Source organism: Saccharothrix sp. 6-C, from assembly GCF_016695385.1.
GTDB classification, from domain to species: domain Bacteria; phylum Actinomycetota; class Actinomycetes; order Mycobacteriales; family Pseudonocardiaceae; genus Actinosynnema; species Actinosynnema texasense.
In genome coordinates, this window is record NZ_CP064192.1 from 2,171,191 (window position 1) to 2,228,861 (window position 57,671).

46 protein-coding genes (2 of these 46 only partly in view) are annotated in these 57,671 nt (G+C 72.2%); 26 read left to right on the plus strand and 20 right to left on the minus strand.

Annotated elements, in window-relative coordinates:
• From IOD16_RS10020 to IOD16_RS10065, 10 genes are all read left to right on the plus strand, one after another.
• Positions 1–133, plus strand: partial view of a cytochrome P450 gene (locus IOD16_RS10020; RefSeq protein WP_201439796.1) — the 3' end only. Its footprint begins 1,091 nt before the window's first position; 133 of the gene's 1,224 nt are visible here — the last part of the coding sequence; its start codon lies off the left edge, out of view; the stop codon is at positions 131–133.
• 220 nt (positions 134–353) lie between these two features.
• On the plus strand, positions 354–959 hold the full coding sequence (locus IOD16_RS10025) for a hypothetical protein (RefSeq protein ID WP_201439797.1): 606 nt from the start codon (positions 354–356) through the stop codon (positions 957–959).
• The gene (locus IOD16_RS10030) at positions 946–2,622 is read left to right on the plus strand and encodes a GH3 family domain-containing protein (protein WP_201439798.1); all 1,677 of its coding nucleotides are present in this window, start codon (positions 946–948) and stop codon (positions 2,620–2,622) included. The genes IOD16_RS10025 and IOD16_RS10030 overlap by 14 nt, the downstream gene beginning before the upstream one ends.
• A gap of 6 nt (positions 2,623–2,628) precedes the next feature.
• Positions 2,629–3,501, plus strand: coding sequence for an SAM-dependent methyltransferase (locus tag IOD16_RS10035; RefSeq protein WP_201439799.1), 873 nt, complete (start codon positions 2,629–2,631; stop codon positions 3,499–3,501).
• Between the two features lie 3 nt (positions 3,502–3,504).
• Complete coding sequence (locus tag IOD16_RS10040; RefSeq protein ID WP_201439800.1) at positions 3,505–4,833, plus strand: NAD(P)/FAD-dependent oxidoreductase; 1,329 nt, start codon at positions 3,505–3,507, stop codon at positions 4,831–4,833.
• 94 nt (positions 4,834–4,927) lie between these two features.
• Positions 4,928–6,103 (plus strand): hypothetical protein, encoded by a 1,176-nt coding sequence (locus IOD16_RS10045; protein WP_201439801.1) that lies wholly within the window; start codon positions 4,928–4,930, stop codon positions 6,101–6,103.
• Positions 6,100–6,801: a DUF6182 family protein gene (locus IOD16_RS10050; protein ID WP_201439802.1), complete on the plus strand. Its 702-nt coding sequence runs from the start codon at positions 6,100–6,102 to the stop codon at positions 6,799–6,801. Before IOD16_RS10045 ends, IOD16_RS10050 begins: the two co-directional genes overlap by 4 nt.
• Complete coding sequence (locus IOD16_RS10055; RefSeq protein WP_201439803.1) at positions 6,794–7,396, plus strand: LysR substrate-binding domain-containing protein; 603 nt, start codon at positions 6,794–6,796, stop codon at positions 7,394–7,396. Before IOD16_RS10050 ends, IOD16_RS10055 begins: the two co-directional genes overlap by 8 nt.
• Complete coding sequence (locus tag IOD16_RS10060) at positions 7,393–8,112, plus strand: alpha/beta fold hydrolase (RefSeq protein WP_236594863.1); 720 nt, start codon at positions 7,393–7,395, stop codon at positions 8,110–8,112. Before IOD16_RS10055 ends, IOD16_RS10060 begins: the two co-directional genes overlap by 4 nt.
• Positions 8,109–8,930 (plus strand): class I SAM-dependent methyltransferase, encoded by an 822-nt coding sequence (locus IOD16_RS10065; protein ID WP_123742516.1) that lies wholly within the window; start codon positions 8,109–8,111, stop codon positions 8,928–8,930. Before IOD16_RS10060 ends, IOD16_RS10065 begins: the two co-directional genes overlap by 4 nt.
• A gap of 99 nt (positions 8,931–9,029) precedes the next feature.
• Here the strand turns inward: IOD16_RS10065 and IOD16_RS10070 are convergent, their stop codons facing one another.
• Together IOD16_RS10070 and IOD16_RS10075 are read right to left on the minus strand one after the other, a co-directional pair.
• A complete protein-coding gene (locus tag IOD16_RS10070; protein ID WP_123742515.1) occupies positions 9,030–10,490 on the minus strand; it encodes a DHA2 family efflux MFS transporter permease subunit in 1,461 nt (486 codons plus the stop codon).
• 670 nt (positions 10,491–11,160) lie between these two features.
• Positions 11,161–11,538: a winged helix-turn-helix transcriptional regulator gene (locus IOD16_RS10075; protein ID WP_236594864.1), complete on the minus strand. Its 378-nt coding sequence runs from the start codon at positions 11,536–11,538 to the stop codon at positions 11,161–11,163.
• A 312-nt stretch (positions 11,539–11,850) separates the two neighbouring features.
• Between IOD16_RS10075 and IOD16_RS10080 the strand changes: the two genes are divergently transcribed.
• The 4 genes from IOD16_RS10080 to IOD16_RS10095 all read left to right on the plus strand — a co-directional run bounded on the left by IOD16_RS10080 (position 11,851) and on the right by IOD16_RS10095 (position 14,870).
• Positions 11,851–12,522, plus strand: coding sequence for a DsbA family oxidoreductase (locus IOD16_RS10080; RefSeq protein ID WP_201439805.1), 672 nt, complete (start codon positions 11,851–11,853; stop codon positions 12,520–12,522).
• Between the two features lie 353 nt (positions 12,523–12,875).
• Positions 12,876–13,676, plus strand: coding sequence for a glycoside hydrolase family protein (locus tag IOD16_RS10085; protein WP_201439806.1), 801 nt, complete (start codon positions 12,876–12,878; stop codon positions 13,674–13,676).
• A 13-nt stretch (positions 13,677–13,689) separates the two neighbouring features.
• On the plus strand, positions 13,690–14,313 hold the full coding sequence (locus IOD16_RS10090; protein WP_201441287.1) for a thaumatin family protein: 624 nt from the start codon (positions 13,690–13,692) through the stop codon (positions 14,311–14,313).
• 131 nt (positions 14,314–14,444) lie between these two features.
• Positions 14,445–14,870 carry a hypothetical protein gene (locus tag IOD16_RS10095; protein WP_201439807.1) on the plus strand — a complete coding sequence of 142 codons (426 nt, stop codon included), beginning with the start codon at positions 14,445–14,447 and terminating at the stop codon, positions 14,868–14,870.
• Positions 14,871–14,900: 30 nt separating this feature from the next.
• Here IOD16_RS10095 and IOD16_RS10100 read toward each other — a convergent pair whose 3' ends face one another.
• Positions 14,901–16,610: an IlvD/Edd family dehydratase gene (locus tag IOD16_RS10100; RefSeq protein WP_201439808.1), complete on the minus strand. Its 1,710-nt coding sequence runs from the start codon at positions 16,608–16,610 to the stop codon at positions 14,901–14,903.
• A 295-nt stretch (positions 16,611–16,905) separates the two neighbouring features.
• Here IOD16_RS10100 and IOD16_RS10105 point away from each other — a divergent pair, with 295 nt between their 5' ends.
• Entirely contained in the window at positions 16,906–17,772 is an 867-nt protein-coding gene (locus tag IOD16_RS10105; RefSeq protein WP_201439809.1) for a hypothetical protein, read from the plus strand.
• On the opposite strand, the gene IOD16_RS10110 is transcribed toward IOD16_RS10105, so the two are convergent.
• The 7 genes from IOD16_RS10110 to IOD16_RS10140 all read right to left on the minus strand — a co-directional run bounded on the left by IOD16_RS10110 (position 17,769) and on the right by IOD16_RS10140 (position 24,421).
• Complete coding sequence (locus IOD16_RS10110) at positions 17,769–18,257, minus strand: beta-class carbonic anhydrase (protein WP_201439810.1); 489 nt, start codon at positions 18,255–18,257, stop codon at positions 17,769–17,771. The two genes, IOD16_RS10105 and IOD16_RS10110, sit on opposite strands and share 4 nt — an antisense overlap.
• A gap of 263 nt (positions 18,258–18,520) precedes the next feature.
• Positions 18,521–19,444 (minus strand): PDR/VanB family oxidoreductase, encoded by a 924-nt coding sequence (locus IOD16_RS10115; RefSeq protein ID WP_201439811.1) that lies wholly within the window; start codon positions 19,442–19,444, stop codon positions 18,521–18,523.
• Between the two features lie 3 nt (positions 19,445–19,447).
• Entirely contained in the window at positions 19,448–19,672 is a 225-nt protein-coding gene (locus IOD16_RS10120; protein ID WP_201439812.1) for a hypothetical protein, read from the minus strand.
• Positions 19,669–20,736: an aromatic ring-hydroxylating dioxygenase subunit alpha gene (locus IOD16_RS10125; RefSeq protein ID WP_201439813.1), complete on the minus strand. Its 1,068-nt coding sequence runs from the start codon at positions 20,734–20,736 to the stop codon at positions 19,669–19,671. Before IOD16_RS10125 ends, IOD16_RS10120 begins: the two co-directional genes overlap by 4 nt.
• A 124-nt stretch (positions 20,737–20,860) precedes the next feature.
• Positions 20,861–21,964, minus strand: a complete 1,104-nt coding sequence (locus IOD16_RS10130; RefSeq protein ID WP_201439814.1) for a hypothetical protein — start codon at positions 21,962–21,964, stop codon at positions 20,861–20,863.
• Positions 21,965–21,986: 22 nt separating this feature from the next.
• The gene (locus IOD16_RS10135; RefSeq protein ID WP_201439815.1) at positions 21,987–23,543 is read right to left on the minus strand and encodes a hypothetical protein; all 1,557 of its coding nucleotides are present in this window, start codon (positions 23,541–23,543) and stop codon (positions 21,987–21,989) included.
• A gap of 170 nt (positions 23,544–23,713) precedes the next feature.
• Positions 23,714–24,421 carry an NAD(P)-dependent alcohol dehydrogenase gene (locus IOD16_RS10140; protein ID WP_201439816.1) on the minus strand — a complete coding sequence of 236 codons (708 nt, stop codon included), beginning with the start codon at positions 24,419–24,421 and terminating at the stop codon, positions 23,714–23,716.
• Between the two features lie 297 nt (positions 24,422–24,718).
• On the opposite strand from IOD16_RS10140, the gene IOD16_RS10145 reads away from it, so the two are divergent.
• The 3 genes from IOD16_RS10145 (at position 24,719) to fxsT (ending at position 32,455) form a co-directional block, all read left to right on the plus strand.
• Positions 24,719–26,656: an MDR family MFS transporter gene (locus tag IOD16_RS10145; RefSeq protein WP_201441288.1), complete on the plus strand. Its 1,938-nt coding sequence runs from the start codon at positions 24,719–24,721 to the stop codon at positions 26,654–26,656.
• A gap of 119 nt (positions 26,657–26,775) precedes the next feature.
• Positions 26,776–28,287 carry a VMAP-C domain-containing protein gene (locus IOD16_RS10150; RefSeq protein WP_201439817.1) on the plus strand — a complete coding sequence of 504 codons (1,512 nt, stop codon included), beginning with the start codon at positions 26,776–26,778 and terminating at the stop codon, positions 28,285–28,287.
• A gap of 832 nt (positions 28,288–29,119) precedes the next feature.
• Positions 29,120–32,455 (plus strand): FxSxx-COOH system tetratricopeptide repeat protein, encoded by a 3,336-nt coding sequence (gene fxsT, locus IOD16_RS10155; protein ID WP_201439818.1) that lies wholly within the window; start codon positions 29,120–29,122, stop codon positions 32,453–32,455.
• Here the strand turns inward: fxsT and IOD16_RS10160 are convergent.
• The 3 genes from IOD16_RS10160 to IOD16_RS10170 all read right to left on the minus strand — a co-directional run bounded on the left by IOD16_RS10160 (position 32,452) and on the right by IOD16_RS10170 (position 35,522).
• A complete protein-coding gene (locus tag IOD16_RS10160; RefSeq protein ID WP_201439819.1) occupies positions 32,452–34,269 on the minus strand; it encodes an HEXXH motif domain-containing protein in 1,818 nt (605 codons plus the stop codon). The two genes, fxsT and IOD16_RS10160, sit on opposite strands and share 4 nt — an antisense overlap.
• Positions 34,270–34,308: 39 nt before the next feature.
• Positions 34,309–34,539, minus strand: a complete 231-nt coding sequence (locus IOD16_RS10165) for a hypothetical protein (protein WP_201439820.1) — start codon at positions 34,537–34,539, stop codon at positions 34,309–34,311.
• Between the two features lie 71 nt (positions 34,540–34,610).
• Positions 34,611–35,522 carry an effector-associated domain 2-containing protein gene (locus IOD16_RS10170; RefSeq protein ID WP_201439821.1) on the minus strand — a complete coding sequence of 304 codons (912 nt, stop codon included), beginning with the start codon at positions 35,520–35,522 and terminating at the stop codon, positions 34,611–34,613.
• A 113-nt stretch (positions 35,523–35,635) separates the two neighbouring features.
• Between IOD16_RS10170 and IOD16_RS10175 the strand changes: the two genes are divergently transcribed.
• Positions 35,636–36,901, plus strand: coding sequence for a hemolysin family protein (locus tag IOD16_RS10175; RefSeq protein WP_201439822.1), 1,266 nt, complete (start codon positions 35,636–35,638; stop codon positions 36,899–36,901).
• Here IOD16_RS10175 and IOD16_RS10180 read toward each other — a convergent pair whose 3' ends face one another.
• Complete coding sequence (locus tag IOD16_RS10180; RefSeq protein WP_201439823.1) at positions 36,902–38,317, minus strand: aminopeptidase P family protein; 1,416 nt, start codon at positions 38,315–38,317, stop codon at positions 36,902–36,904.
• A 185-nt stretch (positions 38,318–38,502) separates the two neighbouring features.
• On the opposite strand from IOD16_RS10180, the gene IOD16_RS10185 reads away from it, so the two are divergent.
• Positions 38,503–41,004 carry a hypothetical protein gene (locus tag IOD16_RS10185; RefSeq protein WP_201439824.1) on the plus strand — a complete coding sequence of 834 codons (2,502 nt, stop codon included), beginning with the start codon at positions 38,503–38,505 and terminating at the stop codon, positions 41,002–41,004.
• A 3-nt stretch (positions 41,005–41,007) separates the two neighbouring features.
• On the opposite strand, the gene IOD16_RS10190 is transcribed toward IOD16_RS10185, so the two are convergent.
• Entirely contained in the window at positions 41,008–41,778 is a 771-nt protein-coding gene (locus tag IOD16_RS10190; RefSeq protein WP_201439825.1) for an SDR family NAD(P)-dependent oxidoreductase, read from the minus strand.
• A gap of 123 nt (positions 41,779–41,901) precedes the next feature.
• On the opposite strand from IOD16_RS10190, the gene IOD16_RS10195 reads away from it, so the two are divergent.
• The 4 genes from IOD16_RS10195 (at position 41,902) to IOD16_RS10210 (ending at position 43,819) form a co-directional block, all read left to right on the plus strand.
• On the plus strand, positions 41,902–42,471 hold the full coding sequence (locus tag IOD16_RS10195; protein WP_201439826.1) for a TetR/AcrR family transcriptional regulator: 570 nt from the start codon (positions 41,902–41,904) through the stop codon (positions 42,469–42,471).
• A 56-nt stretch (positions 42,472–42,527) separates the two neighbouring features.
• On the plus strand, positions 42,528–42,926 hold the full coding sequence (locus IOD16_RS10200) for a GNAT family N-acetyltransferase (protein WP_201441289.1): 399 nt from the start codon (positions 42,528–42,530) through the stop codon (positions 42,924–42,926).
• A gap of 46 nt (positions 42,927–42,972) precedes the next feature.
• Complete coding sequence (locus IOD16_RS10205) at positions 42,973–43,356, plus strand: hypothetical protein (protein ID WP_201439827.1); 384 nt, start codon at positions 42,973–42,975, stop codon at positions 43,354–43,356.
• A 79-nt stretch (positions 43,357–43,435) separates the two neighbouring features.
• The gene (locus tag IOD16_RS10210; RefSeq protein ID WP_201441290.1) at positions 43,436–43,819 is read left to right on the plus strand and encodes a hypothetical protein; all 384 of its coding nucleotides are present in this window, start codon (positions 43,436–43,438) and stop codon (positions 43,817–43,819) included.
• Here the strand turns inward: IOD16_RS10210 and IOD16_RS10215 are convergent.
• Positions 43,786–47,352, minus strand: coding sequence for a DUF4082 domain-containing protein (locus tag IOD16_RS10215; RefSeq protein ID WP_201439828.1), 3,567 nt, complete (start codon positions 47,350–47,352; stop codon positions 43,786–43,788). The two genes, IOD16_RS10210 and IOD16_RS10215, sit on opposite strands and share 34 nt — an antisense overlap.
• Before the next feature lie 324 nt (positions 47,353–47,676).
• Here IOD16_RS10215 and IOD16_RS10220 point away from each other — a divergent pair, with 324 nt between their 5' ends.
• A complete protein-coding gene (locus tag IOD16_RS10220) occupies positions 47,677–50,766 on the plus strand; it encodes an efflux RND transporter permease subunit (RefSeq protein WP_201439829.1) in 3,090 nt (1,029 codons plus the stop codon).
• Positions 50,767–50,904: 138 nt separating this feature from the next.
• Here the strand turns inward: IOD16_RS10220 and IOD16_RS10225 are convergent, their stop codons facing one another.
• On the minus strand, positions 50,905–51,507 hold the full coding sequence (locus tag IOD16_RS10225) for a TetR/AcrR family transcriptional regulator (RefSeq protein WP_236594866.1): 603 nt from the start codon (positions 51,505–51,507) through the stop codon (positions 50,905–50,907).
• Between the two features lie 113 nt (positions 51,508–51,620).
• Between IOD16_RS10225 and IOD16_RS10230 the strand changes: the two genes are divergently transcribed.
• Complete coding sequence (locus IOD16_RS10230; protein WP_201439830.1) at positions 51,621–52,643, plus strand: aldo/keto reductase; 1,023 nt, start codon at positions 51,621–51,623, stop codon at positions 52,641–52,643.
• Positions 52,644–52,774: 131 nt separating this feature from the next.
• Here IOD16_RS10230 and IOD16_RS10235 read toward each other — a convergent pair whose 3' ends face one another.
• The 3 genes from IOD16_RS10235 to IOD16_RS40035 all read right to left on the minus strand — a co-directional run.
• Positions 52,775–53,104 (minus strand): hypothetical protein, encoded by a 330-nt coding sequence (locus IOD16_RS10235; RefSeq protein ID WP_201439831.1) that lies wholly within the window; start codon positions 53,102–53,104, stop codon positions 52,775–52,777.
• 199 nt (positions 53,105–53,303) lie between these two features.
• The gene (gene metH / locus IOD16_RS10240; protein ID WP_201439832.1) at positions 53,304–56,891 is read right to left on the minus strand and encodes a methionine synthase; all 3,588 of its coding nucleotides are present in this window, start codon (positions 56,889–56,891) and stop codon (positions 53,304–53,306) included.
• Positions 56,892–57,054: 163 nt separating this feature from the next.
• On the minus strand, positions 57,055–57,671 hold the 3' portion of the coding sequence (locus tag IOD16_RS40035) for a LutC/YkgG family protein (protein ID WP_236594867.1). 199 nt of this gene lie beyond the right edge of the window; 617 of the gene's 816 nt are visible here — the last part of the coding sequence; its start codon lies off the right edge, out of view; its stop codon occupies positions 57,055–57,057.

Consider the following 57,671-nt stretch of genomic DNA (forward strand, 5'->3'; position numbering starts at 1 on the left):
CCGCCTCGAACTGGCCGAGGCGCTGCCCGCGCTGGCGCGCCGCCTGCCTCCGCCGAACGTGGCGGGCGAGGTGACGTGGCGCCCGGCGATGGGCATCACCGGCCCGAACGAGCTGCCGCTGCGCTTCGGCTGAGGCCCCCGGCCACTGGAGGGCCGGCCGGATCCCGCGCCCCGGCCGGCCCTCCAGTGCTGTTCGCGCGCCGTTCCGGCGCTGTGCGCCCGCCTCGCGGTCCTGGTCGGGCCGTCGGCGCGCCGCCGCCGGTCGGCGGACCCTCCCGTGCTCGCCACGGTGGATCGATCTCTGTCCCGCAACGGAAGGAAGCACCTTGGGTGACCCCGGTTTCCTGGTTCTGGTGGGTACCGATTACGCCGGGAAGTCAGCGGTGATGCGTGAGCTGGCCCGGCACGAGCCAGGCTGGCGGCTGGTGTCCGTGGACGACCAGTTCCTCGCTCCCGAGCACGACGCGATGCGCGGGTTGAAGTCGGTCCTGTTCAACGAAACGCTGCCCGGCCTGGGCAAACACCACTCCGCCGACGTGGTGGCGAGCCTGCTGCAGACGGCCGTGGTGCACCTGCGGGACCAGTTGCCCACCGGCGGGTCGGGGGACCCGGTCGTCGTGGACTCCTACTACTACAAGATCCTCGCCAAGTGCCGCCTGATCGACGCGGACCCGGCGGTGTTCGGCTGGTGGCGCGGGTTCCCGCAGCCGAGCCGGGCGCTCTTCCTCGACGTCGACCCGATGACGGCCTGGGAGCGCAGTTCCCGGGGCGCGGCGGCGAACCAGCTCGAGTTCCACGGCGAGCACGTCGACCGCGACGCGTTCGCGCTGTTCCAGACCGATTTGCGGGCCCTCCTCGAAGAGGAATCGGGGCACCTGCCGGTCGAGCACCTGCCCGAGTCGGACCTCGACGCGACCGTGACGCGGGTCCGGGAGGCGGTGCGGCGTGAGTTCGCCTGAACGGGGCTGGAGCGCCGCGCACGTGGGTGACTACCGGAAACGGGTCTTCCACGAGCGTGACGTGCTGACCCGCGCCCTGGGCGAGGCGCGGGCGTGGCAGCAGCGGGTGCTGCACGACCTGCTGGACTTCAACGCCGGCACGGAGTTCGGCCGCGAGCACGGCTTCGGCCGCATCCGCACGCTCGACGAGTACCGCCGCGCCGTACCCGTGCACGGGTACGACGGGCTGGAGCCGTGGATCGAGCGGATGGCCGCCGGCGAGCGCAACGTCCTCACCGCGGACGACCCCGTCGTGTACTTCACCAGCAGCGGCAGCACCGGGGCGCACAAGAAGGTGCCGGTGACGCCGAGGTTCATGCGCACGAGCTTCTTCCCGTTCTTCTACGCGGCCTGGGCGTCGATGGTCGAGCACCACCCCGATGTCGTGGGCGCGGACGCGGTGCTCAACCTCAAGCAGGACCCGCTGCCGGTGCCGAAGCTGACCGGGGACGGTCGCCCGCACCTGGGCGCGAGCCAGGTGGACTTCGGCGCGGCGTTCGGCGAGCCGCTGTCGGCCGAACCCGGGACGTCCGCGCGGTGGGCGGCGCTGCCGGTGGAGGTCGCGGCGGACGACCACCTGGAGAAGGCGTACCTGCGCCTGCGGCTGGCGGTCGGGGCTGACCTGCGCTGCGTGATCGGGATCAACCCGGCGGCGGTCGCGGCACTGCCCTACCAGCTCACGCTGTGGTGGGAGCGCATCGTGCGCGAGGTCCGCGACGGCACGGTGGGCGGCCGGGCGGTCGCCGACCCCGATCCGGCCCGCGCGGCCGAGCTGGAGGCCCTGGCCCGGCGTTTCTCGCCGGTCCGCCCGGCCCACGTGTGGCCCAACCTGCGCGTGGTGTTCTGCTGGACGGGCGGCGTCGCGTCCCTGTACCTCCCGCGCCTGCGGGAGGACTACGGCATCGGTGTGGACGTGCTGCCCGCACCTGTGGCCGCGTCCGAAGGCCCGACCGCCGTGACGCTGGACCGCCACCCCCGCGCCGGCAGCCTCGTCGTCACGGCTTCGGTGTACGAGTTCGTGCCCGCGGACCTGCCCATCGGCGCCGGCGCCGAGACCCTGCAGGCGCACGAGCTGGAGCCGGGTGGGGAGTACCAGGTCGTCTACAGCCACGTCGGCGGTATGTACCGGTACGCGGGCGGCGACGTGGTCCGGGTGGTGGACGGACTCGGCGGCGTCGCCCGGGTCGAGTACGCGGGCCGGGCGACACCCAGCGACGCGGTGGGGGAGCGGCTGCGCGAGTCGCACGTGGTGGGCGCGTTGTCCACGGCCCTGGCCGAATCCGGCCTGGAGGTGCGCAACGCGTCGTGCCGGGTCGTCGGCGCCACCCCGCGCTACGAGTTCGCGCTCGCCCCGTACACGCCGTGGAGCGGGGACGAGACCACTCGGATCGGTGAACGCCTGGACGCCGCGTTGCGCGCCCGGTCCGCCGGCTACGACTCCGCCCGGGCGCGGGGCCGACTGGCCGGACCGGAGCTCACGCTCCTGGACGCCGACGCGTTCCAGCGGGACTGGCACCGGCGGGTGGCCGAAGGCACCCGTCCCGCACAGGTCAAGGACAAGCTGTTCCGCCAGGACCAAGCCGACTGGGAACGGCTGGTCGGCGCGCGCGAGGGGGAGGACTGACACCACATGACCACCGACACCGGCAGCCTGCTGGACTCCGTGGAACGGACCGCGCTGCTGACCGCCGCGCTCCGCGCCGCCGAGACGCGTCGACCCGACCGGCTGTACGAGGACCCGTTCGCGGAGGTGCTCGCGGGTGCGGTCGGACCGGGCCTGCTGGCCGAGCTGCGGGCGACGACGTTCCCGGTGGACGCCGCGCGCACGCTGCCCAGCACGCCCGACTACAACGCCATCCGCACCCGGTTCTTCGACGACCTGCTGTCCGAGGCCGCCCGCACGCCCGAGGGGCGGCAGGTGGTGATCGCACCGGCGGGAATGGACACGCGGCCGTTCCGGCTGGACTGGCCGGCAGGGGTGCGGGTGTTCGAGATCGACCGCCCGCCCGTGGTGGCGCTCAAGGAAGCCGTCCTGCGCGACATCGGCGCGACACCGCACGTGGACCGCACCACGGTCGCGGTGGACCTGCGCGACGACTGGGAGGACGAGCTGGCCGCGGCCGGCTACGACCCCGCGGCGCCGTCCACGTGGCTGCTGGAGGGGCTGCTGTACTACCTCCCCGAGGACGACGTGCACCACGTGCTGGAGCGGGTGCGCGGGGTGACCGCGCCGGGCAGCGTGATCGCCGCCGACCTGGTCAACGCCGCCGCGCTGACCCTGCCGAACATGCGGGGCCTGCTGGACCTGTTCGCGGGCTGGGGCTGCCCGTGGCTGTTCGGCTCCGACGAGCCGGAGTCGCTGTTCGCGCGGCACGGCGTGGACGCCGTCGCCCACCAGCCGGGCGAGCCCGGGGCGGACTTCGGCCGCTGGCCCGACCCGGTGCCACCGCGCGACGTGGCGGATGTGCGCCGCGTGTTCTTCGTCCGCGGCGTGCGGAAGTAGCCGGTGGACGTCGTCATCGCGGGCGCCGGACCGGCGGGCCTGGCGTCGGCCCTGGCGTTGTCGGGGGCCGGGCACCGCGTCCTCGTGCTGGATCGCGACCCGGCCCCGCCGCCCGGTCCACCCGCCGCGGCGGGGACGGCGTGGGACCGGCCGTTGTCACCGCAGACCCGCCAGGCGCACACGCTCACCTCCGCGGCCGTCGCGACGATGCGCGCCCATGCCCCGGCCCTGTTGCGGGCGCTGCTCGACGCGGGCGCGTCGCTGCTGGACCTCACGCGCGCGGCGCCGGGGATCGAGGATCCGGAGCTGGTGGCGCTGGCGTGCCGCCGGTCCACGTTCGACGTGGTGCTGCACCGGTACGCCGCCGAACGCGTCGACCTGCGCTACGGGACGACGGTGTCCGGCCTGCTGACCTACGGCGGGCGGGTCGCGGGCGTGCGGCTGGAATCGGGGGCGGTGGTGCCCGCGGACGTCGTCGTGGACGCCACGGGACGGCGGGCGCTGGGTCGCCGGTGGCTGCGCGAGCTGGGGTACGAGCTGCCCGTCGACGCCACCGAGCCGACCGCGACCAGCGCCTTCGTCCGGTACTACCGGCGTTCGGGTCCACCGGGCCCGCTGAACCGGGGCAACGCGGCGGGCGTGCTCGCCGACCACTACGCCGGGGTCCTCCACCCGGGCGACAACGGGACGTTCTCCGTCGCGTTCGGCGTGCTGCCCGGTGACGAGGTCGCGCGCGGCTTGCTGGCACCGCAGGCGATCGACGCGCTGGCCCGCGCGACACCGTGGATCCGCGAGTGGATGCACGACGCGGAGCCGTTGACCGGTGTGCGGGCGATGACGTGCCCGCCCAACGCGTTCCACGCCCTCGCGCGCCGCGGTTCGCCGCTGGCCGGGCTGGTGCCGGTGGGTGATGCCGCCTGTGTGACGGACCCGATCCTCGGCCGGGGCGTGTCCCTGGCGTTGGCGCACGGCTTCCGCCTGCCCGAGGTGGTGCACTCGACGACCGCGCAGGTGGCGTTGGCGGAAGAGCTGCACGGCGGGTGGTTCCGCCAGGCGTGCCTGGAGAGCGCGGACCGGGTCGCCCGGTGGGAGGCCGCCGGCGCGCCGGTGGACCGCGCGCCGACACCGGTGCGGCTGGCCGGTGCGGTGGCCGGTCGTGACGTCGGGGTGTGGCACACCCTGACCCGCGTGCTGATGGGCCTGACACCGCCGGAGGCGTTGACCGAACCGCGGTTCGGTCAGCGGCTGCGCGACCTGCTCTCCGAAGGACCACCCGCGTCCACTCCCGGCCTGCCGAGCCGGGACGAGCTGGTCGCCCTGGTCGCGCCTTGAGGGAGGGCGCGTGCCGAAGTCCGAGTCCCGGTACCGGACCGGCGAGGGCCGCCGTGCCGCGGGAGCACCGCCGTCGAAGGGGAGTGAGGAACGCGTGACCACGCTGGAAGTGGCCCGGACCACCGCTGACCGCGCTCCGGCCGGCCGCCGCAGGGTGTTGCTGGCGCCGGTCACCATCACACCGACCAAACCGCTGACCCCGAGTCACCTCAAGGGGTTGTTCTGGACGGACGTCGTGCAGCGCGCCACCGAGCCGCTCGCGGACGTCACGCACCGCAGCAGCCACACCGTGTTCGATCCGTGCGAGCAGACCGCGGGGTTCTGGGAGTACCTGGACCGCACGGTCGGCGATGTGGACTACTCGTGCCTGTCGGAGGACGAGATCGGCCGGCTGTACGTGCGGTACCGGACGAACGGCGAACGCGCGCCGTTCTCGGCCTGCGTGCCCTACCTGGACGCCATCGAACGCCACGGCTGGGTGCACCCGGCCAGCACGCGGCTGCTAGAGCTGCGGGCGGACCAGTACCGCGGGCTGGGGTTGCGCGACCCGGGCGGCCTGACCGAGCGCCAACCGCCCGCGCTGACCCTGGACGAGGCGATCGACCGCCTCCACGAGGCGGACCTGTGCCTGGACCTGCGCGCCAACGGCGGCCCGGTGTTCGTCGACGCCACGCGTGACGGCCTCCCGCTGCGGCAGATCGTCGCCGCGGACGGCCGCCCGAACTACCTCGCCTGCGCACTGCGGGACCTGCTCCCGCTGGTCACCGAGCACGACGAGACCGTGTTGCTCTACGACCGCGGCCTGGAGCCGGACTACCTGCTGCTGCAGCGGGTCCTGGCGCGGACCGGCGGCCGGCCGGTGCACCGCGTGCCGCTGGGCCGAGTCCCGGTCGACGGCACCATCGCCTCCGCCCGCCACGGCGGCTGGCAGGGCACCAGCGCGCGTGACCTGCTGGAGCGGTTCGCCCCGCACCACGACCCGGCCGCGCTCAAGCTCGGCATGAGGCTGTACTTCGTCGGCGTCCTGGGGCCCGGAGACCACGACTCGTTCCGCGTGGACCTGCTGGACCGCAACCTCACCCGGGCCCGGAAGCTGCTCGACACCGCCGAGGACGTCGGCTGGGACCGCGTCCTGGACCTGTTGTCCGGTCTGCGCGGCGTGAGGGGCGAGACCCGCGAGCACGTGGACGCCTACCGCCTGACAACAGGACTGCTCGGCCGGCACGGCCCCCCACCGTCTCGGGAACTGCTGGAGGCGGTGTTCGCGTGACCGTCACCCAGGCCCTGCTGCACGACCACGTGGTGCGGCGGATCGCCCGCGCCCGCCCCGACCTCGCAGCCTGGCGCGACCTGTCCACCGTGGACGGCCTGAGCGCGGTGGAGGCGGAGATCGCCGCCGTCAGCGACACCGCCGTGGTCGCGGTCGTCGGCGGGTTCGACCTCGTCGAATGGGTGCGCGGCACGGTGGCGTTCGCGGCCTCCCTGTCCGATGTGGACGCCTGGCGCCGGTCGTTCACCAAGACGCTGTTCCTGGCCGGGAACCCGGCGCGCCTGACCGGCCGGTTCGCGTTCAGGCACGTGGCGGGCCGGCTCGCGTGGACCGACCTCGCGCCCGCCGACGCCCACCTGCCGCTGCGGCAGCTCCTGCGGGCGTTCGTCGGCGAGCGCGAGCTCGACGTCCCCGGCGACGTGGTGATCGACCTGCCGGGACCGCCCGGACGTCACCGGGTGCTGCACGTGGCGGGCGCGATGCCCGTGGCGCGGGCGATGGTGCACCTCAACCACCTGCTGGTGGAAGCGGTGTTCGACGGTGTGCTCGCACCCGGGGACCGGCTGACGGTGCGACGGGTGCCGCGGCTGATCGGGGTGACCGGCCCGTTCGACGCCCTGCGCGTGGGCGTCGATCCGGCCTCGCCCGGCAGGCTGCACGCCCTGATGGCGTTGACCGAGGAGGTGAGTGGTGCCTGACCTGCGGTTCGGCTACCACGGTTCGCTGGAGTTGCCGCACGCCGCCGTGCGCGCGGACGGGTACGACCCTGGGCGGGTCGAGTTCGTGGAGTACGACGTGGGCGACCCGTTCACGCCGTTGCGGCGCGGGCGGGTGGACGTGATGGTGTCCAAGTTCGACCACCGCGAACCGGACCTGGTCTACAGCGAGCCGATCGGGCTGGACCCGCGGGCGGTGGTGGTCGCGCTCGACCACCCGCTGGCGGGGCGCGAGTCGGTGTCGGTGGAGGAGGTCGCGGCGTTCCCGTGCTTCGACCGGCCGGGGTTCATGCCCGCCGAGGTGTGGGACCAGCTCGTGCCGCCGGTGACGCCCGGCGGGCGGCCGATCACCCGCGGGTACCCGTTCACGGCGGTGCCGGCGCTGATGCGGACCGTGGCCTCGGGGGCGGCGGTGCACCTGACCGTGCAGTCCATCGCGCACGTCGCACCGCCGACCGTCACGCTCGTGCCGGTGCGCGACCTGCGGCCGGCCGTGATCAACCTCGTGTGGCTGCCGACCGCGCCGCAGCGCGTGCGGCGCCTGGTCCGGGCGGCCGAAGGCTTGGTGGTGTCGTGACCGTCGTGCTGCTGCACGCCCTGGCGGCCGACGCTCGCATGTGGGCCGGGACGTTGACCGGGCACCCCGTGCTCACGCCCGACCTGTACCGGCTGGGCACGGGTGAACCGTCCCTGGACACCGTCGTGGACGGTCTGGCGCGGCTGCTCGACGACCGCGGCGAGGATCGCGCGGTGCTCGTGGGTTGCTCGTTCGGCGGGTACGCGGCGATGGCGTTCCTCCGCCGCCACCCCGACCGCGTGCGCGGGTTGGGTCTGATCGGCACCCGGGCGGCCGCGGACACCGACGAGGAGCGGGCGCGGCGGCTGGGGTTCGCCGAGCGCGTCACCGATCCGGCGCTCGGGCCCGCGCTCGTCGACGCGACCGCGCCGCTGTTGCTCGGCGCCGGCACCCGGCGCCGCCGACCGGACCTGCGAGGGCGCGTCGACGAGATGGTGCGCTCCATCGCACCTGCGGACGTGGCGTGGGCGCAACGGGCCATCGCGGCGCGGACCGCCTCGTTCGACGTGCTCGCCGCGTACACCGGCCCGGCGGTGGTGCTCGCGGGTGCGGAGGACGCGCTCGTGCCTCTGGACGACGCCCGCGCGATGGCCGCGACCCTGCCGCGCGGTGCGCTGGAGGTCGTGCCGGACGCGGGCCACCTGCTGCCGCTGGAAGCCCCCGAGGTCGTGGACAAGGCCCTGGCGTCGCTGCTGGACCAACGGGAGGACTCATGACCGCCGCCGATCACGCCCAGTGGGGGTTCCCCACCTCGACCGGATTGGCGTTCACCCGCGCGGACATCGTCGACGCGCACTTCGACGCGTGCCTGCCGACCTACCTGGAACTGGTGCGCGCGGCGGGTTTCCGACCCGGTCAGCACGTGCTGGACGCGGGCAGCGGCGGTGGTCGGTTCCTGCCCCACCTGGCCGGGCTGGTCGGTCCGGGCGGTCGACTGACCGCGCTGGACCTCGCCGCGGAGAACGTGGCGCTGATCCGCGAGCGGTGGCCGACGCTGGCCGACGCGTGGCAGGGCGACCTGCTGGCGCTCCCGTTCCCGGACGACGAGTTCGACGCGGCGTGGTGCGCGAACACCGTGCAGTACCTGGATGACGAGCAGTTGCGCACCGCGTTGGCGGAGCTGCGCCGGGTCGTGAAACCCGGCGGCCTCGTGGCGGTGAAGGACCTGGACGCGTCGGCGATCACGGTCCACCCGGGACCGCGGTTCCTGGTGACCGACTTCTTCCGCCGCGCCGCGCTCCACTCGGGATACGCGCACAACCTGTTGCGCACCAGGGACCTGCACCTGTTCCTGAAGGAGGCGGGGTTCTCCGACGTGTGGCAACAGACGCGCATCTCCGAGCACTTCGCGCCGTTCACCGCGGCGGAGCGGGAGTTCTACACGCGGTCCTGCGCGAGCCTCGCCGCGCAGGCGGGCGACGACCCGCACTGGACGCCGTTCCTGGACGTCGGGGACCGGCGCAACCCGTTGAACGCGCCCGACGCCTACATCGCGGAAGGGGCCGTGCTCGCCGTGGGCAGGGTCCCGCGGTAGCCGTCACCGCGGACGAGCACAAGCGCGAGGACCGCGACCCTGGGACGTCGCGGCCCTCGCTTCCCCTGTGGAGATCCCCGGATGGGGTGGTCTGCTGCGTCAGCCGACGGCGGGCTGCGCGTCCGCGTCGGTGTCGGTCTCGGCCGCCTTGGGCGCGGCGGCCGCCGGCTGCTTCTTGATCGCCAGCGCGAGGAAACCGCCGACGATCAGCAGGCCCGCGGCGATGAGGCCCGCCAGCCGGGTGCCGACGACCAGGTCCGCCTTGTTGGCGTCCGCGTAGTTGCCGACGAACGCGGAGTTCGCGATCGCGACCAGGACGGCCAAGCCGACCGCGCCACCGATCTGCTGCGACGTCGACGCCATCGCGCCCGCCACGCCCTGCTCCTCCGGGGCCACGCCGGAACCGGCCGACGCGAACACGGAGACGAACACGAGGCCACCGCCGATGCCCCACAGCACGGAACCCGGCAGCAGCGCGTAGAACGAACCGTCCACGCTCATCACCACGGCCGTGAGGCCGATGCCCAGACCGTTGATGATCATACCGGTGAACAGCGTGACGCGCATGCCGTACTTGCCCATGAACGTCGGGGCCAGCTTGCCCGAACCGATCATCGACAGCAGCGTCAGCGGCAGGAAGGCGAGGCCCGCCTGCATCGCCGAGTAGCCCAGGACCGGCTGGAGGTACGTGGTGAACACGTAGTAGCCGCCCGCCAGGGCGGTCTGGAACACCAGCAGCACGGACATCGAGATCACCAGCGGCCGGTTCTTGAACAGGCGCAGCGGCATCAGCGGGTCGCGGCTCTTGGCCTCGGTGAGGAAGAACGCCGCCAGCAGGACGACCGCGATGATCAGCGCGGCCAGCGGGATGGTCGTGCCCCAACCCAGGTCCGGACCGGTGACCAGGGCGGTGACCAGGGCGGTGACACCGACCGTGGCGAGCAGCGCGCCCGGGATGTCGAAGCTGTGACCCGACGCCGGGCCGTCCGGGCGCAGGACCTTCGGGGCGGGGATCAGGATGATCAGCGCCAGCGGGACGTTGATGAGGAAGACCCAGCGCCAGGAGGCCAAGTCGGTCAGCACACCGCCGAGCAGCGCGCCCGCCGCGAGGCCGAGCGAACCGGTCATGCCCCACATCGCGAACGCCTTGTTGCGCTCGGCGCCCTCCTTGAAGGAGGTGGCGATCAGGGCCAGGACCGCGGGGAAGAGCAACGCGCCGCCGATGCCCTGGATCAGGCGGGCCGCGATCAGCAGCGCCTGGTTGGGCGCGAAACCGCCCAGCACCGAGGCGATGGCGTACAGGGACAGGCCGATCATCAGCAGCCGCCGGGCACCGATGCGGTCGACCGCGCGACCGCCGAACAGGAGCAGACCGCCGAACGACACCGCGTACGCCGAGACGACCCACTGCAAGTACTGCTCGGAGAAGCCGAGAGCCGTACCGATGTCCGGCAACGCGACGTACACGATGTTGTAGTCGACGGTGATGATGAACTGGGAGAACGCGAGCAGGAACATCGCGAAGCCGGCCTTCTTGGCCGGTGCAGCTGCTGTCGTCATGAGACCCCTCCTGAGGTCTGGCTTTCCGTGAGGCTTCCGAAACGCTGGTGCTGGTGCTGGTGCCGGCTGGTGGAACGGCGCTACGACCACCACGTCCCGTTCCAGGCGCTCACGAGCACCGACCTTTCCCGTACGACGCCCGGGCAGGGCACTGCGTCGATGGCGCTGAGGAGTGGGCTCCGATCGTCGGCGTGTCCGTCGCCGTTAATACGACAGCTCTCATCATACGAGAGTTGTCAAAGTACGAGATTTGACGTACCTCAACGGTGCATCCCAGCGCGCCGCGCGAGCGCGGTCAACCGGTTCTGACCTGTGGGAACGCCAAGTGCGACGGACGTGGGCCACTGGCTCGCCGGACCGGGAGGTCACGCCTGCCGGGGGGACGGCGGAACCGGTGCGTTCCGGTGTCGGGAGGCGCTCCGACGGGGGTCCTGGAACGCGGCGACCCGGCGGAGCTCGCCCCGCCGGGTCGGTGGGCACGTCGAGGCGTGCGGTGCCGGTGACCGTCGACTGTGGACCGGCGGGCGGGGGTGACGTCCGCGCCGGTGATGTGGATCTTCGTTGAGCCCCTGGCACTCAGGGGAGTTGCCGGGCCTCGCCCGGTGAGAGCTGCGACAGGCCGCCGCTCGTGCCGCTTCCGGCCCGGTCGCGGATCGACCGGACCCTCGCTTCAGCGAGCCGGCAGCTCCGACACCGGCCCGACCGCCTGGCCCGGCAGGTCGTCCAGTTCGTCGATCACCGCCTGGTCGTGGCGCCTGCGGGAGGCTCGGATGGCGTCGAGGTGCTCGCCCGCCCACTCGTCCAGCACGCGGATGGGGCCGAGCAGCGTCCGGCCCAGGTCGGTGAGCGCGTACTCCACCTTCTGCGGGACCGTCGGGTAGGCCGTGCGGCTGACCAGCCCGTCGCGCACCAGTGCGCGCAGGGTGAAGGTCAGCATCCGCTGGCTGATGGTGTCGATGGCCCGGTTGAGCTCGCTGAAGCGGTGCGGCCGTTCGCTCAGCAGCATGACGACCAGCACGCTCCACTTGTCGCCGACGCGGTCGAGCACCTCTCGGACGGGGCACTCCTGGTCCTTGACGCAAACCGGCCCGCGAACAGCGGTGTGCCCTACTGACATCAATGTGCCTCCTGTCCGTCATGTCGATCGTGTCGCAAGATGGGGTCGCTAACAAGAAGTAACTAGGAGAGGGTCGATGACCGCGCCAACTGGAGTGGAAACCACAGCAGACTACGACGCGGGTGCGGAACCACCGCCGGTCGGCACAACGGCCGAGGCGTCCGCCGAGCACGCGCAGCCCCATCGCCTGGTGATGCTGGGCAGCGAGTCCGGCTCGTGCTGCTCGGTGGGCGGGGGGTGCCTGTGAGCGGCAACCAGTCCCTGCGCCTCGACGTCTGGTCCGACTTCGCCTGCCCGTGGTGCTACATCGGCAAGCGGAGGCTGGAAGGGGCGTTGGCACGGTTCGAGCACGCTGACGACGTCGAGGTCGTGTGGCGCAGCTTCGAGCTCAACGCCCGCATCCCGAAGGGCACCCGCCAGCCCGACCACGAGTACCTGGCCGAGAAGCTCACCGGGACCGTCGAGCGGGCCAAGGCGTTGACCCGCAACGTCACCAAGGTCGCGGCCGGTGACGGGTTGGCCTTCGACTACGACAACACGCTCTCGGTCAACACGTTCGACGCGCACCGGTTCGCCCACCTGGCCATGGCGCACGGGATCGGGGACGAGATGCACGAGCGGCTGTTCAGCGCTCGGCTGGTCACCGGGGAGGCGATCAACGACCCCGAAGTGCTGACCCGCATCGCGGTGGAGGTCGGCGTGCCGGAAGCCGACGCCCAGCGGGTGGCGACCAGCGACGCCCACGCGGAGGACGTCAGGCGGGACGAGGCCGAGGCCTCGCGGATCGGTGCGACCGGTGTGCCGTTCGTCGTCTTCGACGGTCGGTACGCGGTCTCCGGCGCCCAGCCGGTGGAGACCTTCCTGTCCACGCTCCACAAGGCTTATGAACCGCACACGTCCACGGGTGTGAGGTAACGGGCGAATCGCCCGCACCGACCCGTGCCGCCCGGGTGCGGCGCCTGGCTGCCACGAGCGCCGGGTGCCGCACCCGGGCAGAGGTCGTTCCACCCATGCGGGCGGGCGCGGCGCGGAGGGCTGATCGGTGCGCGATCCGCGTCCACGGGCAGCCCTCGCGTCCCGGCCCGCCGACAGGAGGGCTGAGCCGGAGGCGGGCGACCGCGTCCCGGCGGGCTTCCTCGGCCGGGCGGGGTGTCTCGGGCCGTCGGTAGCCCGGCCGGTCGATTGACGGCGGTCCGCACCACCCCCAGGCTGGGTGGAAGCGCTCTCACGTTCGCGGTCGCGGCCGGGACCACGCAGGAGGCAGGTGCATGCGACGACGGCTCGCCCTCGCCCTGGCGGTGCTCACCGCCGTCGGGCTGCTCACCTCCCCGGCCGCGGCGGTCGCGAGCAAGAAGGGCGTGAGCGTCAACAACCACCCGGGCGTGACCGCCGCTCTCGCCGACGTGCGGGCCGGTTGGTACTACACGTGGGCGTCCGACACCCGGGGCGTCACCACCCCCGCCGGGATCGAGTTCGTGCCGATGATCTGGGGCGCGGGCGCGGTGAACGACACCGACCTCAACCGTGCCAGGTCACTCGGCTCGACCCTGCTGGGGTTCAACGAGCCGGACATGGCCGGGCAGGCGAACCTGACGGTCGAGCAGGCGCTGTCGCTGTGGCCGCGGTTGCAGGCCACCGGGATGCGGCTCGGCGCGCCCGCCGTCGCGTTCGGCGGCGACCGGGCGGGCGGCTGGCTGGACCGGTTCATGAGCGGCGCCGCCGCCCGCGGGTACCGGGTCGACTTCATCCCGCTGCACTGGTACGGCAGCGACTTCTCGACCGCGGCCACCGGGCACCTGCAGAGCTACGTGCAAGCGGTGCACGACCGCTACCGCAAGCCGATCTGGGTCACCGAGTACGGCCTGATCGACTTCACCGGCCCGCAGCCCCGGTACCCGGACCAGGCCCGGCAGTCCGACTTCGCGCGGCGCTCCGGCGCGATGCTCAACGGCTTGTCGTTCGTGGAGCGGTTCGCGTGGTTCTCGCTGTCGACCCGCACCACGCCCACCGGTCTGTACGACGGGACCACGCCGAACGCGACCGGCGTGGCCTACCGGTCCGTCACCTGAGTCCGGACGCACCATCTGGGTCGGCAGCACGGTGAACGCCGACGGCTCCCGCGCCCTGACCGGTTCGCCGACGTTGCGGCACGGCCAGTCGGCGACGGTCACCATCCCGGAGTCGGGTTCGCCGAACCACTGGCGCGGCACGTTCTTCGCCCGCCAGGACTGCACCGGCACGCCAGGCGGCACGTTCCACTGCCAGGTCGGTGACTGCGGCCCGCTCGCGGACCGCTGCACCACCGGTGAGCGACCGGTCGGCCTGGCGGAGCTCGACTTCGACCGCGGCGACTGGCTCGCGCCCTGGTACGACGTCAGCTACGTCAACGCGTTCTCGCTGCCGATCACCATCGAGGCCCGCGACGGCGTCACCCCGCCGGGCTCCGCCGAGTGCACCGCGGTCGGCTGCCCGGAGGACCTGCTGCCGCACTGCCCGCCGGAGAACCCGACCCGATGGGCCGACGGCAGGCCGATGCTGTGCACCAACCCGGACCGCGACGCCCGCACCGCCTACAGCGACGCCCTGTCGTCCCGCTGCCCGAAGGCCTACGCCTGGTCCCGCCACGACACCGAGCCGGGCAACCAGGTCGTCCGCCAGTGCCGCCAGTGCACCGGCTTCACCGTCACCTTCCACCCGGTCGCCTGAACCCGCACCGGTCACCTCCCACCGGCCCCGCGGGTGCCGGATCCGAGAGGCGAACAGGCCGCCCGGACGCCGGATTGTCAGCAGCTCCGGGGTGATGCCAGGGTTTGTCGACGGGGCCCGGAGGAGGAGGCATGGTGCGCAGTCGGCTGCGAAGCGTGTCGGCAGCGGTGCTGGTCGCAATGGTGATCGCCGCGGCGGCACCGGGGACGGCCCAAGCGCAGGGGCGCGCGACCCACTACGCCACCCACACGCTCGCCTGGAACCCGAACCCCTCGATGGCGGTGTTGTGCATGCCCGCGCGGTCCATCGCCATCGCCGCCGGCACCTACACGTGGGGAGCTTTCGCCGGTGGGGTGGAAATGGACATCACGAGCATCGACCTGATCGCGGAAGACTACTTCTGGGGGAACTGCCTCTACCCGCAGGACGGCTACTACCTGATGGTCAGCTCCCTGGACCCGGACGACCCCTTCCTGCCGACCGCGTACGCCAGGGCGACCGTCTCGTTCCTGGCCCCCGACCGAGCGGTCACCTGGGGCACCTACCTCGACTCGTGACGTCGACCGCGCTGATCGGCGGAGGGCAGGTCAGTGCGAGTCACGGCTGACCTGCGATCCGCTGGAGCCGAGGAGGAAGTCGAGGTCGGCGCCGGTGTCGGCCTGGAGCACGTGGTCGACGTAGAGGCGTTCCCAGCCCCGACGGGGATTGGCGTACCCGGAGGTCGTGGCGTCGTTCGGGGTGCGGGCGGCCCACTCCTCGTCGGGCACCTCGACGTCGATGCGGCGCGCCTCGACGTCGAGGTTGATCACGTCGCCGGTGCGGACGAGGGCGAGTGGCCCGCCGGCGGCGGCCTCGGGTGCGACGTGCAGGACGACGGTGCCGTAGGCGGTGCCGGACATGCGGCCGTCGCAGACGCGGACCATGTCGCGCACACCTCGTTCGAGCAGCTTCTTGGGCAGCGGCATGTTGGCGACCTCGGGCATGCCGGGGTAGCCCTTGGGGCCGCAGCCGCGCAGCACGAGGACGGAGTCGGCGTCGACGTCCAGGTCCGGGTCGTCGACGCGGGCGTGGAAGTCCTCGACGGAGTCGAAGACGACGGCCCGGCCGCGGTGCTTGAGCAGGTGGGGAGAGGCGGCGGCGGGTTTGATCAGCGCTCCTCGTGGGGCGAGGTTGCCGCGCAGCACGGCGATGCCCCCGTGGTCGAGCAGCGGCGACGTGCGGGAGCGGATGACTTCCGGGTCCCAGATCGGCGCGTCGTCCAGGTAGTCCACGAGCGGCCTGCCCGTCACGGTCCGCGCGTCGGGGTCGAGCAGGTCGCGGACCTCGCGCAACACGGCGAGCAGGCCGCCGGCGCGGTGGAAGTCGTCCATGAGGAACCGGCCGGCGGGCTGGAGGTCGACCAGCACGGGCACTCCCGAGCCGATGCGGTCGAAGTCGTCCAGCGTCAGGTCGACGCCGAGGCGGCCGGCGATGGCCAGCAGGTGGACCACCGCGTTGGTGGAGCCGCCGATGGCGGCGAGGGTGACGATGGCGTTGTGGAACGACGCCTTGGTGAGGAACGTGCCGGGGCGGCGGTCGGCGGTGACCAGCTCCACGGCCAGCCCGCCGGTGCGGTGGGCGGCCTCGAGCAGGCGGCTGTCCGGGGCGGGGGTGCCCGCGACGCCGGGGACCACGGTGCCCAGGGCTTCGGCGACCAGCGCCATGGTGGAGGCGGTGCCCATGGTGTTGCAGTGGCCCCGGCTGCGGATCATCGCCGACTCCGACCGGATGAACTGCTCGTTGGACAGCGAGCCTGCCCGGACTTCCTCCGACAGCCGCCACACGTCGGTGCCGCACCCGAGGGGCACGCCGCGGAAGGTGCCGGTGAGCATCGGGCCGCCGGGCACCACCACGGCGGGCAGGTCGACCGACGCGGCGGCCATGAGCAGGGACGGGATGGTCTTGTCGCAGCCGCCGAGCAGCACGACGCCGTCGACGGGGTTGGCGCGCAGCACCTCCTCGGTGGCCATCGCGGCCATGTTGCGCCACAGCATCGCGGTGGGGCGGACCTGCGTCTCGCCCAGCGACACCACGGGCAGCTCCAGGGGGATGCCGCCGGCCTCGTAGATGCCGTTCTTCACCGACTGCGCGACCTCGGTGAGGTGCGCGTTGCACGGCGTGAGGTCGGAGGCGGTGTTGGCGATGGCGATCTGGGGGCGGTCGAACGCGTCCGCGGGCCCGCCCCGCCGCATCCAGGCGCGGTGGATGTAGGCGTTGCGGTGATCTCCCGCGTACCACTGGGCGCTGCGGAGCGTCACGTGCGACCACCTTCCGGCTGACGACACGATGATCTGACTCGTAACACGATGAACGGTAATCACATGTCGGTGGAAGCGACAGCACCCTTGTTCGGGCGCCGCGGCCCGCGCGCCACCGTGCCCCGGTCAGGGCGTTGCCCGGAGGAGCGGAAGTCGTGACCGGGGTCTTGTGTGGCAGGAACTCGCCACTTTTCGGTCCCGCGCCGACGTCCGCTCCGCTTCGGCCCAGCCGTAAGGTTGTCCAGCCTTCCGCTGTCCCGCCGCGGGTGCGTCCGCCGAGTCGAGAGGACCGACCGTGCGCAGATCACGCATCGCCGACCTGGCCATCGCCGGAGGGGCCGTGGCGATCCTCGTGGTGACGGCGATCATCGTGTTCCAGCAGGATGCCCTGCCGGCGCACCAAGGCCACCCGGCGGCTACCGCGGCGAGCGCGGCGGCGGGTGCAGGGCGGTCGGACTCCTCCGAGGGGTACCGGCTCGTGCCGGTCGAGGTGCCCGACCGGCACGGCGAGGACCTGCCGGTCGCGTTCCGGATCATCGGCCCCGACCAGCGGCCCGCCACCGGGTTCCAGCTCAACATGACCAAGCAGCTGCACTTCTTCGTCGTTCGGGACGACCTCAGCGTGTACCGGCACGTGCACCCCGAGCCGGACGGCGACACCTGGCGCACGGCGGTCTCACTGCCCGGCGACGGCCACTTCCGCATGTACGCCGAGTTCATCCCGCCCAGCACGGCCCGCCACCCCGAGCCGGTCGTGCTCGGCGTGCCGTTCGAGATCCCCGGTGACGCGACGAAGGCGGCGCTGCCCTCGCCGAGCACGGAGACCACCACCGACTCCGGCTACCGGGTCGTGGTGCAGGGCGGTCTCACCCTGCCGCGCGGCGCCCCGGCGAAGATCCGGCTGGCGGTCAGCGAGCCGGGCGGCGCCCCGGTGGAGTCGCTGGAACCGCATCTCGGCGCCTACGGGCACATCACGGCGTTCCACACCGAGCAGCTGTCCACCACCCACCTGCACCCGGTGGAGATGGTGGGCATCCCGGTCCTGCGCGGAACCCTGACGTTCGACGTGTGGTTCGGCGAGGCCGGCGACCACCGGCTGTTCCTGGAGTTCCGGCACGGCGGGCAGCTGCACACCGCCGCGCTCACGTTCACCGTCGCCTAGAGGACCTCGTCGAGCTTCCCGGTCGCGACGTCGAACACGAACCCGCGGATCGAGTCCTTCACCGGGATGTACGGGCTGTTCCTGATCCGCTCGACGGACTGGCGCACGTCGGTGTCGAGGTCGGTGAACGACTCGGCGGCCCAGGACGGCTTCACCCCGACCTCGTCCTGGATGGCCTTCTTGAACTCGTCGTCGGTGAACGTCAGCATCCCGCAGTCGGTGTGGTGGATCAGGATGATCTCGACCGTGCCGAGCAGCCGCTGGCTGATGGCGAGCGAGCGGATCTCGTCCTCGGTGACGACGCCACCCGCGTTGCGGATCACGTGCGCCTCGCCCTCGTCGAGGCCGAGCACCCGGTAGACGTCGATCCGCGCGTCCATGCACGCCAGGACGGCGACGTGCTTGGCGGGCGGGAGGGGGAGCGGGCCGCTGAACTGCTCGACGTAAGCGGCGTTGTTGGCCAGGAGTTCGTCCGTGACGGACATGGCTGCGCATCCTGTCTGGAGTGGGTCCGCTCCGCGGGCAACCGGAGCGGTCGACGCGCGGGAGGCCGTGGCCGGTGGTGCTCGCCGGGCACGGCCTACGGACAGCCCTCGTCGAACAGGCGTCCACGCCTACTCGGCCAGAAGGCCTCGAGTTCCTGCTGCTGCACGGGTGCGAGTCAACCGACGCGTGCGGACCCGCGCAACAGCGCCCACCAGGTGAAACGGGAGGTCCGGTCACATTCGGGCTGATCGCCGCGATGGGGTCACAGGTCGAGGACCAGGCGCGGGCCGCGCGACCGTGACACGCAGATCATCATCACGTCGCAGGCGGCTTGTTCCCCGGCGTCCAGCACGGAGTCCCGGTGGTCCGGAACTCCTTCGAGCACGCCCGTCTCGCACGTGCCGCAGGTCCCCTCCCGGCACGAGGACAACACCGCGATCCCGGCCCGCTCCACCACGTCCAGCACCGACTCGCCCGCCGGCACGACCAGCGTCCGGCCCGACCTCGCCAGGTCGACCTCGAACGACGCGCGCCCGCCGTCGACGGCCTTGGGCGTGAAGCGCTCGACGTGCGGCCTGACGGGCGAGCGCTGCTCCACGGCGGCGAGCAGCGGTTCCGGTCCGCAGCAGTAGACCTCGGCGTCCCCCACCAGGAACGGGTCCAGGTCCAGCAACCCGGTCTCATCCTGGGGCCGCACGTCCACCCGGTCGCCGTAGAGGTCGCGCAGCTCCCCGGCGAACGCCATGGACGACCGCGTCCGCCCTCCGTACAGCAACCGCCAGGACGCGCCACGAGCGGTGGCCGCCGCGAGCATGGGCACGATCGGCGTGATGCCGATGCCGCCCGCGACGAACAGGTAGCGTTCCGCCGCCACCAGCGGGAAGTGGTTGCGCGGCCCGCGAAGGCGGACCGTCGCGCCCTCGGCGAGCACCGAGTGCACGTGCCGCGATCCGCCGCGGCCGGCGGGCTCGTGCAGCACCGCCACCTGCAACGTCGAGCGGTCGGCCGGGTCGCCGCACAGCGAGTACTGGCGGACGAGGTCCGGCGCGAGCACGAGGTCCACGTGCGCGCCCGGTGTCCAGGCGGGCAGCGGTTCGCCCCGGCCGTGGCGCAGGGTCAACCGCACGACGCCGTCGGCGACGACCTCCTTGCGCTCCACCAGCACGTCGAGCTCCGGCCCGGTCATCGCTCAGCCACGGGCGCCGACCGGGTCCCGGTCGACCTCCGGCGACGACCCGGCGGCCGGCGGTTCGTGGCCCACCGGGTGGGCCAGCAACCAGTCCCACAGCCGCACGGGGTCTTCGGAGTGCCGCTCGGCTCCGCAGTGGCACACGCCGACCAGCACGTCGGAGCCCGGCATCCAGTGGACGCGGTAGACGGTGTCACCGCGCAACATGGCGACCCGGTCGCTCATGCCCCGGCCGCCGTCGTTCCCACCCCGGCCGCCGTCGCGCGGTCGCCGGCCGCCATGCGCTTGAGGATGCGCCGCGCCGCCAGCCCGCCGGTGTCGATGTTGACGGACAGCTCCTGGTAGCCCGCGGGCTCGGCCTGGACCACTCGCTCCAGGAGGTCCAGCGCGGTGACGTCCTGGAGCACCACCGTGCGGTTGCTCTCCCGCAGGAAGTCCGACACCTCCTGGTCGTCCACCGCGAAGTCCCTGGCCACGGCCCAGAAGTCGTGCGTGCTGTGCTCGGTCTCCGGGGTGATGGCGTAGACGACCTCGACGTGGAAGGCGTGCGGGTCCGAGCCGTCGGCCTCGGGCAGCACGCCGACCGGCGCGACCCGGCTGTGCAGCAGGTACAGGCACGGCGGGTGGTACTCGATGTCCTGCCAGCGGGTGATCCGGCCTTCGATCCCGGTGGACTTCGCGTAGAACGGCGGGCACGCGGCGTCGGCCATGTGCCGGCTGACGTAGATGATCCCGCCGTCCTCGTCCACCTCGGTGGTGGTCGGCGTGTCGGCCACCTCGGGCGTGCCGATGTACCCGCCGTGCAGGTACGTCTCGTGCGACAGGTCCATCAGGTTGTCCACCAGCAGCTCGTACCGCGCCGCCAAGGGCTCCATCCCGCACACCGTCGCGTAGCCGGGGTCGACGAGCCAGGGGGCGCGGGGGATCGGCGTCCGGTCGGCCCGGTCGCGCTCGCCGATCCACACCCAGACGAACGAGTCCTGCTCCACCACCGGGTAGGACGCCACCCGGGCGGTGCGCGGCACCCGGGCCTGCCCCGGCACGGACACGCAGGCGCCGGCCCGGTCGTAGGTGAAGCCGTGGTAGCCGCAGACGATCGTGTCGCCCTCCAGCCTGCTCTCCGACAGCGGGTAGCGCCGGTGCACGCACCGGTCGGCCAGCGCCACGACCTCGCCCGCCTCGCTGCGGTAGAACACCAGCGGCTCGCCCAGGATCGTCCGGGCGAACAGGTCGCGGCCGATCTCGTGGCCGTAAGCCGCCACGTACCACTGGTCACGCGCGAACGTCATGGCTTCGCACCCTCCCCGCTCCGAGCCGACCCCCCTGAAGTTAGGCTCAAAGCTGTCGGCCGTCAAGAATCTGCCGAATGTCATGGGTGCGGCAGTGGTCGGAGAGGGAGCGCCACCCCGGCGGTCAGAGCAGCCGCGACACGGCGAACGACGTCTGCCCGCCGAGGACGCCGACGGCCTGCCGGGTGTTCTCGAGCGGCGCCACGCAGCCGGTGAGCGGCTCGACGGTGCTCTGGCCGATCCGGCACCCCACCGCCGTCGCCTTGATCGAGACGAAGTCCGCGATCTGCGCGCCGAACAGGACGGGCCGGCCGAGGATCCGGATGTCGCCCACCGCGTAGCCGGCGTCGGCGGGTACCTCGAACACCGCCCGGACCGGGTGCTCGGCGTCGCCCCGGACGCAGGTCCAGAAGCTCTTCGGGTCGGCGCCGTCCGGGGTCGCCCAGCCGGCCACGGACAGGTCGTCGAAGTACAGCCCGACGGGGTTCTTCAGCGCGAGGTCCGCCTTGAGGCGCGCCACGGAGTTCACCACCCCGCCGATGTGCGGGTCGCTGTTGCGCTGCGGCGCGCCGTACTCGCCGCAGGCGATCAGCTCCTGCTCGTCGGTGAGCAGCTTCCCGTCGACGCGGCGCACGATGCTGGCGGCGGCGCACAGCTCGATCTCGGCGCCCAGCGTGTTCGAGGCCTGGACCAGGTGCATGGCCCCGTTGACGGTGTCGTCGTTCCACCGGTTGCGCCTGATGTAGGCGCCGGAGCCGTCGAAGAGGTCCGCCTCCCGCACCCGCTCGTCGACGTGCTCCCGGTACAGCGCCAGCACGGTCTCGGGGCCGGTCCGGGCGAGCACCTCCCAGTACTCCGGCCCCTCGCAGGTGAAGGTGACCCTGGTGATCTTGCCGTCGCCGTCGCGGACGACGCTCCACTCGCAGTACTCGTCCTGGACGTCGCGGGACCGGTCGGCGGCCGTCCAGCGCTGCCGGTCGGAGGTGGCGCGCACCTTCACCTGGCGGGGGAACGCGGTCCAGGTGACGTCCTGGAACACCGCGTCGTCGGCGGTCGCCGTCTTGGCGAGGTTGTAGTACTGGGCCCGGGGGCTGTCGTTCGTGCGGTCGGTGTTGCCCTCGATCGACCGGTCGGTCGTGTCGGAGATGAACGCGTGCCAGGCCGCTCGGCCCTCCGCGTCGAGGTCGGTCAGGTTGCCGGGCGGGTCGAAAGCGCGCAGCGGTGGCATGGTCGGCTCCTTCGCGGTGGCGTCACGTCTTCGGCCGGACCGAGCCGTCCGGCGCCATGTCGAGCAGCGGTGCGTCGTCCGGGATGGCGGTCCGCGGCACGGTGAGGGTGAACTCCGCGAGCTTCGAGCGCCGGAACTCCCGGCAGCGGGACTCGGCCAGGCGGACGTAGTCGTCGGTTCCCTCCGGGGTGCCCAGGCGGGCGGTGACGGCCGTCAGGTAGTCGCCGATCCGCTCGGCGAAGCGGTCCGGCCAGTCCGGCGTCGCCCAGTTCGCCGCGAACTCGGCTTCGGGCGAGGTCTCGTCGCCCGCCGCCGCCACGATCGCCGCCGCCAGCCGGTCGGCCAACCCGGCGCCCACCGCCACCGGCGTGGTCGGGCAGTGCGCGAGCAGCCGCGCCCGTCGCCCGCTGAAGACCGGGTTCTGGAAGTCGACCATCAGCGCGCACGCGACGAACCGGGCGTCCAGGACGCCGGTCTGGATCATCCGGTCGACCACGTGCAGGTCCTCGAACGCGGGCTCGGGCACCGCGAACGCGAAGAACGTGTCACCCGGCCGCGAGAAGTCCCCGTCGGTCAGCCGGTGGCCGTAGTGCGCGAGGCGGTCCAGGTAGAGCGGCGCCGACATGGCCGGTATGCCGAAGTCGGCCGGGATGCCGAGGACGTCCAGCAGGGCCTCGTTGTGCAGCCAGAAACCCAGCGGCGGCTCGAAGGTCGGCCGGTCGTCGAGGCTGCTGTACTCGGTGGTGCTGCTCGCGAGGTTGACCGTGGTGGTGGTGAAGAGCTGGCGCAGCAACCAGTCCGGGTGCTCGATCGTGCCCGACGCGGTGGCCTCGTCGAGCCGGGCGGTGGTCCACCGGTCGACGCAGGCCCGGATCGTCGGCTCCAGGACCTCCGCGTTGGTGAGGAACGCGAACAGCGGGCTCGTCCGGACCGGGTCGTCGGCCGCGAGGTGGATCGCGGCGCTCATGGAATGCCAGTGCAGCCACGGCTGCTTCAGCTCCTTCATCACCACGCTGCCGTTGACGTGGCTGTCGAAGCACGCCCGCCCGCGCGACTCGGGCCGCAGCGCGGTGTAGGAGTCGCCGGACCACACCCAGGCCTCGTCGACCCGCATGTAGAAGTTGAACCGGCGTGCCCGGTGGTCCCACGCCGCCACCTGGAGGAACGCGGCCACGGTGGAGTCCGTGGCGCTCGTGCTGATCATCAGGTCCGCGTCCGGGCCGCGCCCGCGCACGACGGCGAAGCGGAAGTCCTTCACCAGCCCCGGCGCGGCGTCGAGCTGCCCGGCCTCGCTGACCAGGTACGACCTCGTCTCCGGCACGACACCGGCCTGGTCGAGCCCGGCCATGACCTCCGCGACGGTCACCGGGAACCGCTCTCGGTGGAAGAAGGTCGTCGCCATCGGGTCGCCGAGCGCGTCACGCTCCGACGTGGACATCTCCCTCGGCCCGCCGCCGTCCCCGACGTCGACGAACCGGTAGAGGGTGGCGGGCCGCAGCGCGGTGCGCGCCCTGACGTCGAGGGCTTCGACGCCTCCCCGCCACTGCGTGGCCCGCCGACGCTGTCTGAACCGCGGCATCGCACTCCTCAGCCGGACGTGGCCGCCTCGCGAGCTGCCCGGTCTCCCCGCCGGTTCAGGCTGCGCCGCGCCTTGCCGTGATCACAAGGAATACCCCCTCGACAACTCGAAAGAGTGAATGCCGACGTCGTGCCCCGACAGGGTCGGCGGGGTCGGCGGGGTCGGCGGGGTCAGTCCGGTGGGACGACGGTGGTGACGACCTCGGCCCGGGCGTGCTCCAGTTCGAGGTACCGGCCGGCGGCCGGCGCCTCGGCCAACGGGTAGGTCCGGCTGGTCTTCGTGCTCAGCGCGAGGAAGCGCTGGCGGACGAAGCGCGACGTCAGCGCGGCCCTGACGCTCTGGCCCATCGGCCCGACGAGGCTGCCGCCGTCCGAGACGCCACCACCGCTGAGCACCAGGGTCCCGTCGGGCGTCAGGGCCCGGCGGAGGTCGGCCGGCGAGCGGTTCGCCACGAGGTCGAAGACGACGTCGTGGCGCTGCCCCGTGGCGGCGAAGTCCTCCTCGGCGTAGTCCACGACGTGGTCCGCGCCGAGGGAGCGGAGCAGGTCGACGTTCCTCCTGCTGCACACCGCGGTCACCTCGGCGCCGAACACCTCGTCACCGGGCTGGAACCCGCCCACGCGCCGACCCACCGCCTCCACCCGGCCGGCGAAGTCACGGCCGCGGATCCGCCGCTTCGGGCCGGACCGGCCGAAGGCCGCCGGCATCACCAGGCGCGCCACCCTCGGGTCGCCGCGCATGACGTGCCAGTCGGCCGCGTCGACCGACGCCGCGTGCACCCGCACGAGCACCTCGTCGTCGGCCGGCGCCGGTTTGTCCACCTCTTCCAGCCGCAACTGGTCGGACGAGCCGTGGCGGTCCCGGACGATCGCCTTCATCGGGGCCTCCGTGGCGTGCGGGGTGGGCGGCCGGCCTGCCGGGATCGTCGGCACTGGCGGCGACGGTAGGGCAACGCGCGCCGTGCGGACATCAGAGACGATTCCTAAGGGGCACAGGGATTTCGCCGCGCGCACGGCAGAAATGCGGCCGCCGGGGGTTTGCCCGCCGGACATCACCCGGCCGTGGACGTGGCGGGCGGTCGCGCGGTGGCGGTTTTATCGTCGGGCCGGGAGGTCCACGTGGTCGAACGGGTCGAGGTGGGCCGCGGTGCGAGGCGCGCCGTGGTCGCGGTGATCATGCTCGGGATGCTGCTCGCCGCGCTCGACCAGACGATCGTGGCGACCGCGCTGCCGACCATCGTCAGCGACCTCGGCGGCGGCGGGCACCTGTCCTGGGTGGTCACGTCCTACCTGCTGGCCGAGACCATCATGACCGCCCTGATCGGCAAGTTCGGCGACCTGTTCGGCCGCAAGCGGGCGTTCCTGCTCAGCGTCGCGCTGTTCCTGGCCGGCTCGTTCCTGTGCGGCTGGGCCGACTCGATGACGTGGCTCATCCTGGCCCGCGCGGTGCAGGGGCTCGGCGCGGGCGGGCTGATGGTGACCTCGGCCGCCGTCATCGCGGACGTCGTGCCGCTGTCCGAGCGCGGCAAGTACCAGGGGTTCATCGGCGCGGTGTTCGGCGTGGCCACGGTGGTCGGCCCGCTGCTCGGCGGCCTGTTCGTGGACCACCTGAGCTGGCGCTGGGCGTTCTACGTCAACCTGCCCCTGGGCGTGGTGGTGCTGGCCGTCGGCGCGTTCGCGCTGCCCGGCGTGCGCGGCGCGGGCCGGCCGCGGATCGACTACCTGGGCATCCTGCTCATCGCCCTGGCCTCGACCGGCCTCACCCTGGTCACCAGCTGGGGCGGCGTCGAGTACCCGTGGGCGTCGCCGACGATCGTCCTGATGGCGATCGGGTCGCTGATCGCGCTCGGCCTGTTCGTGGTCGTGGAGAACCGGGCCGCCGAGCCGATGCTGCCCATGCGCCTGTTCCGCAGCCGCGTGTTCACCGTGTGCACGGTGCTGAGCTTCGTGGTCGGGTTCGCCATGCTCGGCGGCGTCACGTTCCTGCCCACCTACCTGCAGTACGTGCACGGCGCGTCGGCCACCCAGTCGGGCCTGGAGATGCTGCCGCTGGTGGTCGGCCTGCTCATCGCCTCCGTCACGACCGGCAACGTGATCAGCAAGACCGGCCGCTACCGGGTGTTCCCCGTGGTCGGCAGCCTGCTCATGATCGGCGGGCTGTTCCTGCTGTCCCGGTTGGACCCGCAGACCTCGTTCTGGCAGGCGTCGACGTACATGCTCGTGCTCGGCCTGGGTGTCGGCATGTGCATGCCGGTGGCGATGGTGGTCGTGCAGAGCACCACCGACTACGAGGACCTGGGCGTGGCCACGTCCGGCGTGAGCTTCCTGCGCACGTTGGGCAGTTCGTTCGGGGTGGCGGTGTTCGGGACGGTGTACGCGAGCAACCTGCCGGCCAACCTCGCCGCCGCCATCCCCCCGGGCGTCGACCCGGCCGCCGCGGCCAACGTGCAGGCCCTGCACGCCCTGCCGGACGAGCTGAAGGCCCCGATCATCGCCGCCTACGCGGACACCCTGCACCTGGTGTTCCTGTCCGCCGCGCCGGTCGCCGCCGTCGCGTTCGTGGTCGCGCTGTTCCTGAAGGAAGTGCCTCTGCGCGACACCGCCCGCGCCGCCGCGACCGAGGTGGGCGACAACTTCGCCGCGCCCCACACGTCCGACTCGGAGGACGAGCTGGAGAAGCTGGTCGCCCTCATCGTCAGCCGCGAGCGCCGCGACCCCACACCGGACGTGCTGCGCGACTCGGGCGTCCCGCTCACCCACGCGCAGGCGTGGCTGGTGGTCAAGGTGTTCCGGCAGAGCGTCGAGCACGGCGACGCCACCCTCGACCGGCTGGCCGAGGCCACCCGCGTCCCCGCCGGCGTCTTCGAACCGGTGGCGCGCCAACTCCAGACCAGGGGCTACGTCACGGAAACCGGCGGGCACTACCTCTTCACCCCCCAGGGCACCCGGGTCTTCGCCGACCTGGTCACCGCCTGGCGCCGCTGGCTGCGCGTCAAGCTCACCGACTGGCACTGCGACACCCCCACCTTCACCGCCGCCGTCGACCGCGTCGCCACCGAACTGACCACCAGCAGCCGCTCCCTCCCCACCACCCACCCCACCGCCGTCGTCTGACCGCATTTTGCGGACAACCCCGATTGCGCCTGTGTAACAGTGACGGCCGGGAGTCACGGTTCTCTCAGGTCGGCCCCTGCCCTCGCTGAGGCGGGCAGACGGTGGAGGGGGATGGTCACATGGTCGTGGACGAAGGGGTGAACACCGCCCAACTGAGGTTTCAAGGCGAGATCGTCGCCTTGCTGGAGCGCTGCGAGAGCCTGCGCCCCGAGCGCGGACGCACCATGCTGGTGAGCCTGCTGTCCGACATCCTCGGCGAGCCGGTGTCGTTGGAGGGTTCCGAGGTCCACCTCCAGCTCCTCGGTCTCGTCCGGTGGTGCTGCCGCCACGCCGGTGGGCTGCGCGGCCTGGTCGACTGCCTCAGGTTGCTGGACCCGCACGCGCCCGAGATCTCCCAGCTGGTCGAGCTGGGGGACGAGTGGGCCGCGTTCCGGGCCTTGCCGACGGGGGACTGGGACCGGTTGGCGAAGGCGCTGCGGTCGGTGCGGTTGACCGACGACCCGTTCGAAGAGCGACGCGAGCTGCGCCGCCTGGCCGACGTGGCCACCGACGGGCACTGCGACGACCTGCCCGCGCGGTGCCGTTCCGTGTGGTCGCTGTTCCTGCACCTCGCCGACCACAACGCAGGTCCGGGTGCCCTGTTACCCGCCATGGTGCTGGTGGACTGCCTCGCCGGACGCCTGGAGGACGGTGCGCTGGCCGCCGAGTTGCGTCGCTGCAACTGGCGGCTCGCGGAGAAGTTCGAGTTGACCGATCTGGTCGAACAAGCCCGGTGGCGCAACGAAGCCAAGATCGAGGGCGATGAGCCCGACGTGGTGCACCTCGTCTTCGAAGTCGACCCGGATCCGGTCGACCAGGACAAGGTGGTGCTCTCGCACTGGTTGAGCTGGCAGAGCTCCGGCTGGCACGGCCGTCGCCGCGGCGACGCCGCGATCCGGCGGGACGACCTGGAGGCGGAGGTCGACCGGATCATCGCGGAGCTGGAGGCGGAGTTGGGCATCACTCCGGCCGCCGAGCGGGTGAGCGCCATCGTGGTGGAGTTCTCGTTGCCCTGGGAGATGATCAACACCGCGGTGGAGTTCTGGCCGAAGGCCTCTCCCTCCGACGTCAGCGTGCCGTTGGCGGTCGATCACCCCGTACTGGTGCGGAGCTTGGAGCGGACGAGGGCGCAGCGGTACCGGCTGGTGTGGAAGCAGCGCTGGAACGCGATCTCCGCGGAGGCCACGCGCCCGTACTGGAGCCGGACCAACGGCGGGTGGGACCTCACCGGGATGGCGGTGGACCTGAGCGACACCTCCATCGTGTCACTGGTGCTCAGCGAACCCCCAGGTGATCGGCGCGGCAGGGCGTGGCACGAGGCCGCGATGGCGTTCAGGGCGGGGATCCCGATCATCGTCTGGGACCGCGAGGACTGCTCGACCAGCCACTTCCACGAAGCGGTGACCGAGTTGTTCGCCGCAGGCGAAGTGCGTCACCTGCCGGACAGATTGGCCCAATTGCGCCGGGACGCACTGCGGACGAATGAGTCGGATGGGCCGCACGCGGGTCGAAGTCTTGCCGTACTCTGGGACGACGCAGAGCGTCTACCGGAACCCCTGACCTCTGGTTGGGGTTCGCAGGGAGGTATCTGATGCAGAGTCGGCATGCACCCGATACCGGACGCACATTGGTTACTTATTCACCTGATAGGCGTAACTGCCTGTTCACTCGAAATGGTGAGATAGGCGCGGATTCCACGACGCGGATCCGATTACCCTTCCCCTTCGGAATCGATCCACTTCGTCACCGCGCACTCATGTCGCGATCGGGCGCTAAGGTAGTGGGCACGCCGTGGTCCCCTGATTCCAGGGCACACTGGCATGAATCGGCTCATCGATCCGAACCCGGGTGTCGTGCCCGCGCCGGAAGGATGTGACGGTGCGCGTCGACCCTGAGGACGGTGCCGCGGGTGGTGCGGCCGCGGTTCCGGACGTCCAAGAGTGGACGGCGGACGTGCTGAGGGCTGTCCTCGCGCCCCTCGTCGGCCAGTCCCGCGACCTGGTGGTCGCCGTCGACGACGGCCCCGCGATGTCGATCTGGGCGTCGGCGGTCGAGTCCTTCACGCGTGCGCTCGCCGAGTCCGGCGTCTTCGGTGACGTCACCGTCTGCGCACTCGGTGTCGAGGACAACGGCCAAGCCGTGCTGCGCGGCTCCGGTGAGGGTGCCCTGCCGGATCTGACCGGTTCCGGGGGGCGCCTGCTGCTGGCCCTGACCGACGCGGTCGACCCGACCTGGCGGTCGGGTGGGGCGTGGGCTTGGCTGCGCGGACTGGGTGCCGCGCACTCGGTCGCGGTGGTCAGTCCGCTGTCGTGGTGGGCGGCCTGCCGCACCGGCCTGGACCTGCACCGACTGCGGCTCAAGGTGTCCGAGTCGGGCGCGCCGAACCACTTCTACGAGTGGGAGCCACAGGTCGACGTGCCGGGGTTGTACGACGGGCTCGGCGACGTCGTGCCCGTCCCGTTCGTGGAACTGTCCCCGTCGGGTCTGCGGGAGTGGGCCGACCTCGCTGCGGCGGCGGGGTGGGCGAACCTGGGTGCGGCTCTTGTGCCTGTTCGACCGGACGCGCCGGCCGGTGTGGCACCGCTTCGATCGGGTGACGCGAGCTTCAGTGTCGCGGAACTCGTCGCGGCGTACCGCACGACCGCGTCGAAGGTGGTGTTCGACCTGGCCGTCCACTGGGCCGTCGCACCGCTGGAGGTGCCCCTCCTCGTCCGCATCCTCGAACTGCTGCACCCGGGAGTCGGACGCGCGACCCTGGCGGAATTCCTCGGCGGCCCGCTGGTGGAGATCGCCCCCGGCGGCTCCGGCAACGAGGAAAATCGAGTGATGTTCAGGTTTGTGCGAGAGGGTGTTCGGGAGGAACTGCTCGCACACGGGCGTCGTATCGACACCGAGCGAGTGCGCAAGGTGGTCCGCCATTACCTGGAAGAACGCCAACCGGTGGTGGCGGCGTTCGAATGGCCGCTGGACGCGGAGCCGGTATCGGCGACCTCACCCATTGCCGCGCCACGTCACGTGGCGGAAGCCGAGCGTGCTGTGCTGAAGGCCTGGTCAGGCGTTCACCTGCGGAATTCCATGCCAACCCACCCCCGGGTCGAGCCGCCGGCGACGGTCCGCAAAGATGACGCACGCAGAGATATACACGGAGACTTGGGTGAGCTGGCCCGGGTTCGCGAGAGCGCGGTCGATGTCGAGCGAAATGCAGGAGGAGTAGACGTGACTGCCGTCGAGCAGGAAGAAAGGAGAAGGACTCTCGCATCGCCCGTCTTTGGCGGAGTGCCGCCGAGGAACGTGAACTTCACCGGGCGGGCGGACCTTCTCCAGGAGCTCGAACGGCGCCTCGTCCGGGGCGGGACCGCGGCCGTGCTGCCCGAAACGCTGCACGGCATGGGCGGTGTGGGCAAGTCGCACCTGGCCATCGAATACGCCTACCGCAACCGCGCGAGCTTCGATCTGATCTGGTGGGTTCCGGCGGAGCGATCGGTCAAGATCGTCAACTCGCTGGTGGAACTGGGCCAACGCCTGGGCCTCGAAGGCGGCGCCGAGTCCAACGTGGCGGTCCAGCAGGTGCTCGACGCCCTGCGCAGCGGCAACCACGCCAAAGTCCCGACCAACTGGCTGCTCATCTTCGACAACGCCGACAGCCCCGACGCCGTGCAGGAGTACCTGCCCACCGGCGGCACGGGCCGCATCCTGGTCACCTCGCGCAACTCGCAGTGGTTGAGCGTCGCCCGTCCGCTCGAGGTCAACGTCTTCCAGCGCGCCGAAAGCGTTCAGCTGCTGCGCCGACGCGACCCCGAACTCAGCGAGGAGGACGCCGGTCGCCTGGCCGAGGCGTTGGGCGACCTGCCGCTCGCCATCGCGCAGGCGGCGGCGTGGCGCGTGGAGACGGGCATGCCCGCCGACGAGTACCTGGAACTGCTGGCCGAGAAGCAGCTGGAACTGCTCAACGTCACCACGACCCTCGACTACCCCGAGTCGGTGGCGGCGATGTGGGACCTGTCGCTCAACGAGCTCAAGCGCAAGAACCCCTCGGCGCTGCGGCTGCTCCAGGTGTGCGCCTTCCTGTCGCCGGAGCCGATCAACCGCACGATGTTCAGCTACAGCCGCAACATCACCGGTGTGCCGGTCGAGCTGTCCCGGGTCCTGCGCGACCGCTTGCGGCTCAACGAAGCGGTCCGCGACATCAACCGCTTCGCGTTGGTGCGCGTCGACCACCGCACGAACTCCATCGAGCTGCACCGCCTCGTCCAAGCCGTGCTCATCAGCCAGATGAACGAGGGCGACCGCGTGGTCATGCGCAACGCGGCGCACCTGATCCTGGGCGAGAACGACCCGGAAGCGCCGGAAGAGCCCGACAACTGGCCGACCTACGTCGACCTGAGCGCGCACCTGGCCGCTTCGAACGCCTACGAGAGCGATGCCGAGTCGGTCCGGTCGCTGCTCCACAACCAAGTCCAGTTCCTCTACCGGTGGGGCGAGCACAAGCGCAGCGCCGAACTGTCCGAGAAGATCTACCGAACCTGGTTGGAGCGGCTGGGGGAGGATCACCCGGAGACCCTGCGGATGGGCCGTTGGTACGGCTTCATGCTCTGGGTGGAGGGCCGTTATGCCGAGGCGATCCCGCTCAACCTGGAACTGCTGGAACGGCACCGCCGCACCTACGGCGAGGAGCACGAGGCAACCATCGTGGCGATGGGCCAGGTCGCGGCAGACAAGCGGGCGGAGGGCGACTTCGTCGGCGCGCTGGAGCTGTCGAAGCGCAGCTACGACATCTGCGTGCGCTACCTCGGTGACGAGGATCCGGTGACCCACGAGGCGGCGCACAACCTCGGCGTGAACCTCCGCCTCGTCGGTGACTTCGCCTCCGCTGTCACGCTCGACGCCGACACCTGGGACCGCAGGGTGCAGATCTACGGCCAGGAGCACGAGGTGCCGCTCTACACCCAGGTCGGCCTCACCATCGACAAGAGGGAGCTCGGCGACTACCGGGACGCCTGCGCCGAGCAGGAAGAGGTCGTGCGCATCTACGAACGGCTCAGCGAAGGGCGACCGCTCAACCCGACGTGGCTGCGCGCTTTGCGGCACTTGGCCGTGATGCGCAGCAGGGCGGGTGACCACGAGGGCGCGATGCGCGCGGCGGAGACAGCGTTCGAGGGTTTGCGGCGGCGGTACAACCTCGACCACCCTGATGTGCTCGCCGCCGCGCTGGCCCGCTCCGTCGAGCTGAGGCACTTGGGTCGCCATGAAACGGCCGCGCAGCTCGCGCAGAACACGCTGACCCGCTACGCCAAAACGTTGGGGGCCGATCACCCCCACACCCTGTCAGCGGCCGTGAACGTGGCGATCCTCCGCCGCTTGAAGGGCGACTTCGAAGGTGCCCGCGACCTCGACCAGGCGACCCTGGCGGGCTTCCGCACCCGCCTGGGTGACGACCACCCCTCCACTCTGGTCACCGGGATCAACCTGGCCAGCGACCTGCACGCGTTGGGCGACGTGCAAGGCGCCCACGACGCCGATGTCGAGAGCCTGCGTCGGGTGACGGCGGTCTTCGGCGCCGACCACCCGACCACGCTGGCTTGCCAGGTGAACCTCGCGCAGGACCTGCGTTCACTCGGGCGCACCGACGAGGCGGACCAACTCCACCTGCGAGCGGTAGCCGCCCTGCGTGAACGGCTCGGTCAGCACCATCCTGCGGTGTCCGAGCTGAGCGACCCCCGGGTGCGGGCGAACTGCGACATCGATCCGATGCCGCTCTAGCCCGCCGGCCCCAGCCACTCGGCGAGGCGCTCCACGTCGGGCGCCTCGCCGGTGGCGGCGATCCTGCTCCGCACGGCGCGGACGAGCTGCGGGCGTTCGAGCAATGCCCGCGACGCCGGACCAGGCGACAGTTCGTGCACCGCGATCCCGAAGCCGGACCACGCGCCGGGCCGGTTCGAGCCCTCGGCGAGTTCCGCCGAGTACAGCGCGTGCGCCCGTTCGTGCTCTCCGGCCACGAGGGCGAAATCCGCCTCGGTCAGGTCTTCGGTGGTCTTGTGGACGTGATCGGGTGGGCCTGACCGCAACGCGTCGAACTCCGCTCGGCCCGCCAGTAGGACGCGGGTGAGGATTGCTTTGGCGTCCAGCCTGGGGGGTGTGGTGGCGGCCACCACGGCGGAGTGGGTTCCAGGGGGTGGCGCAGGCTCGCCCGCGTGCCATCGCTCGGCGCACTCCAATACGTGTGCTCGCATCGGATGGAGGTGCGTGGCGCGCCACGCCGTGCGGTGGTCCAGTGCTGCTGCTTCCGCGGCCGAGAGCAGTTCGGCGGGCACCGCGGCGTTGTCCAGAACCTCCAGCCGTTCCGCCAAGCGAGCGGCGAACCTCCGCCCGAGATCGGTCAGCGACGGGTGTCGGCGCAGGGCACGGAGCGCTTCGGTCACCTGGATGCGAACGAGGGCGAACTCGAAGTGCGCCAGAGCGGCGGATGAACCGCTCAGGTGCTCGCGTTGCCTCATCCAGAACTCCGCGACGGCGAGGAAGGCGTTCACCCCTTGGTACAGACCGGATACCGGGCGTGGGTCGTCGCGCCACGGTGCGTAGCAGGTGGCGGACGGGTCCTCGTCGACCAGCGGTGCCAGGTGGCCGATCGCGTTCAGCTTGCTGTGCTGGTACTCGTGCACCATGGTCACGGCCAGCTGTGTCGCGTCGTGCGGTTCGGAGATGATCGCGGCGCCGTAGCCTTCGCCGACCGACCCGCTGTACGGTCGGAAGCGGTGGGCCGCGGGGCGCGGTGTGATCATCGACAGGCCCCTGGAGAGCTCCTGCGCGCGATGCGGGTGGTTCCGCTCCAGGATCGTCCACGCCTCGGCGAAGACCTCGTTCCACCGCGTCGCCGACGATTCCGACAATGGGTCGGGGTGCTCGGGGACATCCAATCCCCGGTACGGTCCTGTGTCGTCCAGGTGGATGCGCGGCGCGACGGAACCCGCCTCGTCCCCAAGATGGCGAATCGGCTCGAATCCGACCGGATGGGCTGTGCCGTCGCTGGTTTTCACGGTCAACCCCGACGCATCCGCGACCAACGTGCCATGGCCCCATTCGGTCACATCGGGCACTCGCACGGAACCCCGGCCGGGAAGTACGCAGATTCCATTCCACAGTGGAATTGTCATCGTGAAACGCAGTTTTGCGGACAAGGCCGCCGCGGCCGCCAGCAGGTGCAATTGGCCGATGTGGAACCACCCCGGCGCGGTGTCGGTGGTCTTGTTCCGGAGGCGACGCAGGACGTGCGCTGCCCACATGCCGACCTGTGGGCGTGACAGCAGCGCGGCCACCGCTCCCGGGTCGGCGTGCTCGGCCGCGATCAGGAGTTCCCACGCCTCGTCCACCGGCGGCAACGGACTTCCCGCGGTGTCGTGGTGGCGGGCATGGCGAAGCACCAGGCGCAAGGCGAGTAGTCGTCGCGTCTGTTCGACGTGGTGCAGCAACGCGGAGGCGTCGTTATCGGTTCGTTCGGACGCCAGGGCGTCCAACTGGGCCAGGGACGTGCCGTGGGTGGGCGGCGACATCCCGTACGCGGAGTTCCAGCCTGCCACCTCGTGGTCGCCCCTTGTCATCGGTGCCGGGTCCGCCGGTCAAGAGTGGCCGCCTACGCTGCCGCTGGCGTGGTCCACCTGTCTGAGGAAACGGTCCGTCGACGCCATCAGGATCTCGTCGTCGAACGTGTCCAAGGCGTCGAGAGGAACGTTCGTCAAGTCGACCAGGCCGGAGTCGACCCGAATTGCCGATTCATCCACTAGCGGGCCTCCCGAGTTGGCCACCGGGCAGCGGCGCCCCCGCGCGGTGGGATTCACCTTCGATGGCATGACCCAGTGTAATGTCGATGAAACACTGTGGAAGTGGTGCGTATGGTGGTATTCGCCGCCGCAGGGGACAACTAAACGCCACTGATCCGTTCGGCCAACAGGGTGTCCAGTTCGGCCATCTCGGTGGAACCGGCGGCGTAGAAGCGGATCGCTTCGAGCAGTGCTTTGAGGCCACCCGGGTAGTGGGCGCACGTCCGGACGATGCTGACCGTGTCCGGCCGGTTCGCGCTGTGGCGGCTGATGGCGGCGGCGAACTTCACCTCGCGCAACACCAGGTCACGTCCCTCGCGGGTGTCGAAGCCGGGGGTGCGGAGCAGGACGTCGACGATCGGTCCCAGTTCGGCGAGGGTCAGCGGCGCCTCGTCGGCGACCGTGCGGATCGGGGTGGTGGCGTCGCCGGCGATCGGCTTGCCGTCCACCAGGCGGACCCAGACGCGGGCGTCGGCTTCTTTCACCTTGGCCTGCGCCGCGGTGTAGTCGCCGGGCCTGGCGGCCGGGTCGTGGCGGACCACGGAGCGGTAGAACGGGTCGGAGACGACGAGCACCAGGGTGCCGGTCGAGGACTTGAGGGCCTGCTTGGCGGCCGGCGCGTCGAGGATCCGGTAGGTGAAGATCATCTCTTCGCTGGTCTTGCCGTGCTCGTCGAAGTGGACCTCGCCGGCGTGCACGGCCATCCTCACGCGCAGCCGCGCGCCGTGGGCGTGGATCTCGTTGTGCCTGCGCAGGGCGGCGACGACCCGCTCCGGCAACCGCTCGACCAGCACGGACTTGGGCACGTCGGCGGGCATCAGCACCAGCAGGCTGTCGCCCGCGTCGTCCACCGCCTTGTCGTCCCACGGCAGGTCGCAGTCGGCGAACGCGGCCATCAGCGCCTGGCGCATGCCGTCGCGCACGGCGGTGCGCTGGGGTGACGACCTGGTCGGGTCGCCGTAGGACTCGACGTCCACGACGACGAACGACCGGTGCACCGCAGCCGACACCATGTGACCTCCCCACGCATGTTGTAGCCCAGTGGAGGGGTGTGGGGGCAGCGGCGCCACTCGAAATGACCAACCCTCCGGTTGCGGGGCGCCCCGGTTCGGGTATGGAGTCGGGTGTGGACGGGTACGGGTGGACGATCGCGCTGGTCGCGGTGTTGGTGTTGCTGAACGCGGTGTTCGCGGGCAGCGAGATGGCCTTGATCAGCCTGCGCGAGGGTCAGCTGCGGGCGTTGGAGCGCGACGACCGGGCGTCCGCGAAGACGCTCGTGCGGCTGGCGCGCGACCCGAACCGGTTCCTGGCCACCATCCAGATCGGCATCACGCTGGCCGGGTTCCTGGCCTCGGCGACGGCGGCGGTGTCGTTGGCCGAGCCGCTGGTGCCGGCGCTGTCGTTCCTCGGCAACGCGGCGAACGCGGTGGCGATCGCGCTGGTCACGGTCGTGCTGACGTTCCTGACGCTGGTGTTCGGCGAGCTGGCGCCCAAGCGGTTGGCGATGCAGTACGCGCTGCGCTGGGCGCTGCTGGTGGCACGGCCGCTGCACGTGCTGTCGACCGCCTCGCGGCCCGCGGTGTGGGCGTTGAGCGCGTCGACGAACGTGGTGGTCCGGCTGTTCGGCGGCAAACCGGACGCGGAGTCCGAGCAGATGTCGTCCGAGGAGCTGCGCGAGCTGGTCTCCGCCCAACGGGGCCTCAACGCCGAGCAGCGCATGATCATCACCGGCGCGCTGGAGATCAGCGAGCGGCGGCTGCGCGAGGTGCTGGTGCCGCGCCGGTCGGTGGTCACGCTGGCCGCCGAGATGGACGTGCCGTCCGCCCGCGCCGAGCTGGCCGCCTCCGGCCACTCCCGGGCGCCGGTCGCGCGCGGCGGGCACCTGGACGACGTGGTGGGCGTCGTGCACCTGCGTGACCTGCTCGAAGACGACGCCGTGCTCGTCGACGTGGCCCGCCCGCCGGTGGTGTTCCCCGACTCGGTGCGGGTGTCCGACGCGCTGCGCCGGTTCAAGGCCGAACGCGAGCAGCTCGGCCTGGTCGTGGACGAGCACGGCGCGGTCGACGGCATCGTCACGCTCGAGGACCTGCTGGAGGAGGTCGTCGGCGAGATCCTGGACGAGACCGACCGCGACGTGATGGCCGTCCGCAACGGCCCGGACGGCTCCCTCGTGCTGCCCGGCACGTTCCCGATGCACGACCTGGTCGACCTGGGCGTGGAGCTGGTCGACCCGCCGGAGGGCGACTACGCCACCATCGCGGGCCTGGTGCTGGTGGTGCTCGGCCGCATCCCCGAGGGCCCGGGTGACCGGATCACGCTGCCCGGCTGGTCCGTCGAGGTGGTGAAGGTCGAGCACCACGCCATCACGTCGGTGCGCCTGCGGAAGCGCTGACTACCGGCCCGCCGCCGCGACCCAGGCCTCAAGGCCGGCCGCGTCGTGGGGCAGGGCGGAGGACAGCACCCGGTTGCCCGAGGCGGTCACCACGACGTTCTCCTCCAGCCGCACGCCGATGCCGCGCAGCTCCGGCGGCACGGTCTCGTCGTTCGGGTGGAAGTACAGGCCCGGTTCGACGGCCAGCGCCATGCCGGCCTCCAGCGTGCCCTCGTGGTAGGCGGCGGAGCCGGAGTTGGCGCAGTCGTGCACGTCCAGCCCGAGGAAGTGGCCGACGCCGCACGTGATGTAGCGGCGGTGGTGCTGGCCGTCCGGGTCGAGCGACTCCTCGACCGACACGGGCAGCAGGCCCCAGTCGTGCAGGCCCTCGGCGAGCACCCGCATGGCCTCCTGGTGGAAGTCCCGGTAGGCCGCGCCCGGCCGCACGACCGCCAACGCGGCCGCGGACGCGCGTTCGACCAGCTCGTGCACCTGCCGCTGCGCGGGGCTGTAGGAGCCCGAGACCGGCAACGTCCGGGTGATGTCCGCGGTGTAGAGGGTGTCCAGCTCGACGCCCGCGTCCAGCAGCAGCACGGCGTCCTCGGGCACGGGGCCGTCGTTGCGCACCCAGTGCAGGACCGGCGCGTGCGGTCCGGCGGCCACGATCGAGGCGTAGCCCGGGCCGTTGCCGGCGGTGCGGGCGCGCCGGTCGAACGTGCCCTGCAGCCACCGCTCGCCACCGCCCTTGACGGCGGCCTGCAGCTCGGCGGCCACGTCGGCGAACCCGAGGAGCGTGGCGTCCACGGCGGCCTGGAGCTGGTCGACCTCCCAGTCGTCCTTGATCCGGCGCAGCTCGGCGAGCACGGTGCGCAGCTCGGCGGTGTGGTCGGCGCCCGCCAGGGCGTCCAGCAGCGGGTCGACGCCGGCTGTCGCGTGCACGGCGGGCAGCCTGCCGCGCAGCGCCGACGGCAGCTCGTGCAGGGGGCGGCAGCGCAGCCCGAGGGCCTCGCCCCACTCGGCGAGGCCGGGCACCGGGCCGACCCACAGCTCGCCGTCGCGGGCGTTGGCGAAGAAGTCCGGCTCGTCCGGGCCGGCGGGCGGGCGCAGGAACAGCTCCGCGTCGTGGCCACCGGCGACGGGGTGCATCACCAGCACGGCGCCCTCCGCGGCGCAGCCCGTCAGCCAGGAGAAGTCGCTGTCGGGCCGGAAGCCGTAGTCGGTGTCGTTGGACCGCACCGGCGCCCAGCCGGCGGCCACCGCGACGCGCGCGCCGGGCAGCGCGGCGCTGAGCCGGTCGCGGTGCGCGGCGGCGGCCCGGGCGGCTCCGGGCGTGACGCGGGCGGCGCGGTCGGCCGGACCCCAGCCGCGCTGGACGAACTCGCGGAACCCGGAGGCGTCGACGAGCTTGCTGGGGTCGCGGCGGGCGGGTTTGGTCACCGTGGGCAGCCTTTCGGGTCGTGGCCGTGAGCACGTCCGGGCGCGATCGGCGACCGGACGTCACCGAGGATGGTCTCACCAGCCCGTGGATCGCCCAACCGGGTGCCTCCGGTGCCGAAACGGCCTACCGCGCCGACCCGATCAGGTAGGCAACACCGCAGGGCTGCCTACGGCGGGGGAGAAGCATGGGTCCCGAGGACGTCGTCGAACTGCGGGTGCACGGTGTGTCCGGCACGCCACCGGAAGCGATGCTCGGCGACCCGTTCCCGACCCCGGTGGCCGGTGACGACGTCGCCCGGTTCCTGCGGGCGGGCAAGCCGGTGCGGGCGCTGTCCAACGGTCGGCCGCGGACCGTGGAGGCGTTCCACTGGGGCCGGTTCACCTCGGGAGGCGCGAGCCGGGCGTTGTGGCTGGTGCTGATCCCGTTCGCGATCCTGAACCTGGCCCGGTACGCGCTGCTGGGCGCGAGCCGGTTCGCCGAGGCGGTGCTGCGGCTGCTCGGCCTGGTGCTGACGGGCATGCTGGTCGCGGCCACCGCCTACGCGTCGCTGGAGCTGCTGGTGCGGCAGTGCGCGGGCACGGCGACGTGCCGGGCGGAGCGCCTGGGGTTCTTCGACGGCTGGCCGTTCGGGGCGATGCTGCTGGTCGGCCTGGTCCCGCCGGGGTTGGTGATCACCGTGCTGTGGTGGTTCGGCCGGCAGACGTTCCTGTACGAGCCGAAGGGCACGCACCACGTGTGGGAGACCCGCACGGGCAGCCTGGGCGACTACGCGTTCTGGCACACGTCGCCGCGCACACCCGTGTTGCGCGACGCGCACGTGGCCGCGGCGTGCGCGGTGGTGGGTGTGCTGTACGCGGGCGCGTTGCGGACCGAGCAGCCGGACCGGCCGGCCGACGCGCTGTCGTGGGCGGTGGTCGGGCTGGGCGCGGTGGTGCTGGGGTGGGCCGTCGGGTGCGTGGTGATGTCGCCCGACCGGCGGGAGGTGAACTCCCGGGCGCTCAAGTGGGCGTCGGTGGTGTACCTGCTGCTCGCGGCGGGTGCGGCGACGGCGTCGCTGTGGCGGGTGCCGGTCGAGGCGTCCGGGTCGGTGACGCCGCTGGCCGGGTTCGAGGCGGTCACGAACACCCTGTCGGCGTCGGCGATGCTGCTGCTGGTCGTGCTGCTGGGGGCGTGCGTGCGGCTGCGGCGCTCCGCGCGCGGCGTGGAGCTGATGGTGGCGGACAAGCGGTTCCGGCCGTTGTGGCACGGTTACGCGACGGTCGTGATCGCGGCCGTGGCCACCACGTTGGCGGTCGGGTTCAGCGGCGGGTTGGCGTACCGGGTGGTGGACTGGGTCGGCGACCCGGTGCCCGACGCCGGGCGGCCGGGGCTGGTGCTGAGCACGAGCTACCTGGTCGGCGCGGGGCTGTGGGGCGTGCTGGCGATCGCGTTCCCGCTGCTGGTGGCGCCGGTCGTGGCGGCCATGGTGCGGCAGGTGTCGAGCGCGCTGGTGTTCGCGGCCGGTTCGGTGGCCGCGGCGGCGGCGGTGGCCCTGCGGTGGACGTCGGCGTCGGGCTGGGCGTTCTGGGCGGCGGTGGTCCTCGCCGGTCTCCTGTACGCGATCGGCACGGTGTCCTGCATGCGGCACGCGATCGGCGTGGCGGTCCGCGAGGGTGTGGTGGCGGACTACCCGGGCCGCCCGGACCGGCCGGGTGTCGGCAAGGTGGCCCTCACCCAGCGGTTGGCGTCGGCGAAGTACCGCTACCACTGGCTGCTCGGCGCGGTCGCGCTGCTGGGCGGTGTGCTGGTGGCGGCCGGCGGCGGTCTCGCGCTGGCCCGGCTGGCGCACCCGGGCTGGCGGGACGCGCCGCCGCCGGGACTGGCCGACTGGCTGTCGACCGTCCCGGCGCGGGAGCTGGGCGCGTTGGGCAGCCTGGTGGTGTCCGGTGTCGTGCTGGTCTTGTTGTTGTTGGGCGTGCGGACCTGGCAGAACGCCCGGATGCGCACGGTGGTCGGCATCGTGTGGGACCTGGTGGCGTTCTGGCCGAGGCTGGCGCACCCGATCTGCCCGCCTCCCTACGGCGGTCGCGCCACGATCGAGCTGACGTCCCGGGCGGTCCGGCTGGCCGGGCACCACGGCGTGGGCGCGGTCGTGCTGTCGGGGCACAGCCAGGGCAGCGTGGTGTGCGTCGCGGCGTTGTCGTTGCTGCGCCGGGAGAGCGAGCGGCCCGACCCGGCCGACGGCGAGCGGTACATCAGGCAGGCGGACGCGGTCGCCGCGCTGCGCCGGGTCGGCCTGGTCACCTACGGCTCGCAGTTGCAGTGGGCGTACTCGCGGCTGTTCCCGCACTACCTCGGCCACGCCGAGCTCGCCCGCCTGCACGACGACCTCGGCGACCGGTGGTGGAACGTGCACCGGCTCACCGACCCGTTGGGCGGGCCGGTGCAGGTGTGGCCGGAGACGGCGGAGGAGCGGCTGTCCGCCGACCCGAAGCTGTGGGGCGTGCGCTGCGGCAACGACGTGCGGCTGCGCGACCCGGAGTTCCTCGACCCCGACCCGGACGTGGTCGCCTCGCCGTTGCGCGGGCACAGCGACTACTACGACGACCCGGTGTTCGACGAGGTGGTGGCCAGGGTGGCGGACGCCGTCGCGCGACCGCGCACCACCGTGGTGATCGGCGACCTGTCGCTGTCGGGCGGGTCCTGAGCCTCAGGCCTGGAGCACGGACCGCGTGACGCGTTCGGCGATCGCGGCCACCAGCGTGCGCGGGCGGCGCGGGACGAGGTGGGCGTTGAGCGCGTTGCGCAGGCCCGGCGCGACGTAGGCGCGGTCGCGGTCCAGGCCGTCGAGGCCCGCGCGCACGACGGTCTCGGCGCTCATCAGCCGGCCGCCGAGCGCGGCGCGCGGGGTGACCCGCTCGAAGAAGCTGGTCCCGGTCGGGCCGGGGCACAGGGCGAGCACCTTGATGCCCCGGTTCCGGTACTCCCGGCGCAGCGCGAGGCTGAAGTCGAGCACGAACGCCTTGCCCGCGCTGTAGGTCGCGAAGTACGGCGACGGCTGGAACCCGGCCGTGGAGCCGACGTTGACCACGGCGCCGGAGCCCGCTTCGAGCATGCCCGGCACGAGCGCGCGGGTGAGCGCGACCAGCGAGACGACGTTGACCATCAGCTGCTCCCGGTCGTGGCCGTCGGGGATCTCCTCGAACCGGCCGGCGGTGCCGAAGCCCGCGTTGTTCACCAGCGTGTGGACGGGGCCGCGCAGCCGGGCCGCGATCGAGTCGGCCGCGTCCGGCGCGGACAGGTCCTGCACGACCACGTCGACCTCGACGCCGTGCTCGTGGCGGAGGCGGTCGGCGACGGCGTCGAGGCGGTCGGCGGAGCGGGCGACGAGGACCAGGTCGTGGCCGCGCCGGGCGAGTTGGGTGGCGAACTCGACGCCGAGCCCGGCGGACGCGCCGGTGACCAGGGCGGTGGGGTTCATGTCAGCTCCAGAGGCCTCGGGGTTATGTGAGACATCTTAGGCACAGTTGTAGCCCGAACCGCAACACCGATGTTCCACTTATTGCGATAGCTGTACCATCGGTGTGCACGAAGGGAGACAGTCTTGGGAACGACGCGGCCGTTGCGCGCCGACGCCGAACGCAGCGTGCGGACGATCCTCGAAGCCGCCGAGCGCGTGCTGTCGGCGAACCCCGGCGCGTCCATGGAGCAGGTCGCCGAGGCCGCGGGGGTCGCGCGCACCACCGTGCACCGGCGGTTCGCCAACCGACAGGCGCTGGTGGAGGCGATGACCGCCGACGTGGTGCGTCAGTTGGACGAGGTGATGGACGCGGGCCGCCCGGAGACCTCGCCGCCGCTGGTCGCGCTGCACGAGATCACCGCGAACGTGCTGCGGGTCAAGATCGGTTGGCCGTTCGCGATGGGCGTCGTCTTCACCGACGCCGACTCGCCCGCCGCCGAGGGCAGGCGCCGGGTCGACGACCGCTGCCTGGTGCTGCTGCGCCGGGCGCGCGAGGAGGGGCTGCTCGACGCCTCCACCGACCTCGACTGGACGCGCCGCGTCTTCTACGCGTTGATCGGCGAGGCGGTGCACGGGCCGGACAGCGGCCTCGGGCCCGACGCGTTGGCCCGCCGGGTGGTCGACACCCTCCTGCACGGCGCGGGGCCGCGGTGACCGGGCCGGTGGTCGTCCGCCGGGCCACCGCCGAGGACGTCCCCGCCATCGTGGCCATGCTCGCCGACGACGAGCTGGGCGCGCGGCGGGAGTCGCCCGGCGACCTGGGGCCCTACCTGCGGGCGTTCGAGGCGATCGACTCGGCCGACCACGAGCTGTTGGCGGTGGCCGAACGGGACGGTGCGGTCGTGGGCACGCTCCAGCTCACGGTGCTGCGCGGGCTGTCGCGCCGCGGCGCGTCGAGGGCGCAGGTCGAGGCGGTGCGGGTGGCGTCCTCGACGCGCGGGCAGGGGTTGGGGGAGCGGCTGGTGCGGTGGGCGGTCGAGGAGGCGCGGGCGCGCGGTTGCGCGATCGTCCAGTTCACGTCGGACAAGAGCCGGGTGGACGCGCACCGCTTCTACCGCCGCCTCGGCTTCGCCCAGTCCCACGAGGGCTTCAAGCTGGAGCTGTCGTGACGGGGGGTAGGTTGCGGCGGTAACTCCGCTCGACCGGGAAGTTCCGATGATCCAAGTCCTCGCGACCGCGTTGACGGTCCTGGCGCTCGTCGCGGCCCTGTGGTCGCTGGTGCTGGTCGTCACCGACCGGCCCATCACGCTCGCCACCAAACCCACCCTCGGCCTCGCCGGGGTCGTCGTGCTGCTCGAAGCCGGGCTGCTCGTGCAGGCGGTGGCGGCCACGGTCACCGTGCTCGGCTCCGACCGCGGCGGCCTCGACACGGCCACGTTCTTCGGCTACCTGGTCGCGGTGGCGGCGGTGCTGCCGGTCGGCGCGTTCTGGGCGCTCGGCGACCGGTCGCGGTGGGGCGCCGGGGTGTTGGCGGTGGCGTGCCTGAGCGTGCCGGTGATGATCCTGCGGCTCGACCAGCTCTGGGCGCACCGTGGCTGACCGGGACCAGCCGGGCGGGCCGGCCCGGCCCGACCGACCGGCCACGCTCGCGGAGACCACCCGGTCCGGCCCCGGGCGGATGCTCATCGCGGTGTACGGGATCTTCGCCGTCGCCGCGACCGCCCGCTCCGCGGTGCAGCTCGCCACCCGGTTCGAGCAGGCGCCGCTGGCGTACGCGCTGTCGGCGTTCGCGGCGGTGGTGTACGTGGTCGCCACCGCCGCGCTGGCCGGCGTCGTGTCCCGGCGGGTCGCCTACCTCGCGTGCGGTGTCGAGCTGGCCGGTGTGCTCGTGGTCGGCGCGGCGAGCCTGCTGTCCGCCGACGCGTTCCCGGACGCCACGGTGTGGTCGGACTTCGGCGGCGGCTACGGGTTCGTCCCGCTCGTGCTGCCGGTGCTCGGCCTGCTCTGGCTGCGCCACACCGGCCGCGCTCAGCTCGACCGCACCACGACGTCCACCCAGTAGTTCGTGGCGTTGAACGAGGAGCCGGGGAAGCTGCCCGCCGGGCCGTAGGTGTACAGCCCGTTGCCGCCGCTGCTCGCGCTCGACGGCGCGGTCAACGACCCCCGCACGCGGTCGGCGCCGAAGAAGGCCGCGGTCGCCGAGTAGCGCGTGGTCGTGTGGTAGGACGCGATGTAGGTGGTGCCGGCGGTGAGCGGCACCGGGGCGCCGAACGTGGCCTCCTGCCAGCCGCTCGCGGTCTCGCCGGTGAACGTGGTCGACGCGAGCAGCACACCGCCCGCGGTCCACAGGTGGGCCGTGTGCGCGCCGGTGTTCTGCGGTCCTTTGTAGAACCTGATCCCGACGGCGGCCGCGTCCGACGCCGCCGTGCGGAACTTCGCGCCCAGCTGCACCGGGCCCACGTCGGCCACCGTGACGGTCTGCGGCACGTCGCTGACGTCGAACAACGTCCGCAGCACCGGTGCGGGCGCGTCCACCACGACGTCCACCCAGTAGTTCGTGGCGTTGTAGGTCGCGTTGGGGAAGGCCGGTGACGGGCCGTAGACGAACACGCCGTTCCCGGACGCGCCGTCGGCGGGTGCGACCAGGGCGTCACGGGTGTGCGAGGTGGTGAAGAAGCCCGCGGTGGCGGAGTAGTTGCCGATCGCCGTGTGGTAGGACGCGACGTAGGTGGTGTTCGTGGTCAGGTCGACCGGTGTCGTGAAGGTGGCCTCCTGCCAGCCGCTCGCGGTCTCGCCGGCGAACGTGACCGAGGCGAGCAGCGTGCCGTTCGCGTCCCACAGGCGGCCGACGTGCGTGCCGGTGTTCTGCGTCGCCTTGTAGAACCGGATGCCCTTGGCCTTGGCGCCGGCGGTCGTGCAGCGGAACCGCACGCCGAGGTTGACGGCGTTGGCGTCGCCGGAGCTCGCGACCGCGGGCGCGTCGGTCGGCTTGAACAGCGTCTGCCGGACGGCGGTGGCCAGCACGGACACCGACACGGTCGCCGACACCGGCGCGTTGTGGCCGTTGGTGATCGTGTAGCGGAACGTCGCGAGCCCCGAGAAGCCCGCGCTGGGCGTGAACGTCACCGACTGCGCGGCCGCGGACCACGTCACCGTGCCGTTGACGGGGTTGTCCGCCCCGGTGACCGACAGCGGGTAGCCGTTGGGGTCGGAGTCGTTGGCCAGCAGCGCCGCGGCCGGGATCACCAGCGCGACACCTTGGTTCGTGGCGAACCCGCCGTCGTTGCCCGCGACCGGCGGCAGGTCGCCCGCGCCGCCCGCGCGGGCGAAGACGACGTCGACCCAGTAGTTGGTGCTGCGGAACGTGCCGCCGGGGAACGTGCCGGACGCGCCGTAGGCGTACACGCCGTTGTCGCCGGCGGGCGCCGTCAACGCGCCGGTGGAACGCGCGGTCCGGAAGTGGTTCGGGTCGGCGGAGTAGAAGCCGGTGCCGTGGTAGGACGCGACGTAGGTGGCGCCGGGGGAGAGCGGGACGGGCGCGGCGAAGTTCGCCTGCTGCCAGCCGCTCGCGGTCTCGCCGGTGAACGCCGCCGTGGCGAGCAGCGTGCCGTCGGCGCTCCACAGGTGCGCCGTGTGCGCGCCGGTCATGTGCAGGTTCTTGTAGAACCGGACGGCGGTCGCGCTGCCGGGGGTGTTGGTCGAGAAGCGCACGCCCAGCTCCAGCGCGGCGCTCTCGGCGGACCGCAGCGAGGACGGCACGTCGCTCGGGTCGAACAGCCGGACCGACGCCGAGGGCGTCACCGTCACCGCCACGCTCGCGGCCGGCGACTGGGTGTTGAGGCTGTCGTCCACCGCCCGGACCCGGATCGTCTGCTGCCCGGGCTGCCGGGGCCACCAGTCGAACGTCCAGTTCGCCGTGCCCTGCGCCGCCCGCCAGGACGTGCCGCCGTCGGTGGAGACCTCCACGGCCGCGACGACGCCGCCGACGTCGGTCGCCGTGCCGCTGACCACGACCTTCTGCTGCTGCACGAGCGTGGCGCCGTTCGCGGGCGACGTGACGACCGCGGTCGGCGGCGTGGTGTCGGTCGACGCGCTCGCCGCGACCAGGTCGCCCTGCAACGTCGTCGGCTGCACGGTCATGTCGGCGAACAGGTTCACCATCGCCTGCTGGACGTCGCGGTCCACGACGACGGCGGGGTAGGTGCCGTTGCTGGTCTCGTCGTGCTGGTCGTCGAGCCCGAAGGCCCAGAAGACGGTGCCCGCGCCGAACACGACGGCCCCGCTGGGCGCCCGGTAGAGCGTGAGGTGGTGGGTGGCGGGCGCGGGCGCGGTCGTGCGGCCGTAGTCGACCAGGTAGGCGTGCACGTCCAGCGAGGTCGAGGACAGGCGGATGAGGCCGGGCGGGCGGAACCGGTCGTCGGGCGACTCGTCCCACTCGTAGCCCAGCAGCCCGGCCGCCAGCTCGGCCGTGCCGCCGGGCGGGGTCAGGGCGACGTCGGTGTTGCGCCAGAACCTCGGCCGCGACATCGCGTGCGGCACCCGGATGACGTCGTAGCGGTAGGAGTCGACCTGGAACACGGTGCCGGTCAGGGAGTGCTCCGGCCGCCCGCCGTCGGCCGGCGGTGACGAGGAGGGGTCGCGCCAGGTGCCGGTCCACGCCGGGGCGGGGTCGATCTTCTCGCCGGCCCAGGTCTCCTTGTAGCACACCAGGGTGCGGTCGGGCGTGCCGTTGAGGTCGGGCTCCCAGCGGGTCTTCCAGTAGACCTCGTTGCCGCTGGCGAAGACCAGGTGCACGCCCGCGTCCCGGGCCGCTTCGACGTGCGCGCGCTGGTCGCCCGACCAGTACTCGTCGTGCCCGGTGGACAGGAACACCTTGAACGCGGTCAGCGGCACGGCGCCGGGGCCGGTGTCGACGCCGCTGAGGTAGGCGACGTCGTAGCCGTTGCGCTCCAGCCAGCGGATCGCCGCGTACTCGGCGCTGAGCAGGTAGTCCTGCGGCGCGGCGGCGGCGCCGATCCGGTCGCGGGTGCGGATCGGGCGGTTGTAGCTGACCTTGTACGCGCGCCCGTCGGGGGCGGCGGTGGCGTTGCCGCCGTACAGGTTCGCCCCGCCCCAGCCGTTGTAGGCGTGCCAGGTGGTGTCGGAGGTCTGGAAGCCGATGTCGTGCGGGGTGCCGTCGGCCCGCACGACGAACGGGATGTGGGACGCGCCGGCGACGCCGTCCTGCCGGACGAGCTTGGCCAGGTACACGCCGGACACCGCGTCGGCCGGGACCGCCCACGACGCGCTCACGCTCCAGTTGCCCGCGTCGTACAGGCCGATGGCGGGGTCGCCGCCGGGCGCGGGCTGGGGCGAAGGGGTGTTGCGCTGGAGGGTCGCGACCTTCCGCGCGCCGAGACCCCCGTAGTACCCGAGCCGGTAGACGTCGACCCGGTAGTTCGACGACGCGGTGTCGATCTTGAAGTCGACCGTCGTGCCGCGGTTGACGCTCATGCGGGTGGCGAAGCCCTCGATGGTCTCCGACGCGGGTCCGCCCAGATCCCACTCGCTCGGGGGGTTGCCCGGTTTCTGGTTCTCCAGAGCGATCGCGTTCAACGGCATGGGTCACCTCGTGAGAGTGATGGCAGTCACACGTCCGATACCGGTGACATCACTCTGTGGAGAACGCTGTTACGACCAGTCACGAACAATCGCCTGAATGGAGTAGTGGTGCCGAAGTTCCGGTCGTGATAAAGATCACCGGGTTGGGGTGATCTTGCGGTGGCCGGCGTCCGCGCAGGTCAGAGGCCTCGCCGGAGGCGTGCGGTCACCCCATGGCTGAGCCGGTTCTCAGGTGCCGTGTGCCAGCGTTCGGACACCCGCCCGCGGCACCCGCGCAGTCGCCTGCCGGCACGTCCGCCCACCAAGGAGATTCCCACGATGTCCGTGCTGGCTCGGCTGAGCCTGGCCAACCGAAGTCTCGTCGGGCTGCTCAGCCTGCTCGTGATCGGTTTCGGTGTGTTCACGCTGCCCTCGATCAAGCAGCAGCTCTTCCCGTCCATCGAGCTGCCCGCCGCGGTGGTCATCGCGCCCTTCCCGGGCGCGTCGCCCGACCTGGTGGACAGCCAGGTGGCCGAGCCCATCCAGTCGGCCGTGCGCGGCGTCGACGGCGTCGAGCAGGTGTTCACCCGCTCCGCCGAGAGCTCCGCGACGGTCCAGGTGATGTTCACCTACGGCACCGACATCGACGCCGCCGTGGCCAAGATGCAGCAGGCGGTGAACCGGCTCCAGCCGCGCCTGCCGCAGGGCGTGGAGCCGACCGTCGCGCAGGGCAGCACCGACGACATCCCGGTGATCGCGCTCGCCGCGACCTCCGGTGACGACGACATCGCCGCCGCGGCCCGGCTGCGCGCCGAGGTCGTGCCCGGCCTGGAGGCGATCCCCGGCGTGCGGGAGGCCACCGTCAGCGGCGAGCGCGACCGCCAGGTCGGCGTCACCGTCGACTACGCCCGCCTCGGCGCGGCCCGGGTCGACCCCCAGGCGCTGACCGCCGCCCTGACCACGGCCGGCGCGGTCGTGCCCGCCGGCACCGTGCCGGACGCGGACAAGACGCTGACCGTGCAGATCGGCAGCCCCGTCGGCACCGTCGAGGACCTGCGCAACCTGCTGCTGGCCTCGCCCGCCGGCCCGGTGAGGCTCGGCGACGTGGCCCGGGTCGAGTCCGCGCCCGAGGCGGCGACCGTGCTCACCCGCACCAACGGCGAGGCGACGTTGGGTATCAGCGTCACCATGACCGCCGACGGCAACGCGGTCGAGATCTCCCGGCAGGTCCGCGACCGGCTCGCCGAGTGGGGCGAGGCGGCCGGCTCCACGCTCACCGTCGCGTTCGACCAGGGCCCGCAGGTGGAGAAGGCGATCAGCGGCCTGACCACCGAGGGCCTGCTCGGCCTGCTCTTCGCCGTGGTCGTCATCCTGCTGTTCCTGCTGTCGGTGCGGTCCACGCTGGTGACGGCGGTGTCGATCCCGCTGTCCGTGGTGGTCGCGCTGATCGCGCTCTACACCGGCGACCTGTCGCTGAACCTGCTCACCCTCGGCGCGCTCACCATCGCGGTCGGCCGGGTGGTGGACGACTCGATCGTGGTGCTGGAGAACATCAAGCGGCACCTCGGCTACGGCGAGGAGAAGCAACGCGCCGTGCTCGACGGCGTGCGCGAGGTGGCGGGCGCGGTGACCGCGTCCACGCTGACCACGGTCGCGGTGTTCCTGCCGATCGCGTTCGTCGGCGGCATCGCGGGCGAGCTGTTCGGGCCGTTCTCCATCACGGTCACGGTGGCGCTGCTCGCGTCGCTGCTGGTGTCGTTGACGATCGTGCCGGTGCTGGCGTTCTGGTTCCTCAAGCGCCCGGACGTGCCGACCGACCCGGAGGAGGCGGCGCGGGCGCGCGAGGCGGCGCTGGAGAAGGAGAAGCGCAGCCCGTTGCAGCGCGCCTACGTGCCCGTGCTGCGGTTCGCCACCACCCGCCGCTGGGTGACGTTGCTGATCGCCGTGCTCATCTTCGGCGGCACGCTCGGCCTGGCCGGCTCGTTGCAGACCAACTTCATCGACAACGCGGGCGGCACCGCCCTGCAGGGCACCCAGGAGCTGCCGCCGGGCACCAGCCTCACCGCCCGGGACGAGGCGGCGCGCAAGCTCGAAGCCGTGCTGGCGGAGACCGACGAGGTGGAGACCTACCAGGTCACCGTCGGCACGGACAACAGCCTGGCCGCGTTCGGCTTCGGCGGTGACGGCGACACCAGCGTGCGCGCCACCGTGCGCGAGGGCACGGACCTGGAGGCGTTGCAGGACCGGCTGACCGAGCAGCTGGGGAACACGCCCGGCGCGGGCGAGGTGGCGTTCGGCGCGGCGGCGTCCGGTTTCGGCTCGGACACCATCGACGTGCTCGTCACCGCGCCCGACGAGCAGTCGCTGCGGGACGCGGCCGACCGCGTGCAGCAGGCCGTGTCCGGGACACCCGGCGTCGGCGAGGTCACCAACGACCTGTCGGTGAGCGCGCCGCGCGTGCAGGTGACCGTGGACCAGGCCGCCGCGGCGGCCCGGGGGCTCAGCGGCCAGGCCATCGGCCAGTTCGCGGCGCAGGCGCTGCGCGGCGTGCCGGTCGCCCAGCTGCCGATCGACGGCCGGTCGCAGCAGGTCCTGCTGCGCACGGGCGCCGCGCCGACCGACGTGGACGCGTTGCGCGCGCTGCCGCTGCCGGGCGGCGTCACGCTCGGCCAGGTCGCCGAGGTGGCCGTGGTGGACGGCCCGGTGCAGGTGCGGCGCACCGACGGCGCGCGCAGCGCCACCGTGTCGGCCAAGGCCACCGGGTCCGACCTGGGTGCGGTGACGGCCGACCTGACGTCTCGCCTGGACGCGGTGGACCTGCCCTCGGGCGCCTCGCACAGCATCGGCGGCGTCAGCGCCGACCAGGCCGAGACGTTCGCCGACCTGGGGCTGGCGATGCTCGCGGCCATCGCGATCGTGTTCCTGATCATGGTGGCGACGTTCCGCAGCCTGGTGCAGCCGCTGATCCTGCTGGTGTCGATCCCGTTCGCGGCGACCGGCGCCATCGGCCTGCTGCTGCTCACCGGCACCCCGCTCGGCCTGCCCGCGCTGATCGGCATGCTGATGCTCGTCGGGATCGTGGTGACCAACGCGATCGTGCTGATCGACCTGGTCAACCAGTACCGGCGGGACGGGATGCCGGTGCGCGAGGCGGTGGTCGAGGGCGGCCGGCGGCGGTTGCGGCCCATCCTGATGACCGCCGCGGCCACGATCTTCGCGCTGCTGCCGATGGCGTTGGGCATCACCGGCGAGGGCGCGTTCATCGGCAAGCCGCTGGCGATCGTGGTGATCGGCGGCCTGATCAGCTCCACGCTGCTCACCCTGGTGCTCGTGCCGACGCTGTACTCGATGGTCGAGGGCCGCAAGGAGCGCCGCCGGGCGCGCAAGGCCGAACGCCCCGCCGAGGACCGCGAGGCGGTCACCGTCTGACGTTCGCCGGCCCGCTCGTCCCGTTCGCCGGAAGCCCCGTCGCCCCACCCGGGCGGCGGGGCTTCCGTCACCTCACCCCGGGCCGGGGTGCTGCGTCGGGCTGGAGGAGTGGCGTGACTGGCTCGACCCGCCGTCCGATCACCTGCCGGCTGCTCCGTAGCGCAGGCCGTCGATGAGCAGCGCGACCATCCGTCGCGTGTGGCCCTCGTCCTCCCGGGCGGGCAGGGCCAGGTTGGCCGTGGCGCGCAGCAGGTCGTACGGGTCGACGTCGGCCCGCACCTCGCCGGCCCGTGCCGCGCGGTCGAGCAGCGCGCCCAGGACGGGCACGAAGCGCTGCTGGAAGTAGGCGGGCAGGCTGCTGTAGGCCGGGTCGCCGGAGTGCAGGGCGGCGCTGAGCCCGTGCTTGGTGCCGATGAAACCGGTGAAGCGCCACAACCACGCGGTCAGCGCTTCGAGCGGTGCGTGCTCGGCGGTCAGGGCGGGCGCGGCGTCGGCGCAGGCGTCCACCTCGTGGCGGAACACCGCGGCGATGAGGTCCGAGCGTTGCGGGAAGTGGCGGTAGAGGGTGCCCGCGCCCACCCCGGCCTTGGCGGTGATCTGCCGCACGGGCGCGTCCACGCCCGAGGTGGCGAAGACCTCCGCGGCGGCGCTGAGCAGGGCGTCGGTGTTGCGCCGCGCGTCGGCGCGCACGGGTCTGCCCGACCGCTCCCCGGTCACGCCGATGTCGACTCGCTCGCTCACGACCACCCCGCCCGACTAAGCGGAACGTTGTTCCGTATAGTCGAAGTTGAACGTTGTTCCGTTTGTGTCAGCGTAGCGCTGCGCCGGGCACCTGCCAACGCACGAGGAGACCCATGAAGTACCGCACGCTGGGCCGGACCGGCATCAAGGTCAGCCCCTACGCCCTGGGCGCGATGATGTTCGGCGCCGCGGGCAACCCCGACCACGACGACTCGGTCCGGATGATCCACAAGGCGCTGGACGCGGGCGTCAACTTCGTCGACACCGCCGACATCTACTCGCACGGCGAATCCGAGGAGATCGTCGGCAAGGCCCTCGAAGGCCGCCGGGACGACGTCGTGCTGGCCACCAAGGCGCACCTGCCGATGGGCGAGGACCCGAACCACCAGGGCAACTCGCGGCGCTGGCTGGTCCGCGCCCTCGACGACTCCCTGCGCCGCCTGCGGACCGACCACGTCGACCTCTACCAGGTCCACCGGCCCGCGCCGGACACCGACGTGGAGGAGACGCTGTCGGTCCTCACCGACCTCATGCGCGCCGGGAAGGTCCGGGCCATCGGGTCCTCCACCTTCCCCGCCTCGGAGATCGTCGAGGCGCAGTGGGTCGCCGAACGGCGCGGCCTGGCCCGGTTCCGCACCGAACAGCCGCCGTACTCCATCCTCGACCGTCGCATCGAGAACGAGGTGCTGCCCGTCTGCGAGCGCTACGGCATGGGCACGCTCGTCTGGAGCCCGCTGGCCCAGGGCCTGCTCACCGGCCGGTTCCGCCAGGGCGCGGGCGCCGAGAGCAGGCGGGCCCGCTTCACGCACATGACCGACGAACGCCGCCACGAGGCGGTCGAGCGGCTCGTCCCCGTCGCCGAGGACGCCGGCCTGTCCCTGACCCACCTGGCCATGGCCTTCGCGATCGCCCACCCGGGCGTCACGTCCGCGATCATCGGCCCGCGCACCGAGGAGCAGCTGGACGACCTGCTCGCCGGCGCGGACGTCGTGCTGGACGACGCCGTGCTCGACCGGATCGACGCCGTCGTCCCGCCGGGCACGGGCGTGGGCGCCCTGGACATGGACTACCGCACACCGGCCGTGCAGCAGCCCCGCCTGCGCCGCCGCCTGCTCGAAGAACGCGCCGCCGCCTGAGCCGCCGCTCGACCGGAAGAATTCGACGCGGCTGATTCCGAATTGATTGCGGGATGGTGCCGCCCTCTTCTCCGCGGAAGAGGGCGGCACCATTCTTCAGTTCCGGGACCGTCGATCAGCGGATGCTCGGGTCAGGCTTCGTACCAGTCCACGCAGAGTTGGGCGACGTAACCGGTGCGTCCGTCCCACTGCACCTGGATCCACCAGCTGCTCGTGCCGCCGCACGCGGTGTAGCTGCTGCCCGAGGTGGCTTCGCACGACGCCGCGGCGCGCTGCCCGGGCTGGATGATGCCGAGTCGGGTTGAGCCGGCGTTCGTGCGCAAGCGGACGTTCACGCCGCTCACGCCCGCTTTGGGTGTGACGTAACAGGCGGGCACCGCCGACCGGTCCACCGAGTGGCCGGTCGGCGTCGGTGCGGCCGACGAGGCCGCGGACGCGGACGACGGCGCCAGGGCCATCATGACGAAAACGATCAGGGCGCCCAGCGAAGCGACCAAAGAATTCTTTTTCACAGTTCCCCCTTCGGGATCCTTTCACGGTCCCGAAGGTGACGATAGCCATGCCCGCCGCGTTTTCGCAGTCCCTCGTCAGTGTGATTGCGTCGACCCGTTGACGAGGGCCTGCGTGATCAATTGTCGCGCATTCGCGACACCGGATCGATCAGGCGCCCGGCTCGTAGGCGAGGTTCGGCCGGAGCCAGCGCTCGACCTCCTCGACCGGCATCCCGCGCCGCCGCGCGTAGTCGACCACCTGGTCGCGCCCGATCCGGCCCACGGTGAAGTAGCGGGCCTCCGGGTGCGCGAAGATCACCCCGCTCACCGCCGCCGCCGGCGTCATGGCGAACGAGTCCGTCAACGCCAGGCCGACCCGCTCGGCCTCCAGCATCGCGAACAGGTCCGCCTTCTCGCTGTGGTCCGGACTGGCCGGGTACCCGAACGCGGGCCGGATGCCCCGGAACCGCTCGGCGTGCAGGTCGGCCAGCTCCGGCTCGGCGTCCGGCTCGAACCAGTCCCGCCGCGCCCGGAGGTGGACGTGCTCCGCGAACGCCTCCGCCAGCCGGTCCGCCAACGCCTTCACCATGATCGACTTGTAGTCGTCCTGCTCCCGCTCGTACCGCGCGGACAGCTCCTCGGCGCCGTGGATCGCCACCGCGAACCCGCCCAGGTGGTCGCCCGCCGGCGCGATGTAGTCGGCCAGGCTCCGGTTGGGCCTGCTCGCCGGCTTCCGCGTCTGCTGCCGCAGCATCGGCAGCCGCCGCCCGTCCACCACGATGTCGTCGCCCTCGGCGTGCGCCGGCCAGAAGCCGTACACGCCCTTCGCCCGCAACGAGCCGTCCGCGACGATCTGGTCGAGCATCGCGTTCGCGTCGTCGAACAGCTCCTGCGCGGCCGGGTTGGTCTCCAGGATCTTCGGGAACTTGCCCTTCAGCTCCCAGGCCAGGAAGAAGAACGTCCAGTCGATCATCTCGCGCAGCTCGGCCACCGACGGCTCCACGACCCGCAGCCCGGTGAACGCGGGCGTCGGCAGCTCCTCGAACGACACCACCTCGGCGTTCGCCCGCGCCTGCTCCACCGCCAGCAACGGCGTGCTCTGCCGGTTCTCGTGCTCCTCGCGCAACCGCTGCTGCTCGACCCGCGTCGCCACGGCCAGCTCCTCGGCGCGCTCGTCGTCCAGCAGCGCCGACACCACGCCCGCCACCCGTGACGCGTCCAGCACGTGCACGGTGGTCTGGTCGTACACGGGCGCGATCCGCACCGCCGTGTGCTGCCGCGACGTCGTCGCGCCGCCGATCAGCAGCGGCAGCTTCATCCCGCGCCGCTGCATCTCCGCCGCCACCGACACCATCTCGTCCAACGACGGCGTGATCAGCCCGGACAGGCCGATCGCGTCCGCGCCCTCGGCGATCGCGGTGTCCAGGATCTTCGCCGCCGGCACCATCACGCCCAGGTCGACCACGTCGTAGTTGTTGCAGCCGAGCACCACGCCGACGATGTTCTTGCCGATGTCGTGCACGTCGCCCTTCACCGTGGCCAGCACGACCTTGCCGTTGCCGCGGGTGGAGCCGGAGGCTTCCTTCTCCGCGTCCATGTACGGCTCCAGGTGCGCGACCGCGCGCTTCATCACCCGCGCGCTCTTCACCACCTGCGGCAGGAACATCTTGCCCGCGCCGAACAGGTCGCCGACGACCTTCATGCCGTCCATCAGCGGACCCTCGATCACGTCCAGCGGACGTGCCGCCACCAGCCGCGCCTCTTCGGTGTCCTCGATGATGAAGTCGACGATGCCGTGCACCAGCGCGTGCTCGAGGCGCTTGGCCACCGGACCCTCGCGCCACGCCAGGTCGACCACGCGCTTCGTGCCCGAGCCCGCCACCGTCTCGGCGAAGGACACCAGCCGGTCCGTCGCGTCCGGGCGGCGGTCGAACAGCACGTCCTCGACCAGCTCCAGCAGGTCCTTCGGGATGTCCTCGTAGACCGCGAGCTGGCCCGCGTTGACGATGCCCATGTCCAGGCCCGCGCGCACACCGTGGTACAGGAACGACGAGTGCATCGCCTCCCGCACGGTGTCGTTGCCGCGGAAGGAGAACGACAGGTTCGAGATGCCGCCGCTGATCCGCACGCCCGGACAGCGCTGCTTGATCAGCGGGATCGCGTCCAGGAACGCCTTGGCGTACCCGTTGTGCTCGGCGATGCCCGTCGCGACGGCCAGCACGTTCGGGTCGAAGATGATGTCCTCGGCCGGGAAGTCCGCCTTCTGCGTCAACAGGTCGTAGGCGCGACCGCAGATCTCGACCTTGCGCTCCGCGGTGTCGGCCTGGCCCAGCTCGTCGAACGCCATCACCACCACGCCCGCGCCGAAGTCGCGGATGCGGCGGGCCTGGGCCAGGAACGACTCCTCGCCCTCCTTGAGGCTGATCGAGTTGACCACGCCCTTGCCCTGCACGCACTTCAGCCCGGCTTCCAGCACGCTCCACCGCGAGCTGTCGACCATGATCGGCACGCGGGCGATCTCCGGCTCGGTGGCGATCAGGTTGAGGAACGTGGTCATCGCCCGCTCGCTGTCGAGCAGGTCGGCGTCCATGTTCACGTCCAGCAGGTTCGCGCCGCCGCGCACCTGCTCCAGCGCGACGTCCACCGCCGCCTGGTAGTCGTCGCCCTCGATCAGCCGGCGGAACTTCGCCGACCCGGTCACGTTGGTGCGCTCGCCGATCATCACGAACCCGGTGTCCGCGCCGATCTCGAACGGCTCCAGGCCGCTGAACCTGGTCCGGTCCGCGACCCGCGCCACCGGCCGCGGCGGCAGGTCCTTGACCGCCGCCGCGATCCGCCCGATGTGCTCGGGCGTCGTGCCGCAGCAGCCGCCGACGATGTTGACCACGCCCTCCTCGGCGAAGCCGTGCAGCAGCGCGGCGGTCTCCTCCGGGGTCTGGTCGTAGCCGCCGAACGCGTTGGGCAGCCCCGCATTGGGGTGGCTCGCGGTGTAGGTGCCGGCGATCCGGGACATCTCGGTGACGTGCGGTCGCATCTCGGCCGCGCCCAGCGAGCAGTTCACGCCCACGACCAGCGGCTCGGCGTGCGCGACGGAGTTCCAGAACGCCTCGACCGTCTGCCCGGACAGCGTCCGCCCGCTCAGGTCCACGATGGTGACCGAGATCCACAGCGGCAGGTGGGGCGCGACCTCGCGGGCCGCGGCGACGGCGGCCTTCGCGTTGAGCGTGTCGAAGATCGTCTCGATGAGCAGCAGGTCGACGCCGCCCTCGGCGAGCGCGCCGATCTGCTCCGCGTAGGCGTCCTTGACCTGGTCGAACGACACCGTCCGGTACGCCGGGTCCTCGACCCGCGGCGACAGGGACAGGGTGACGTTGAGCGGGCCGACGGAGCCGGCCACGAACCGGCCGCCCGCCTCGTCGGCGGCCTGGCGGGCGAGCTGCGCGCCGCGCACGTTCATCTCGCGGACCAGCTTCTCCAGGCCGTAGTCGGCCTGCGCGATGCTGGTCGCGGTGAACGTGTTGGTGGTGGTGATGTCCGCGCCCGCGGCCAGGTACTGGCGGTGCACGTCGAGGACGACGTCCGGGCGGGTCAGGTTCAGCAGGTCCGGGTCGCCGGTGACGTCGTGCGTGTGGTCGCCGAGCAGGTCGCCGCGGTAGTCGGCCGGGGTGAGCCCGGCGGCTTGGAGCATCGTGCCCCAGGCGCCGTCCAGCACCGCGACGCGCTGGTCCAGCAGCTCTCGCAGGGCGTTTTCCGACACGCGGCCTCCCAGGTTGGGAGGCGCCCTTCGGATCGTCGAGCCCCGGCCGAGCGTGGCGGGCTCGTCACCCGTTGCAGCGCCTCTCGATCGGGAGTCCGATCCTAGCGAACCACGCGATCGTGGGCGGAACCGCCCAAGGGGTGAGAACCCGATCTCCGGAGCTTCAGCGCGTGATGACGACCTCCAGCGTGCGCGGCCCGTGCACGCCCTCGACCCGTTCCAGCTCGATGTCACTGGTCGCGGACGGCCCGCTGATCCACGTCTGGGTGAGCACCCCGGCGAGCGCCGCGACCGCGTCCGGGACGCCCGCCACCACCTGGTCGGCCCGCACGACCACCAAGTGGTAGTCCGGCACGAGGGTGAGGAGCCGGGGACCCTGGTCGGCCGCGTCGTGGTCGAGCACGATCGTGCCGGTCTCCGCGACCGCCACGTGACAGGCCGTGACCACCGCGTCGGCCGTTTCGACGACCTCGCGAAGCACCGCCCACGCGTCGCCGCCGCCGACGCGACGCACCTCGCGCACGTCGTCGATCGGGGGATGCGCCCCGGCCTGGTCCCTGCCCGCGGGAAGCGCTTCGCGAGCGTCCCCGCCAAGGGGAACCCTTGATGTGATTCTACCGGCGGGGTCCGACAATTCCGGTCCCTCGGCGGTCGGTCCGGTCGGTCCGGTCGGCCCCTGGGCCTCCCGCCCGCTCGCGTCCCCGGCCACCCATCCCGCCGTCCACTCGGGCGGGACGCCGGGGGCGGTCACGACGTGGTGGGCGCGGCGCTCCCTCAGGG

Bases quoted from the DNA above. Each gene is read 5' to 3' on its own strand.
- IOD16_RS10035 (WP_201439799.1), top strand. From the start codon at position 2,629: ATGACCACCGACACCGGCAGCCTGCTGGACTCCGTGGAACGGACCGCG.
- IOD16_RS10065 (WP_123742516.1), top strand. From the start codon at position 8,109: ATGACCGCCGCCGATCACGCCCAGTGGGGGTTCCCCACCTCGACCGGA.
- IOD16_RS10070 (WP_123742515.1), bottom strand. From the start codon at position 10,490: ATGACGACAGCAGCTGCACCGGCCAAGAAGGCCGGCTTCGCGATGTTC.
- IOD16_RS10085 (WP_201439806.1), top strand. From the start codon at position 12,876: ATGCGACGACGGCTCGCCCTCGCCCTGGCGGTGCTCACCGCCGTCGGG.
- IOD16_RS10095 (WP_201439807.1), top strand. From the start codon at position 14,445: ATGGTGCGCAGTCGGCTGCGAAGCGTGTCGGCAGCGGTGCTGGTCGCA.
- IOD16_RS10110 (WP_201439810.1), bottom strand. From the start codon at position 18,257: ATGTCCGTCACGGACGAACTCCTGGCCAACAACGCCGCTTACGTCGAG.
- IOD16_RS10115 (WP_201439811.1), bottom strand. From the start codon at position 19,444: ATGACCGGGCCGGAGCTCGACGTGCTGGTGGAGCGCAAGGAGGTCGTC.
- IOD16_RS10120 (WP_201439812.1), bottom strand. From the start codon at position 19,672: ATGAGCGACCGGGTCGCCATGTTGCGCGGTGACACCGTCTACCGCGTC.
- IOD16_RS10125 (WP_201439813.1), bottom strand. From the start codon at position 20,736: ATGACGTTCGCGCGTGACCAGTGGTACGTGGCGGCTTACGGCCACGAG.
- IOD16_RS10130 (WP_201439814.1), bottom strand. From the start codon at position 21,964: ATGCCACCGCTGCGCGCTTTCGACCCGCCCGGCAACCTGACCGACCTC.
- IOD16_RS10135 (WP_201439815.1), bottom strand. From the start codon at position 23,543: ATGCCGCGGTTCAGACAGCGTCGGCGGGCCACGCAGTGGCGGGGAGGC.
- IOD16_RS10140 (WP_201439816.1), bottom strand. From the start codon at position 24,421: ATGAAGGCGATCGTCCGGGACCGCCACGGCTCGTCCGACCAGTTGCGG.
- IOD16_RS10145 (WP_201441288.1), top strand. From the start codon at position 24,719: ATGCTCGGGATGCTGCTCGCCGCGCTCGACCAGACGATCGTGGCGACC.
- IOD16_RS10150 (WP_201439817.1), top strand. From the start codon at position 26,776: ATGGTCGTGGACGAAGGGGTGAACACCGCCCAACTGAGGTTTCAAGGC.
- IOD16_RS10165 (WP_201439820.1), bottom strand. From the start codon at position 34,539: ATGCCATCGAAGGTGAATCCCACCGCGCGGGGGCGCCGCTGCCCGGTG.
- IOD16_RS10170 (WP_201439821.1), bottom strand. From the start codon at position 35,522: ATGGTGTCGGCTGCGGTGCACCGGTCGTTCGTCGTCGTGGACGTCGAG.
- IOD16_RS10185 (WP_201439824.1), top strand. From the start codon at position 38,503: ATGGGTCCCGAGGACGTCGTCGAACTGCGGGTGCACGGTGTGTCCGGC.
- IOD16_RS10190 (WP_201439825.1), bottom strand. From the start codon at position 41,778: ATGAACCCCACCGCCCTGGTCACCGGCGCGTCCGCCGGGCTCGGCGTC.
- IOD16_RS10200 (WP_201441289.1), top strand. From the start codon at position 42,528: ATGCTCGCCGACGACGAGCTGGGCGCGCGGCGGGAGTCGCCCGGCGAC.
- IOD16_RS10205 (WP_201439827.1), top strand. From the start codon at position 42,973: ATGATCCAAGTCCTCGCGACCGCGTTGACGGTCCTGGCGCTCGTCGCG.
- IOD16_RS10210 (WP_201441290.1), top strand. From the start codon at position 43,436: ATGCTCATCGCGGTGTACGGGATCTTCGCCGTCGCCGCGACCGCCCGC.
- IOD16_RS10220 (WP_201439829.1), top strand. From the start codon at position 47,677: ATGTCCGTGCTGGCTCGGCTGAGCCTGGCCAACCGAAGTCTCGTCGGG.
- IOD16_RS10230 (WP_201439830.1), top strand. From the start codon at position 51,621: ATGAAGTACCGCACGCTGGGCCGGACCGGCATCAAGGTCAGCCCCTAC.
- IOD16_RS10235 (WP_201439831.1), bottom strand. From the start codon at position 53,104: ATGATGGCCCTGGCGCCGTCGTCCGCGTCCGCGGCCTCGTCGGCCGCA.